The sequence below is a fragment of the Streptomyces sp. NPDC045431 genome (assembly GCF_040646655.1).
Classification (GTDB): Bacteria; Actinomycetota; Actinomycetes; order Streptomycetales; family Streptomycetaceae; genus Streptomyces.
Genome location: NZ_JBEZAQ010000005.1, coordinates 330,668 through 381,796 on the forward strand (window position 1 = coordinate 330,668; position 51,129 = coordinate 381,796).

Consider the following 51,129-nt stretch of genomic DNA (forward strand, 5'->3'; position numbering starts at 1 on the left):
GGAGGGAAAGCTCGCCGACCCACTGTGGATCCTCGACGACTTCGGGGTCGACCAGGGGTGGAGCTCGGTCAAGGAGCACCCCCGCCACCTGGTCCGGACCACCGCCGGCGGAGCTGTGGACATCGTCGGGTTCGGCCCGCAGGGCGTCGTCGTCGCACGCGGGCGCGGCGACGGCACGTTCGAGCCGTCCGAGCTCGTCCTGAACGACTTCGGGCTCGCCCAGGGGTGGACGAGCAAGAAGCACCTCCGGTACCTCGCCGACGTCACCGGCGACGGCAACCCGGATATCGTCGGCTTCGGCGACGAAGGGGTCTGGGTGTCGCACAACTGCGGCGACGGCCGGTTCGGGCAGGCACAGCTGGTGTGCCGCGGCTTCGGATACGACGACGACGCAGGCGCCTGGCGGGTCGGCCACCACCCCCGCTTCGTCGCCGACATCACCGGTGACGGACGCGTCGACATCGTCGGCTTCGGCGGACCGGGCGTGTACGTGGCCCGCAACCTCTTCCGCCGCTTCAGAACCCGATAGTCCTCCCACCGCCTTCACGTCGCAGCACGGCGACCGGCCATGGGCATGCGCCGAGGGCGGCTGCCAGGCCACCGGCTCGACGCCAACCACCGCGAACGCAAGGGTGCCGAACGCCGGCCCGGCCAAGACACCCCCTAGTCACACTCCGGAAGCGCCGGACGTTCCTTGGTGCGGACGGCGGGGAGCCAGCCCGTGGGGGGCTGGGAGCCGGACGGGAGGCGGACGCGGAACCAGCGGGTGGACCGCTGGTCCTCCTCGTCGATGATGGGCTCCGCGTCGGGCACCTGGCAGTCGGCTGTGAGCACGTCGCCGTGCCAGACCCTGGTCGGTACGACGTTCTCCGCGGTGTAGGGCCGTGCGGGATCGATCGCCAAGCCCAGGCTGCACCGCGGATGCCGATCGGCCCGCTCCCGGCAGTCCCGCTCCGCGTTGTACACCCGGATCGTGCCGGGCGGCGCGGCCGAGCCCACCGGGGCCTCGTCCGACGACAGGGTCGCGCCGGCGATCCCGCACAGCGCGGTGGCCAGGACGGCGGCGCGGGCCCGGTCTCCCCGCCGGGCCGCCCCCGCCTCGGGTGTGTCCTGGTGGGCGACGATGCGGGCGAGCAGGCTCTCGGCGGTGTGCGGGGCGCGGGCCTCGTGGGTCGGGGCGAGGCAGTCGGCGGCCAGCGCGCGCCAGAACGGCGGCACGGCGTGGTCCATGCGCAGCGGCGCGCGCCCCTCGCCGTACTCCTGGACCGCGGCACCACGCGCCACGGGTGTGGCCCCGGCGAACGGTGAGCCGCCGGAGGCGAACACCTCGTGGATGACGATGCCCAGCGCCCAGATGTCCGCGGTCGGCCGGACCCGTACGCCGAGTTCGCCGAGGGGCGCCCGCCAGCGCTCGGGCGGGAAGTAGTCCAGGGTGCCCATGGGAGGCGCGTATCCGTGTGTCCCCGTCAGCTCGGTGGCGAGGCCGAAGTCCGAGAGCTTCACGGAGCGGTCCCCGCCCAGCAGGACGTTCTCCGGCTTGAGGTCCGCGTGGACCCAGCCCGACCGGTGGAGATGGGCGAGCCCCTCGCAGATGCCCGCGATCAGCCGGCCGCGATCGGCCTCGGGCACCCCCGCGTCGAGCAGCTCCCGCAGACTGCCGGCGGCACGTTCCATGACCAGGACGATCGCGCCCTCCAGAGTGGGGCGGTCGGGTGCGGTGAGAACGAACGACTCCAGGAGGCCGATCAGCCGGGGATGCCCGGCCCTGCGCCCGAGTTCGACCTCGCGGCGGGCGGATTCCACCACCCTGCGCGCCTGGCGCGGCGCGAGCCCGGCGGTCGGCATGATCTTGAGCGCGACGTCGGTGGGGCCGGGAGACGCAGCGGTCCCGCCGGCTCCGTCCGGGCGTCCGCCGGCCGGTCGCGCCGCGTACACCGTGGACCAGCCCCCGGAACCGATCAGCCGGGTGACCACCCAGTTCCCGACCTGATAGCCGGGCGGGAGCAGGTCCGTACGGTCGCATTCCGTGGTGTCTTCCAGGCCGTGCCGCGGTCTCATCGGGCGGACTGCCGCTCCCGCCCGCCGACCCCTGACAGGGGTGGCAGCAGCGCGAGATGCTCCTCCCGTACGAGCCCGAACCGCAGCGCCAGCCCGACGATCTCCTCCCGCTTGCCGTTGCGGCGGTCGCCCTTGCCGGGCTCGTGGACGGCCGTGCCGCCGATGCGCAGCTTCTCCTCGGCGAGGTAGTCGATGTGCGAGCTGACCGCCCGCGCGGTCAGCGCCCCACAGGTGAGGTGCCCCCTGAGCCGCTCGACGATCTGGGGAGTCGTGGGGACTGCCACACGCGACTGATCGCGCAGCCGGGGTTCGCAGAGCGCCACGAGGACGAGGAAGTAGGTGGCCGTCTCGTCCAGGGAGTACGCGGTGACCGTGGTGTTCCCCCAGGGAACGCCCATGGCCTCCGGGTCGAGGTAGACGTGGTCGGGAGCGAACACCTGGAAGGAGACCGCGAGGTCACCGCGCGTGGGCAGCACGACGCGCGAGAACTCGAACGGGATCGGCGCCCCGACCCGTCGCGGCTGAACTCTCAGGTACTCGCCCGCGCCCTCCGGGTTCTCCACGAGATAGCTGTGGGTGGTGCTGTGGTTGGTCAGCTGCCAGTGGTCGTCGGTCACGCGGATCTCCCCGGCGAGCCGGGAGATCGCCGGATCGTCGAGACGCAGCTCGACGGGGATCGTCGTGGAGCCCCGGCCGAAGCGGGCGACCTCGCCGGGGCCCAGCCGCAACGTCACCGCGTCACCGTGGGGTTCGGCGCCGTCGGCGCCACCGCTTCTCCTCGGCAGATGGATCACTACGCCGCTCACCGCTCCCCCGTTCCGCGTCGTTTGTCCGACCAGCGGAACGATACTCATCTCTCAGGGGAGTTCACCGGCGTACTTCGGACACATCGCCGGAACCGGCCGCCCGGGGCCGTGGAGGCCTCGTTCCGGGCGGCGCCGATTGGGGCAAGTCACCGTACGGCGGGGCCAGGGGCCTCGGTTGGGGGGAAGCACGGCGCCGGCGCAGCACCACAGCACCGTGCATATGGCGAGATCCGCACACCCCGCTGCACTTCAGAGAGCGGGGCTGCCCGACACGAGGGGCGCGACCGCGCGGTCCCCGAAAGCCGTCCACGGCTGCCACCCGCCGCTCGGCCGGGCCTGGACGCGGGTCCGCATCCGGCCCGCGACGGTGACGGCGAAGACGTGCAGCCGCCCGGTGGCGTCGAGCGCCGCCGAGGGTGTGGCGGCGAGCCGGACGCCGGGCTCGCCGAACTCCCCGCCGGGATGCGTGTCCCCGCCGGGAGCGACCTGCCAGCGGTGACCGAGTCGGGCGCCGCCGGGCGTCAGGGAGAACGCCTCCAGCCGGCCGTCGGCGTTCACGGCGAGCGCCGGGGCCGCGGCGCTCCAGCCGAACAGCGGCAGCCACTCGCCCCAGCCGCCGCTCGGCACGGCCTGCCGCCGGGCGAAGGTACCCACGCCCGACGGGCCGATCGCGGTGACGGTGAGCCGGCCGCTGCCGTCCAGGGCCACCCGGGGCGCGGCGCCGGCCGCGGTACCGAACCGGTGCCATGACGCGGTCCAGGGGCCGCCGGGGGCTTCCTGCCAGCGGTGGTCGATGCCCGAGCCGCCGGGGGCGAGGGAGAACACCTCCAGCCGGCCGTCGGCGTTCGCCGCGACGACCGGTGGCGCGCCCGCCGCCCCGCCGAATCCGGGCTCCCACGGGTCCCAGGCCCGGGACCCGGCCGACCTCTGCCGTCGTCGCGCGAGGGAGGCGCCGCCGGGGCTCAGGGCGAAGACCTCCAGCCGGCCGTGGGCGTCGCGGGCGACGGCGGGGGCGGCACCGGCCGGGCCGCCGAACTCCTCCCAGTCGTACCAGCCGCCGTCCGACCGCTGCACCCGGTGGTGCAAGTTGGCCCCTCCCGGGGCGAGCGAGAACACCTCGAGCCTGCCGTCGGCGTTGCGTCCGAGCGCGGGAACCGCACCGGCCGGACCGCCGAAGGGCTCCCACTCCGACCAGCCGTCCGTGTGCGGGTCGAGCTGGACGCGGCGCAGCATCGCGCGGTCGGCGGCGTCGAGCGCGAACACCGTCAGGCGGCCGTCCACGTCGAGGCCCGCCACCGGGTTGTCGGGGCTCTGCCACGGCGGTGGCGTGTCCGGCCACGACAGCGGCGCCACGTACAGCCCGTTCCGGAACCAGCCCGCAGCACTGGCGTACCAGTTCTCCCCGTCGCGGACCACTTCGACGGCGTGACCGGGCACGTGCCCCGCGTATCCGGCGAGCCCGAAACGGAAGGGGTCGCGCGACGCGAGGACGTCGGTGCCCTCGTAGCCGTTGCGCGGACCGATGAACAGGTAGTACCAGCCGTCTCGTTCGACGACGTACGGGGACTCGGTGACCGAGACGGTCGCGTCCGTGCTCGCGTCGGTGAACGCGACGCCCGGCTCGCTCCAGTGCAGGAGATCGGCGGAACGCCGGTGGGTGACGACGTGGTGGCCGCCCGGGCCGGAGAGTTCGGTGTAGTACATGACCCACTCGCCGCCGACCCGCAGCACCATCGGGTCACGTGCCGCGAGGCCCCGGAACAGCGGGCCGGACGGTTCGCGGGTCCAGGTGAACAGGTCGGTCGACGTGGCGAGGTTGATCGCCGCGCCACCTGCGCCGCCCGCGCCGCCCGCGCCACCCGCGGCGTAGAACATCCAGAACCTGCCGCCCGCCTCGACGACGTGCGGCGCCCACAGGTGTTCCTCACCGAAGTAGGACGGGTCGACGGTGAGCGCGTCGGCGTGGCTGCTCCACGGTCCGCTCGGGCTCGGCGCGGAGGCGTGGGCGAAGGACACCTCCGCCGCGCTGTCCGGGGACTCCCCGCGCGGCGCGCTGTTCCCGACGATGCCGAACAGGTGCCAGCGGCCCTGAGCCTTGATCAGCGTGTGGTCGTTGAGATAGCGCGGACCTGCCGAAGTGGACGGGTCGTAGACGTGCGTGAAGGGTCCCGCGCCGACCCGGCGAGGGGGCGGGGCGTCCTCAAAGGCCGCGGCGACGGCCGGGCCGGCGCCAGGGAACGGGAGGGCGCCCAGGAACGGGAGGGCACCGGCGCCGGCGGCTCCGCGCAACAGGCTGCGTCTGCTGATCGGAAGCATGAGTTCCTTCGGAGGGGTCAGTCGACGGCGGGGCCGGCGGAGTTGTTGAGCCAGGTCCAGTCGGACCAGGTGGTGAAGCCGGTCTGCCAGGTGTGGAAGGTACCGGCGTGGCTGGTACCGAAGACCTCGATGCGGCCGTCGGCGTTGGTGGCGGCGGTGACCTCGGTGCCGCCGGTGCCGAAGGGCGCCCAGTCGCCGAAGGGGGCGTTCACGGCGGTCTGCCAGATGTGCATGGCGGTGGTGCCGTTCATGGCGAAGACTTCGACGCGGCCGTCGGGGGTTCGTTCGCTGGTGAGCTGCGAGTCGGCGGGGCCGCCCACGGGTTCCCACCCGGACCAGCTGGTGGGGCCGGTCTGGTACCTGTGGAAGACGCCGACCGGTCCTGAGGCGAAGACCTCGAGACGGCCGTCGGCGTTGTGGTCGACCGTCAGGTCGTGGCCACCTTCGCCGAATCCCGTCCAGGAGGACCAGCCGCCGCTGGGGGTGGTCTGGTACCGGTGCTGGAAGGTGGTGCCGTTGAGGGCGAAGACCTCCAGGCGCCCGTCGGGTGCCTTCTCCATCTCCACCCGGCTGTCGGCGGGGCCGCCGCCCGCGGACTCCCATTCCGACCAGCCGCCGTTCGGGGCGACCTGGTACCGGTGGAAGAGCCCGGCCGGGCCCGACGCGTAGACCTCGATACGGCCGTCGGCGTTGACACCGGCCGCGGTGTCCCGGCCGCCGGTGCCGAAGGACTCCCATCCCGACCAGCCGCCGGACGGGCTCGACTGCCAGCGGTGCTGGAAGGTACTCCCGTTGAGGGCGAACAGTTCCAGGCGGCCGTCGGCGTTCGGCGCGAGAGCGAGTTCGGCGTTGCGGGGTCCGCCGAGCGATTCCCACTCCGACCAGTTCCCGTTGACCTCGCGCTGCCAGGCGTGGTGGACGCCGTCGGCTCCGGCGGCGAACACCTCCAGGCGCCCGTCCGCCGACCGCGCCGACACGACCCGGCCGGACTCCGCCGGATGCACCAGCGGTGCGGGCCGCGGACCGCTGCCCGGGGTGCAGGGCAGCACCACGCCGCGCTCCCCGAGGTAGAGCTCGGGGTCGACACCGTAGGAGGTGGACCGGTCCCCCCAGATCCGCAGATGGAGGTGGGGGCCGGTGGACTGCCCCTCGGAGCCCATCAGCGCGATCTGCTGGCCGGCCACGACGCGGTCGCCGACGGAGACGTCCCGCCGGGACATGTGCCCGTACTCGGAGATCCTCCCGTCGGGGTGCAGGACCCGGATCCACTGGCCGTAGCCGGCCTCGTACCCGGAGATGGTCACCTCACCGTCGCCCACGGCGTGGATCGGCGTCCCGACCGCGTTGGCGATGTCGACACCGTTGTGGTTGCTGTGGAAGTGCTGGGTCACGATGCCGGCGGCCGGGCAGGCCGCGGTGGCGACGGCAGCGGTCGGGGCGGTAGCGGTCCGGGCGGCCGCGGCCGGAGTCGCGGACAGCGGTGTCGGCAGCAGCAGGGCGGCTGTCACCGCGAGAACCCAGGTCAGTGCGCGTCGGGAACGTCCTGGAAGCACGAGTCCTCCTCCCCTTGGCGGTCTCGGGGTGAGTGGGATGGGACGGTCGGGGCCGTGCGAACGGCGGTACGGAAGCTAGCAACGGCGCGGTCCCGGCGGACCCCGGAAGGTTACGGACTGACAGGCGGGAGCACGTCGGCTAGGGAGTGGCCGCAAAGTAGCGTCGTCCGCCCTTAAGGGCGGGCCTGGCGGCGTCTGGTGCGTGCGATCGCAAGGCGGAGGATGGAGCCACTGCGGAGCATTGGCGACTGACGACAACGCGGCTGGGGGCACCCCCAGGCGCAGCTCTGGGGGAGTGCGTGCCAGACGCCGCCAGGCAGACGGGACTTTGCGGACACGACCTAGGTGTATTGATCACGAGCGTTGTTAACAGGGCCGGGTCTTGATCATGGCGAAGACCTCCGGTGTGGTGGAGGTGTCTAGGCTCCACACCACACACGGAGGTCTTCGTGTCCCACCGTAATGCCCGGCTGACCGTTCACGGCAGGCGGATCCTGGTAGAACGGGTCCTGGCCGGACGGCCGGTCGCGCATGTGGCCGCGGAGATGGGGATATCCCGTCCCACGGCTCACAAATGGGTCCGCCGCTGGCGGGCCGAGGGCGATGCGGGGCTGCGTGACCGTTCCAGCCGGCCCCGCACCACTCCGCACCGGACGCCCGCCTCGGTCGAAGCGCACGTCTGCCACTTGCGAACCGGCCGGAAGCTCGGCCCGGCCCGGATCGGCCCGATCCTGGGCCTGCCGGCCTCGACCGTGCACCGGATCCTGATCCGTCACGGCCTGAACCGCCTGGCCTGGCTCGACCGGCCCACCGGCGAACCGATCCGCCGCTACGAACGCTCCAGGCCGGGCGAGCTGGTCCACGTCGACATCAAAAAGCTCGGCAACATCCCCGACGGCGGCGGCCACAAGGTCATGGACCGCCGCACCGCGATGGACAACAAACTCACCACCACTGACCAGCGCAAGAGCTGCAAGCCGGTCATCGGCTACAGCTACATCCACTCAGCCGTCGACGACCACTCCCGCCTGGCCTACAGCGAAGTCCTATCCGACGAACGCCGGCACACCGCCGTCGCCTTCTGGCAGCGGGCGAACGCGTTCTTCGCCGCCCATGGCATCACCGTCGAACGCGTCCTGACAGACAACGGCTCCTGCTACAAGGCCAAGCTGTTCACCCAGACCCTGACCGCGGACGGAATCGCTCACAAGAAGATCCGCCCCTACCGGCCACAGACGAACGGCAAGGTCGAACGCTTCAACCGCACCCTCCTGGACGAATGGGCCTACCAGCGGCCCTATCGATCGAACGACGAGCGGACAGCGGCCCTGGCAGACTTCCTCCACACCTACAACCACCACCGCTGCCACACCGCACTAGGCGGACACCCACCCATCAGCCGCGTAAAGAACCCTGCGGGTCAATACACCTAGGGAGTGTCCGGTCCGGTCGACCGGACGGGCCCTGGACGTCCGCTGCCGCTGGTCATCGGGATTTCATCGGTCCTCCTCAGCATGGCCGCGTTCGGACGACGGCCCGTACGACTGGGGAAGGACGGCGATGGCACGGAGGAGACACAGAGCGAGGCTGCCGATGGCGGTCGCGGCCGCGGTGGCGGTGATGAGCACGGCGCTGGCCACCGGGACGGCGGTGACGGGAACGGCCGCCGCCCAACCGGCACCGGACAAGCCGACGATCCGCTACACCGAGTACGGAATCCCGCACATCATCGCCTCGAGCTGGGAGGGGCTCGGAACCGGCTACGGATACGCGGCGGCCAAGGACAACATCTGCACCCTGGCCGACACCTATCTGATGGTCAACGCCCAGAGGTCCCGCCACCTGGGGCCCGACGGCAAGGCGAGTCCCGGCCAGAACCAGAACACCACCACCAACCTCAACAGCGACCTGTACTTCCAGCGGATCAAGGACAACCGGGTGGTGGAGCGGCTCCTCGGCAAGCCCGCCCCCGACGGGCCGGAGCCGGAGGTCAGAGAGGCCATCCGCGGCTACGTCCAGGGATACAACAGGTACCTGGCCGAGACCGGCGTGGACGACCTCTCCGACCCCGCCTGCCGCGGTGCGGCCTGGGTGCGGCCCATCACGGAGCTGGACGTCTACCGGCACGCGCATGCCGAGATCATCATGGGCAGCGCCGACGCCCTGCTGGACGGCCAGGTGAACGCCGCACCCCCGGGCGCCCCGGCCGCCGCGCGGCCGGCGTCCTCACCGGCGAGGACCGCGGCGACGACCGCGGCGAAGATCCGCGACGCGATGGCGGTGAGCCGCCGGCAGAGCATGGGCAGCAACGCGTTGGCGGTCGGCTCGCAGGGCGTGTCGGGCGGCACCAGCATGCTGCTGGCCAACCCGCACTTCCCGTGGCAGGGCAAGAACCGCATGTGGCAGAGCCAGCTGACGATCCCGGGCAGGGTCAACGTCTCCGGGGCCAGCCTGCTGGGATTCCCCGCGGTGAACATCGGCCACAACGAAAACGTGGCCTGGAGTCATACGGTCGCCACGGTGGCCCCGTTCGGGCTGTTCGACGTACAAGTGGACCCGCTGAACCCCACCGCGTACCTGGTGGACGGTGTCTGGGAGCAGATGACCTCCCAGAAGGTCGAGGTCGAGGTGCGGAAGCCCGACGGCTCCCTCTCCAAGGTCACCAGGACGCTGTGGTCCACCCGTTACGGCCCGGTCACCACCTCGATGCAGGGCGTCCCGCTGCCCTGGGTGGTCAGCGCGCACGCGGTACGCGACGTGAACATGGACAACCTGCGGGCGCTGAACACCTGGTTCCGCCTCGACCAGGCCAAGGACGTCCATGACGTGGTGAACACCCTGGAGACCACGCAGGGCGTCCCCTTCTTCAACACCGTCGCCTCCGACCGCAAGGGCAACGCGCTGTACGCGGACATCCAGGCCACACCGAACATCACCGATGAGCACGCGCGCGCGTGCCTCACCCAGACCGGTCAGCTGCTGTTCAACCAGTCACTGCGGCTGCCGAACGTGCCGCCGATCTCCATCCTCGACGGCAAGCGCAGCGCGTGCGACTGGCCCGACGACCCGAACGCGGTCGCGCCGGGCCTGTTGGCCCCGCAGAAGCAGCCACGCCTGATCCGCTCCGACTTCGTGGGCAACGCCAACGACAGCGCCTGGCTGGCCAACCCCGAGCAGCCGCTGACCTTTCCCCGGGTGATGGGCGACATGTCGGCGCCCCGTTCGCTGCGTACCCAGGAACTCGTCCTGACCGCGCAGAAGCGGATCAACGGCACCGACGGCCTGCCCGGCAAGGGCTTCACACCGGAGACCATGGGGAAGTTGCTGTTCGCCGACAACAGCAGGGCGGCCGACCTGGCGCTCAACGCCACGGTGTCGATGTGTCAGGGCCTTCCCTTCGGGCTCATCCTGGTGGACGGCAACCTGGTCAACGTGAGCGAGGCATGCCCGATCCTCGCCGCCTGGAAGAGCCACGACTACACGGCGGACAGCCGCGGATCCTGGCTCTTCGCGAACTACTGGTCCTTCCTGCTCAATGGGCAGGGAGTCGAGAAACTGCCCTGGCGGGTTCCCTTCGACCCCAAGGACCCGGTGCACACGCCCAATTCGCTGGACGCCGGCAGCTCCGCCGTCCGTGACGCGTTCGGCCGCGCCGTGCTCGCGCTGCGCAAGGCCGGGATTCCACTGAACGCCCCCCTGTCGGACATCCAGAAGGTCACCCGCGGTGGTGAGCGGATCCCGATCCACGGCTCGCTCGGCCAACTCGGCGTGCTGAACGTGATCACTCCCGGCCAGGTCGACGGGGAACTGGACGTCGTCTTCGGATCCAGCTTCATCCAGCAGGTCCGGTTCACCGCCGATGGTCCGCCGCAGGCGTTCTCCGTCATGGCCTACTCCCAGTCGGCCGACCCGAATTCGCCGCACTACGCCGACCAGACCAAGCTGTTCTCGGCCGGCGAGTGGGTGACCGGGCGATTCACCGAGGAACAGATAGCGGCTTCACCGCACTTGCGGATCAAGGTTCTGGACTGAGCATGCCGACAACCTCAAAGGGGGACGCAGTGATACGGAGAACAGGCTGGCGGCGACTGGCGGTGGCGTGGATGCTCGCCGCCATGGCCGTGGTCGCGCCGGCGGGTCCGGTACAGGCCGCCGACGGACGTACCGCGCCGCCGCCGATGGCGAACGGTTTCGGTCTGACCCAGGTCGGCGCGGCGACAGGAAGTGCCACCAACTTTTACCTCACCGTGACCACGCCCGAGGTGGCGGGCGAGCAGCACATCAAGATCATCCTGCCGAGCGGCTACTACGACGACCCGGGCCGGCGCTACCCGGTGCTGTACTTCCTGCACGGGTCACCCGACGACCCGATCCAGCAGAACTATCCGGCGCTGAGCATGTCGAACGAGATGATCACCGTCATCCCCGACGGCGGTGCCCGGAGCTGGTATGCCAACTGGCTCAACCAGAAGACGGCCCTGGGGGCCCAGAACTGGGAGAACTTCCACCTCAAGCAGGTGATTCCGTTCATCGACGCCAACCTGCGGACCATCGCCGCCAAGAAGGCCAGGGCCATCGCGGGCATCTCCATGGGTGGGTTCGGGGCCTTCCACTACGCCCAGGTCCGCCCCGACCTCTTCAGCCAGACCGCGTCCCTGTCGGGAGACATCGACCTGTCGGCCAGGTCCATGGACCTGCGGATGGCCGTCGTCGCCACCGTCACCGACGCGTTGGGCGCGGTGTGCGCCTCGGCCTCCGGATATTGCGATCCCAAGGAATCCCCGTACAAGCCGGGTGTGGACAGCGACGCCCTGTTCGGCTCGCCGTACCCCGTGTTCAACGTCGACTGGCGGTGGAACGAGGTCGACCCGTCCCAGCACATGGACCGGCTCGCCGGAGTCGGGGTCTCCCTCTACACGGGCGACGGCGGCGGCTCACCGCTCAACATGGAGTTCTGGGTCTCGGGTGCGGCCAAGAACGTCAAGGCCGAGATGGACGCCCTCGGCATGCCCTACTACTACGTCAACTACGGCGACGGCTCCGGCTGGGGCACCCAGTGCGACGGCGGCCACAACGCCGGCTGCTGGGAACAGGACCTCCGGGACCTGATCCCCCGGCTGGAGAGGTCCTTCGCCTCCTAACCCCCGACACCCCCGACACCCCCGACACCCCCGGCGTCGAGCGCCCGCCGTCGTCCCGCAGACCGCATCAGCGGCGGGCGGGACGGCGGCGGGCGCGCGCTGCCGGAGCGCTCCTTCCAGACAGCGCCCCGGGCCGTGACGGCTAGGGCCTGTCTTCCGGATCTTGCCGGGCTCGCGACGCCTGGCACCGCGCCTCGCCGCGTTGTCGTCGGTCGCCAATGCTCCGCAGTGGCTCCCTCCTCCGCCTTGCGATCCACGGCACCAGACCCCGCTCCCTAATCCGGCCTGATCCGAAAGACAGGCCCTAGGTGATCGCGGGACCCGAGTCGTTCAACCAGGCCCATGCGGACCAGGAGGCGAAGCCGGTCTGCCACCGGTGATGGACGCCGGCGCGGCTGGTGCCGAAGACCTCGACGCGACCATCGGCGTTGTTGCCCGCACCGATCGACGTGCCGCCGCCGCCGAAGGTCTCCCACGGCGAGAACTCCGCGTTCGGGCCGGTCTGCCAGGCATGGCTCGCGGTGGTGGCGTTGATCGCGAACACCTCGACCCGCCCGTCGACCGACCGCGACGTGGCCAGCTCGGCGTCGGGGATCCCGCCGGTGCCGGTCCACGCCGACCACGAGGTCGGGCCGGTCTGCCAGCGGTGGAACACGCCGTCCGCGTTGGAGGCGAACACCTCCAGCCTGCCGTCCTGATTGTGGCTGGCGGTGACGGCGCGTCCTCCGGTGCCGAAGTTCTCCCAGGCGGACCACCCGCCGTTGACGCCGGTCTGGTACAGGTGCTCGAACGTCGAGTCGGACAGCGCGAAGACCTCGAGTCGCCCGTCGGGCGCGTTCTCCATGGCGAGTCGCGCGTTGGCCGGGCCGCCGCGGGTGCCTTCCCAGCCTGCCCAACCCCCGCTGGGCGCCGTCTGCCAGCGGTGGAACACACCGTCGGCGTTCGAGGCGAACACCTCGATCCGGCCGTCGGCGTTGTTGCCCGCCGCCAGCCGGTACCCACCGGTGCCGAAGTTCTCCCAGGCGGACCACCCGGCACTGGGCCCGGTCTGCCACATGTGGTCGAACGTGCTGTCCGACAGCGCGAACAGCTCCAGCCGGCCGTCCGCGTTGGACGCCACCGCCAGCTGGGCGTTGCGCGGACCACCCGCGAACCGCCACGGCGACCAGGCGCCGTTCACCGCGGTCTGCCACGCGTGGTACACCCCGTCGGCACCGGCGGCGAAAGCCTCGAGGCGTCCGTCGGCGGACCGCCCGGACACCACCCGGCCGGAGGCGTAGGGGTGCTTGGGGCCGCCGCTCGTACCGGCCCACAGCGCGTTGGCGATCAGCGTGGCGTCGCCCGCCTCGATCCCGTACAGGTGGCGCAGGTCCTCTCGCGGTTGCTGCACACGCCAGCACACCTCGCCGATCGGCGCGTTGTTCCACGAGCCGCCCTGATACAGCCGTTCCATCGCGTCGAGGAAGGCGTTGGTGGCGTAGGCCGGGTTGAGACGCTGCTCGCGGGTGCCCCACCAGTCCTGCTGCTGGAACAGGCCGACGCTGGTGTGGTCGACGGCCTGGGAGTAGTTGTTCATGCTGGACTCCACGATGATCGTGGCGATGGCGATCGCCGCGGCTCTCGGGTTGAGCCCCCGGTCCTTCACCGCCTGCGTGACCATCCGCGCGCAGGACATCTTGTACGCGTTCAGATAGCCGGCCATCTTCGCGTCCAGCTGCGGGTTGAGCTGGTCGGCCATGATGCCGTCGGTGGCCGATGGACCGGCCGGATCACACGGCGCGGTCGGAATGGCCATGCCCTGCGGGCCACTGAAGTACCGGGAGACGCCGGACCGGTCGTCGCCCGGCGAAGGAAGGGGTCCGGGTCGGGCGACGGCGACCGACGCGGTCAGCCCCAAGACCAACGCCCAGATGCCGGCCACGAGGGCCAGTCCGGTGAACACGCGGTATAAGCCGCCTCTTGCCATGGTGTGCCTCTCCGTCGGGAAGTCCGGTCGTTGGCGGCCGACAGTGGAGGGCACGGATGAAATACCGATGGAATCGGTCCTCCCCGCGCTTTTCATCGGAGCGCGTTTCATCGGTATGTCATCGGCCGCTGCCACCGTCGTACGCGTAGGCAGACCACATGGGGAGGATCGAATGCGAGCGAAGAGGATGACGGCCGCGTTGGCCGGGCTTCTGCTGACGGCGGGGCTTTCGGTGACACAGGCGTCCACGGCGCAAGCGGCGGCGGGAACGGCAGCGGCTCCGTGCGAGGGCACCTACACGATCGTCGTCGGCGGTACGGGAAGCTCGTGGAACAACGACGGCTTCACCGGCAACATCCAGCAGCACGTCGGGTACCCCACCCAGATCCCCAACGGCGCGAGCGCCCGGGCAGGCGTCAACGAGCTGAACCGGCTGGTGCGCGACCAGCGTGCCGCGTGCCCGGGCCAGCACGTCAAGATGGGCGGGTACTCACTGGGCGCCGCGGTGGTGCACATCTGGGTCACCGAGAACTGGCAGACCTTCGACAACGTCAACGCCATTCTCATCGCGGACCCCAAGCGCCAGGGCGGCCCCGGTGCCAACGGCGGTTCCGTGCCCTTCGGCGGGATCGTCGGCGCTCCGCTCGCCGGCGCCGACAAGTTCTTCGGCAACGTACCGGTCAAGACGATCTGCCACTGGGACTACGTCTGCGACGAGTCCGCCGGCATCTGGACGTACCCGAACAACCACATCAGGAACTACCCCCACGACTTCAACATGGATCACCACAACGACAGCGCCAACGAGCAGTGGTACAACGGCGCCTGGTACCCCGCCTCCTGGTGATCAGCGGCCGGTGGCGGGCCCGGCCGAGGGGGTGAGACCGAGGCCGACTTCGTCACCGCGCAGAATCATCTGGCGCGCCCGCCGCAGCAGCCGGCTCGGAGAAACCCCGAGGTCATCGGCGAGCCGGCGGCGGGCGCGCTCGAACACCGTCAGGGCATCGGCCTGGCGTCCGTTCCGGTACAGCGCCCGCATCAGCATCGCGGCCAGCGGCTCGTTGAGGGGGTGCGCCGCCGACAGGGCGAACAGTTCGGCGATCGCCTCCGCATCCTGGCCGAGGCGCAGCTGCCACTCCACCTTCCGCTGCGCGAGGGCGATCCTGCGTTCGGTGAGCCGCAGCCGCGCCAGTTCGGCGAGCGGCCCCGGCAGACCGGCCAGGGGCTCCCCGCGAAACAACTCCAGCGCCTGGGCGCAGAGGCGGACCACCTCGGACGGTTCACCCGCTCGATCGGCCTTCGCGATACCGGCGACCAGTGCCTCCATGCGTACCACGTCCACGTCGACCGCACCGGAGACGAGCTGGTAACCACGGAGCCCGCGCTCGATGACCGGATCCGGACCGTCCCCGGCGCACAGGGCCTTGCGCAAGCGGTAGATGTACACCGGCACGACGTTCGCGACCGGCGGCTCCATGCCCCATACGTCGTCGAGCAGTTCCTGCCGGCTGAGGGACCGCCCCGCGCCCAGCGCCAGGGCCGCCAGGACGGCCTGCTGGCGCAGATGCCCGAGGTTCAGGGGCCGCCCCTCCCGCCAGGCCTGCAGCGGCCCGAGCAGGGAGAGCCGTACCTTCGGTCCCGCCGCTCGTACGGCGGCGGTCCGTCGAACCGGTCTCACCGACCGCGTGCGGGGGCCACGTCCGGGGACGACCAGACCGCTGTCGAAGGCGTGGACGATGGCGGCGGCCCGGTCCCGCAGACCGAGCTTCGCCAGGATCCGCGCGAGGTGCTCGGCCACGGCGTCCTCGGTGATGGCGAGGGCGGCGGCGATCTCGTCGTCCCGCAGGCCGCAGCCGACCGCGGAGAGCACCTGGCGCTCCTGATTCCTCAGCACGGCGGGGGTGGGGCGGTCGGTGGTGACGGTCGTCGGCATCGCTGCTCCCCGGGCTCCGGACGGGTCGGTCTGGTGGGCGCCGTCGACAAGGTAGTGAGGGGAGCGGCGGGCAGGACATCCGGAACGCTCCGGAGTGACACGCGCACCCGCATGACATCCCGAGCGCGCGCCGGCCGGTGGCGGGTGGTCAGTTGGAGGTGTCGAGCGCCGGCTTGCCGACCGTCCTGCGAGCGCGGAGATCCTCGCCGCGGGGCTCAGGAGGCCTCCAGCGGCGTTCCGCAGCCCTTAGGCGGTCCGCTGGTCGGGGCGCCGGGCAACGAAGCCCGCCATCGGGAACGGATGGACGGACGCCCAGGCCTGCTCGTCGGTCAGCGTGTCCACACAACGGGCAAACCACCCACGGACGCGGTTCAGCACCGGGGCGTCGAGCTCTCGCAGTCCGGCGATCTGACGGTACTGGAGGTACTCCAGCATCAGGAGCTCGATCGATCGTTCGCGGACGAAGTCGGTGCCCTCGTCCAGCCCGTCCTCCCGTACCCTCGCGACCCGGCTTGCCAGCTCCGTCCGCGCGCAGCTGGCCACTTCCACGGCCTCGTATCCGACGGACAGGGGGAAGGGCTGGAAGCGGCCCAGCGCAGACCTCAGGAACACCCAGGGCGTGGGCGAGTGCACCGGGTCGCACAGGAGCCCCGCCAGGCCGATGCCGCGGAAGACGGGGTGGACGATGACCCTTTGCACAAGCGTCAGCGTTTCGTTGACATCGGCGTAGGCAGCGTGCCGCTCCCACGACCGGGGGTATGGGGAGGACATGACCTGGACGCCCACCACCCTGCCCCGCAGTTCCAGCGCCCGCAGCTGGACCCGGTAGGCCTCCGGGGAGACGTCGAGTCCTCCCATGTAGTGGAACCGGGCGAGTTCCGCGTAATCGTCCGCTGTCCCCTCACGGACGACGACCTCGTCCCGAAAGGGAGCCGTGGCCTCACAGGGACGCCGCACCACGGATTTGGAACCGTTGTAGTCGAGCGTGATGAGGAGGTCCGGACCCAGTGCCTCCACCAGATCGTCGTGCGCGGTGGCGACGACGGCCGACACTCCGCGCTTGCGGCAGAACCGCTGAAAGCTGTACGCGACGGCTTTCGCGCTGACGCGATCCAGGTTCGACAGGAACTCGTCCACGACCAGAAGTGTCCCTCCGCGCGCGTACGCGAGGGCCAGCTGAGCACGGGCCTTCTGCCCGTCGGACAACGCCTCGTAAGGAGTCAGGCAGACGAAAGCCTCCCCTAGTCCTACCTGCCCGAGGAGCGAGAGCGCCTCGGGCAGCGGCAGGTCCAGCAGTTCCACGAGCGGTGCGTCGCCCGTCGGCGGATGCGGCACCTGGGCCTCCGGGTGGTCGGCCAGGAACATCCGCAGGAGACGGCTCTTCCCACTACCCGAATACCCCCTCACATACGTGAGACCGGATGCCGGGAGCTCGACCTCATCCAGAACGGGAACGCCCGTGAAGCGCTCTTCCGAGAGCCCGAAGATCTCGCGCACTGTTTCGATCGCCGCCGACGTGTGTTTCAGAGGCGGGCGCGACCAGCTGTATACCGTCATTCCAGTTTCTTTCTGCCTGCGCGTGCGCGTGCGCGTCTTCAGTTTTCCGTTCCCCTGCTGTGCGCCGGATCGGAGACGGCTTCGTATCCGGCCCCACTCGGAACCTCACGCAACGTACGGACGGGACCGAAGAGGGGCCAGAGGGCGGAGAGTGCGATGCCCACCGAAGCGACGATCAGCGTTCCTCGCAGACCCAGCAGGGAAGTCCCCAGGACACCGGCCACGAGGCCACCGACGGGTTCGACTCCCCAGCTGATGAACCTGAAGGACGAACTCACCCTTCCGAGGTAGGCGTCGGGAACGAGTTGCTGCTGCAGGGACATTCCCATGATCAGCAGGATGACGACGAAGAAGGTCCAGACGAAGAGGCCCGTGCCCACCATGACGGCGCCGACCACAGCCCCGCGGTTCTCCGCAAAGGGAACGAGAAGGCCTGCCAGGCCGGGTACCGCATAGCTGATGAGCATGACGCGGCCTAGACCGAAGCGGTTGCCGAGACGAACCGCCGCAGCAGATCCGAGCAGCCCGGCCACCCCGCTGACCGTGGTGATCACGCCGATCAGGAAAACGCTGAACCCCAATACGCGTACGGCGTACAAGGTGAACAGAGCGAAGAAAACGGCCGTGAATATATTGAAGTGCGCGGCCGCCAGGGCGAGGGGCCTGAGAATGGGGCTACCCCACAGCATCTTCAGCCCCGCCCGCACAGCGGCCCCGTGGGAATCGCCACTGTCCGTCTCGCCCTTGAGGGGTGCGGCCTTGGGCAGCCTGCCGAGTATCACGCTGCTGATGAGATAACTCACGGCGTCGACGACGAGCACCACAGGCGCGCTCATGATCTGGACGAGGACACCGCCGACACCGGGCCCGGCGACGTCCCCGACGGACTGAGTTCCCTGCATCCACGAATTTGCGCGGGAAATATCGTCTTTCCCCACCAGTCGAGGCAGGTACGGCACCATGGCACTGTCGAAGAGCAGGCTCATCGCGCCCACGACGAAGGCGACGAGCAGAAGCAGTCCGAGGGAGAGGGAATCGAGCCAGAAGAAGACCGGAACGGAGAGGACAGCAAGTCCCCGCACAGCATTGGCCAGCAGCATGAGGTTGCGCCGCTCGAAGCGGTCCACCCACACTCCTATGGAGAGCCCGAACAACAGAATGGACAGCGAACCCGCCGTGGTCAGAAGGCCCATTTCCCAAGCGCCCGCATCGAGCGTGAGAACGGCCACCAGCGGCAGAGCGAAGAGGGTGATCTGCGACCCGGCCAGCGATACGGATTCAGCGGCCCAAAGGCTGAAGAACCCAGTCTTCGCCAGGCTCGACTTAGCCAATGATCTTACCTTTCAAAGAGTCGGCGAAATGACAGCCGCATTCCCCACCTTCAAGGAAAGAGGTAGCTCCGCCGGAAAAGTTGAAATAACCCCGCCGATTACTGATCGAACAGTGGCCGGTGGCGAGAAAGCATATAACCTCATGGGCCAGGAGAGCAGAGACCACGGTGTTGGCCGGCCCGAACGAGTATGGAGTCGGAGCCGGGCTGTCACGCTCCAGAGCCAGGTCCTCGGGAGTGAGCAGAGAGGTACGGACCCTTTCGAAGCAATGCCAGCAGTGCCCCTTGCCGGGATCGAGTACGGGGCCCCAATAACCTGATCCGAGCCCCACGGCCGCCACGGCGATCGGCACCCCCCGAGGCGCCGCCCAGCGCCACGCGATGCCGACGATATCCGGTGGCGTGTCGGCAGCGACGACCAGGAGGTCGAGTCCTTCCGGCAGAGCGTGGAGGTCCTCCGGCCGTTCCACGAACGCGTCGACGGGACGAATCTCGGCATCCGGAGCCAACCGGCGCAACGCGCGGGAGGCCACGCTGGTCTTGGGCAGGCCGACATCGTCCCACCCCGCCAAGAACTGGCGATTGAGATTGTGCCGCTCCACGCGGTCGTGGTCGACCAGCCACAGGAACCGGACCCCCGATCCGACCAGGTGCTGGGCGACGACCCCGCCGACCGCGCCCGCACCCAGAACCGCGACCCTACTGCGTTCGATGCGCTCCTGCATCGCAACCGCGTCGGAGCCGAACATGGTCAGGTAGCCGAGCTGCCGCTCCACGGCAGTGCCCCGACGCGCTTCGGGATCGTGCTGCGAGAGCCAGCCCAACCGCTCCAGACGGCTGGTCACACGATGGAGCGTCGCCTCGTGAGGAACGCCGGAGAGTCGCACACCCTCCCCCCTCAGGGCGTCGATCACCGGGGCGAGCCGGTCGACGGAACCTCTGATCCGCAGGACCTCCGCGCCGCGGATGAGGCGGACGCTGTCCGGTTCGACGGAGACGACTACGGTCTCGGCGAGGCGCAGGGGAGCCGCTTCGGTGTCCGGCTCAGTCACCTGCGGCGCCCTTCCCCCCGCCCGCAGGCACGAGCATGCCGAGTTCGGCGAACCGCCGGGCCGCGTCCGGGGTGAGGCCGGCGCTCACGGCCGTCCGCTCGGGCACATTGAACGGCTGCCCGGTGAGGTGCGGAGCGAGCAGACGGGACGCGGCACGCGGCAGGGTGAGCCGGTTGCGTGTTCCCATGTGGGTGCACACGAGCTTGTCCCCGAGGTCCAAGAGGTCGAGTTGCTCGACCGGCATGCGGACCAGCTCCCCGGGCCTGGCGATATCGGCGGCGGCGAACTCGGAGGTTTTGGTCCTCGTGGACACCGCCCGCGCGAACTCGCGATAGCGCTGGTACACCTCCTCGCGCTGTTCCCGCGTCATCGCCGGGTCCGTGTTGTGCAGATGGTTCAGCGCGTACTGGGACTGACCGACGACATCCGTCCGGGTCAGCGGCACCAGTCCGAATCGCTCCGGCTCCCGGCCCACGTTCGACGACCGCGTGGCCTCGAAGGGAAAGACGGAGACGGAGTCCACGCAGTCGGCCAGGTCCTCCATGTCCCGCAGGGCGGCGAGAGCTTCCTCGTACGTGGTCGAGGGAAGGTCGGGAATGAGATTGACCTTCAGCCGCATCCCCACGTCACGGGCGTCCCTGAGGAACCTGACATTCTCCTCTCGGTCCGCCGACTTGCGCACGAGCTTGAGCACCCGCGTGACCATGGTCTCCAGGCCGATGACCAGAAACTCGCAGCCCGACTCGACCATGCTCCGGAGCAACTCCCGGTCGAACCTGCGATCGACCATGGCGAAGGAGTTCCACGTGACGTCCAGGCCCCTCCGGATGAATTCCTCGCTCATCCTGCGCGCGAAGGCGGGAGGGATGGACTCGGTGACGAAGTTGAAGCGGCGGACACCGAACTCCTCGGCCAGCCACTGCACCTCGTCGGTGAACTTGTCCGGGTGGCGGCCTCGGAACGGCTGGCTACCACCGTAGAGTTCGACGAAGTCGCAGTAGTCGCACTTACCCCAGTAGCAGCCGCGAGCCTGGGTGATGCTGAGGGTGGGAGTGGCGAGTCTCGCCAATGCGCTACGCGCATACTCCGGACGCGGCAAGGTGTTGAGGTTGGGGCCGACTCCCGGATCCACGTGGACCACGTCTCCGTCGGCAGTCATCGTGGACACGCCGGGCACGGCCTGCGGCCGCCACACCCCGTCACACACCTGGCGGGCCAGTTCAGCCAGGGGGTACTCCCCGTCGAAGCGCACAACGCAGTCCACCCCCGGATTCGCCCGGATGAAGTCCTCCAGGTCGGAAGGCTGCATGAGGCTCAGGGTGGCGCCGCCCAGGACGATCCGAAGGTCGGGTCGCACCGACTTGAGCAGCTCCACCAGCACGAGTGCGGGATACATCTGCGGGCCCATGGCCACGGTGATGCCGACCAGGCCCACCTCCCGCGGGATCTTCTCAGCGATCCCGGACCACGCGTAGAAGTCCTGGTAGAAGGCCGCTTCACGCGGGTAGTCAGAGGCGTTGAAGACCGCGGTGTCCGGGTTGACGGCGAACGGCTGCGCAAGGATCTCCATCACCCAGCCGTACGTGCTGTCGGCGCCGAAGTGATGACACCCCCGCTCGTCGATCAGCAAGGCGCGGTTGCTCTCGGCCCAGCGAGCGGCGGCGGCGCACAGCGAATCCCTCGAGACGCCGGCAACGGCTCCCCTGCCGAGCGGCGCGATGACGTCCGGGCTCAGCAAGAACTCCGCGAAGGCCTCGTTCAGATCCTCCTGCCCTGCGGCCAGCCCCTGTTCCTTCAGGTAGCCGGCGAGGACGGCGGAAGCGGGGTAGATGCTCCCGAAGTTGGTTTCCACCATGGGTGGGAAGACCAGGTGGACGGAAGGCACGGCCTGCTCACCCGGTGGCGTATCGGTGCTTGAGCTCATGTGCTGTACCGCTCCGTCGCTGTGAGGTCCGTCGACTGGGAAGAAAGGGCCAGACCGCTGAAGTCGACGAGGCCCGTGGAGTTCAGGCTCAGTCGCGTCACCCGCTGCGAGTGGACACAGTGCGCCCGCACCTGCACGAGCGGCACCCGCGGCATCCTGTCAAGCCACCGCCGGTCGGCGTCCTGCCAAAAACGCGGAGCCCTGAGCGGATCGGTCTGCACGGACGCCTCGTCGATGAGCCGGTCCAGTACCGGGTCGGCGAATCCGCTGTGCACAGCCGCCGGCCGGTCGGACCGCCACGTCGCCAGCAAGGCGGCCGGGTGGGGGAACTCGGCCGCTGTCAGGGTATAGAGCAGGCCGTAGTCCCTTTTGATTACCGCTTTCACGTAATCCTGGTAGCTGAGCGGCCGGAGGACGGCGTCGATCCCGAAGGTCTCGCGGAGTTGCTCACGCACCAGCCCGACGACCGTCTGGTTCGGGCTGAAGTCGGCATAGGCGAAATCCACCGTCTCGCCGAGCACCCGCCGGACGTCCTCGACCTCACGGCGGGTCGGAGCGTGAGAGGCCGCCGCGAGGTCGGCGGGCAGCTCGTACGCATCACACCACGGAGCAGTCTGCGACCAGTACGGCGCCACCAGGCCCGCACAGCCGTCAACGATGCGATCCCGGTCCACGGCAGCTCCGACGACCCTGCGGACGGCCCCGGTGACAGCGTTCACACGGTCGCCGAATTCGATGCTGCCGAAGATGGAGATGTTCCGCTTCAGCAAGTTCGGATGTCCTGCGAATCGGGTCGCTTCAGGGATTCCGAAACTGGTGGCAGAGGAAATGTCCACCAGGCCTTCGGCATAGGCGTCGAGGGCTTTCTGGAGCGATGGGTAGTGCTGAAACCCGAGTTTTCCGGGACCCTGAGGCCACCGCTCCGACCTATCGCGCCTCCTCGACAAGACAATGCGATCGGGCAAGGCCGAGGTGAAGGTGAAGTCGCCGAGGCTAGGGCCGTTCAGCTTTCCGGAGCCGGGACGCAAGGGCGCCAACTGCGGAAGCGTGAAAAATCCGTCCGCAAAGGAGGTGGGGTGCTCGAACCGGTACTCGACCGTTTCCCTGTCCACCACCGTTACGGGTTCCTCGCCCTCCTTCTTACTCAGGAGAGAGGCAAGCCATGAACCGGGTTTCCGCGCAATACGCCGGACGGCCCGCTCGGCATGGCTCGCTTCGAGCGGTACACCGTCGGACCAGGTCAGCGACGTATCCAACGTCACTCGCCAGCGGCGGCCATCGTCATACGCCCGGGGCGAATGGGCCGCCCCCGACCCGACCGCGCCCTCTGTCAGGAGAGTCCGCACCAGAGCCTCACCGATGAGCCTTCCGTCATAATCGACGGGCCACGAGAAATCGACGCTCAACGGCATGGAGTCGAGCGCGAAAGTAATTTCAGCGGACATGGCACTCCCCGAATATCCCTGACACAGGGATGCGCATCGGAATGCCCGGCCGGTCACCGGCCGGGCATCCCTATTTTCAGCAGCGGTGCACGACGGCAAGAACGTCGCTAAGCGACTCCTGCTCGAACTCGAAGTCGTCACGGTCGTCCTGGGTGGCGACCTCAACAATGTTGTTCGCGTCCATTTTCTGCACCCCCCCTCTTCACTGCTTCTTGCGGAGAACCTACGCAGGCCATTCAACGATCGTCAACAAGAATTCACGTGTGACCTGGATCACTCGATCAATTCAGGACAGTTAATGCGTCATTGTGGCCGGGAATCGCCTGGACTCGTGTGTCAAAACATCCGAGGCCCGCCGAGTGCGCGCCACGCGGCGGCCAATCGGCGTAAGGACGACGTCCAAAGCGCGCCGCCGCAGGACCGGCCGACCGTACAGGTCGGCGAGGAGCGCACGACATCCCGTCGGAGGACCGCGCGGCCGTCACGACCGCCCTCGAACAGGCGGTCACGACGGGCGCGGCCGCACGGAGATCCGTCACTGGCTGGAGGCGTACCGGGAGCTGAACCTGGACCAGGTGGCGATCCAGGGCTGGTCGTACGGCGGTTGCCTCGCCGTCGGCGAAGTCCAGCACCGCCCGGACGTGTTCCACGCGGCGGTCGCGGGCGCGACGCCGACAGGCCGGCGGTGTACGACACGCACGTGGGGGAGCGCTTCCTCGGCCACCCGACGTCCAGCCGGAGAACGACGAGCGCCCCTCCCTGACTCCGTTAGCGCGGTCGGCAACCAGCTCGTGCTCGAACTCGACTTCCGCAAAAGGTCGCTGAGCGGCTGAACGCCCGGCCCGGCCGCCCCGTACCCCTGGGTGACGTTCTCATCATCGTGGAAGGGAAACCGGGATGACCGGATCGCAGGGGACCACCGGCACGGTGGGGCGCCGTACCGTCGTCGCGGCGGCGGGCGGGGCGGGGCTGGCCGCCGTGCTCACCGCGTGCGGGGGCTCGGACAGCCCGGCCCCGTCCGGTGCCGGACAGCCGGCCGCCGGGAGCGGCACCACCGGAGGGTCCGGGGGCGCGGGCGGCTCGGGGCAGGTGCTCGCGAAGACGGCCGACATCCCGGAGGGCGGGGGAAAGGTCTTCGGCGAGGTCGTGGTGACGCAGCCGAGGGCGGGCGAGTTCAAGGCGTTCTCCGCCAAGTGCACCCACGCGGGCTGCGCGGTGAAGGACGTGGCGGACGGGGTCATCAACTGCCCGTGCCACGGCTCGAAGTTCGACGCGACGGACGGCAGCGTCAAGGCGGGCCCGGCCACGTCACCGCTCCCGGCGGCGTCCATCAAGGTCGAAGGCGACTCAATCAAGCTGGCGTGACGGCAGGCGGTCCGAGGCGGGGAAGGCGCGGCCGGGTCATCGCGGGGGTGCACGGAGGGGATCCTCGCGATGACCCACTCGGCCCGGCAGCCGGGCGGGGCCGCTCCCGTGCCTCCACGTCGGGCCGTGGCCGGCCCCGCTCCCCCGCGGTCGACCGCCGCGAGGGACCGGACCGGCGCCAGTACCGGCGCCCGGCCCCGCCCACCGCATCCCCATCCGGAGCCGGAGCGGGATCCCGCGCCGCCGCCGTGCTCGGCCAGGGCACGCCTCCACCCCGCCGGGCGACGCCCGCGCCCCACGCCCTACGCCCCGCGGCAGCGCCGCAGCGCCGTCCTCAGCTGCCGACCGCCCGCCCCACCTCCCGCAGCGCCTCCACCGCCGCCCGGATCGAGGGGCGCCGGTCCGCGTCCGTGCGCCACACCGCGTAGATGTGCCGGCGCACCTGCTGCCGTACGGGCACGAGCGTGACGCCCTCCGGCACGGGACCGCGCCCGAGCCGGGGCGTGACGCACACACCCAGCCCCGCCTGGATGAGGGCGAGCTGGGTGTGGTGCTCCCCGGCCAGGTGGGCGATGCGCGGCTCGATGCCCTTCGACCGCAGCGTGAACATCAGCCACTCGTAACAGAATTCGCCCTGCGGCCACGACACCCAGTCGTCGTCGGCGAAGTCCTCCAGGTCGACCTCCGCCCGCCCCGCCAGCGGATGGCCGGCCGGTACCGCGATGTCGGCGGCGTCGTCCAGCAGCGGTTCGCGCGCCAGCGCGGCGGGCATCGGCATCCGCTTGTTGCTCCAGTCCAGCACCACCGCGAGGTCCATGTCACCGCGCATCACGTGCTCGATGCCACGCTCGGGCTCCAGCTCGCTGGTGCGCACGCACAGGTCGGGGTGATCGCGGCGCAGACGGCTGATCGCCGCCGGGAACAGCCCGCGCGCGGCGGTCGGGAAGCCGGCCACCCGCACCTCGCCCACCACCTGCCCGCGCTGGGCCTCGATGTCCGCCTGCGCGAGCTCGACCTGGGAGAGGATCCGCGCCGCGTGATCGGCCAGCAGCCGGCCCGCGTCGGTGAGCCGCACCCCGCGCCCGTTCTTGGCCACCAGCTGCTGTCCGACCTCGCGTTCCAGCTTGGCGAGCTGCTGGGAGACGGCCGACGTCGTCACGTGCAGTCCGTCGGCCGCGCCGGTCACCGAGCCGTGGCGGGCGACGGCGTCCAGGGTCCGCAGGCGTTCCAGGTTCAACATGTAAGCAATGCTAAGCGAAGCCGTCGACAAGATCTCGCTTGTTCTACGACGTCATAGCGTCCACAGTGGTCGGCATGAGCACCGCAACCTCCTCCGCGCCACGGTCGGCCACCCCGACCCCCGCGGACCCCGCAGCCGTCACCCCCCGCCGCTCCCTGGACTGGCGCATCCGCTTCGCGGTGCTCGCCCTCATCTGGGGCTTCAGCTTCCTCCTCATCAAGGTGGGCACCCAGGCGTACGCCCCGTTCCACGTCACCTTCGGCCGCCTGCTGTTCGGTACGGCGGTGCTCGCGGTCGCGATGGCGGTGAAGCGCACCGCCCTGCCGCGCGGCGCCCGTACATGGGGTCACCTGGCGGTGGCGGGGTTCCTCCTCAACGCGCTGCCGTTCTCGCTCTTCGCGTACGCCGAGCTGACGATCCCCTCGACGCTCGCCGGCATCTGCAACGCCACCTCGCCCCTGTGGGGCATGCTCCTGTCGCTGGTCGCCCTCTCCGAGGACCGGCCCACCCGCCGCCGCGTCGCGGGGCTCGGCATCGGTTTCCTCGGTGTCCTGACCGTCCTCGGCGCCTGGCAGGGCTTCTCCGGACTGGACGTCACCGGCACGGCCATGGCGCTGCTCGCCTCGCTCAGCTACCCCGTCGGCTGGATCTACGTCCGCCGTACGCTCGCGGGCCGCAGCGAGTCGCACCTCTCCCTCACCGGTGCGCAGCTGTTCCTGGCCACGCTGCAACTGGCGGCCGTCACCCCGCTGTTCACCTCGTGGCCGCAGGCGTTCCCGGTCCTTCCGCTGCTCGCGGTGGCCGCGCTGGGCGCCTTGGGGACGGGCCTGGCCGTGCTGCTCCAGTACACGATCGTCACCGAGGTCGGCCCGACCACGGCCCAGATGGTCACCTACTTCATCCCCGTCATCGCCACCGCCGCCGGTGTGACGCTCCTGGACGAGCGGCTCACCTGGAACACCCCGGTCGGCGCCCTCATCGTGCTGGCGGGCGCGGCCCTCACCCAGAGCCGCGCCGGCCGCAGCGGGCGGTCTCAGGCGTAACCGCGCGACGACATCGGCCCGGCGGCCGCCGCCACCGCGTCGGCCAGCGCCTCGATGTCGGCCGCCGCCAGCCCGGAGACGGTGACCCGGATCCCCGGCCCCGCCGCGATGCGGAAGCGCGCGCCGGGGGCGACCGCCCATCCGGCGTGCAACATCCGGGCCACCGCCCCGGTCTCATCGGCCACCGGCACCCACACGTTCATGCCGCTGCGGCCGTGCGCCTCGACACCGCGGCGCGCGAGGGCCCGTACGAGCGCGTCACGCCGCTCGGCGTACGCCCGCGCGACCGCCCGTGTGTCCACCTCGCCCGTCTCCCACAGGTGGACGACCGCGCGCTGGAGCAGCAGGCTCACCCAGCCGGGACCGAGCCCCTGGCGCCCCAGCACCCGGTCGATGGTGACGGCGTCCCCGGTGAGCGTGGCGAGCCGCAGATCGGGCCCGTACGCCTTGGCGACCGACCGCACGAACGCCCAGCGGTCCGTCGCGCCCGCCAGCGGATGCGCCGGCAGGTCGACGAAGCCGTGCCCGTGGTCGTCCTCGACCAGCAGGACGTCGCGGCGCCCGCGGAGCACCTCGCGCAGTTCCGCGGCGCGGGCGGCGCTCACCGCCGCGCCCGTCGGGTTCTGCGCCCGGCAGGTCACGATGAGCGCCCGCGCGCCGTCGCGCAGCGCACCGTCGACCGCGCCGGGCAACGGCCCCTCGTCGTCGACGGCGACGGGCACGGTCCGCAGCCCCAGCGCCGGTACGAGGTCGAGGAGCGAGCCCCAGCCGGGGTCCTCGACGGCGACCGCGTCCCCCGGTTTCAGATGCGCGGCGAGGACCCGCTCGGTGGCGTCCAGCGAACCGGACATCACGGCGATCGGCCCGTCCGGCACCCCGTCGGCGTCCAGCGCGGCGCGCGCGAGCCGCGCGAGGTCCTCGTCCACGGGCGCCCGGCCGTACAGCACGGGCTCCTCGGCGTTGCGCCGCGCCGCGGCCGCCAGCGCCTCCGCGAGCGGTGGCAGCAGCGCCGGATCGGGGTTGCCCTCCCCCACGCCCCGTACGCCCTCGGGGGCGTCGATCCGGAGCGACCCGCGCACCGTGGTGGCGGGACGGGGCCGGACCCGGCTGCCCCGGCGCCCGGCCGTCTCGATCACTCCCCGCTCGCGCAGGGTGCGGTACGCGGCCGCCACCGTATTGGGATTGACCCCCAGTTCTGACGCCAACTCCCGCATGGGAGGCAGCAGTTGCCCGGGCTGCAGCCGGCCCGTACCGACGCCCTGCTCGACGCTCGCGGCGATCTCGGATGCACGGCGCCCTACGATCCGATAGTCTCCTAGCACAAACGACATTATGCACTAGTGCAATGGAGTCCGCCATGCCGGAGACCACCGTCGCCCACGAGCCGACCTCTCACGGGCAGGCCGCGTACGAGCCGACCGACCGTACCGTCCTCACCCGCGCCCGCGAGCGCGCCTCGTACGACCGCGCGCTGGTGCACTCGATCCTCGACGCGGCGTACGTCTGCCACCTCGGCTTCGTCCGCGACGGCAGGCCCGTCGTCCTGCCGACCCTCTACGGCCGCGTCGGCGAGCGCCTGTACGTCCACGGCTCGACCGGATCGCGCCCCCTGCGCATGGCGGGCAAGCCCGACCCGGGCCTTCCGGTCTGCCTGACCGTCACCCACGTCGACGGCCTGGTCCTGGCCCGTTCCGCCTTCCACCACTCCCTCAACTACCGCTCCGTCGTGGTCCACGGCATCGCCCACCAGGTGACCGACCCCGAGGAGAAGACCACCGCGCTCGACGCGCTCGTCGACCACGCCATCCCCGGCCGCTCGCACGACTCCCGCCCCGCCAACACCAAGGAGCTCGCCGCCACCGCCGTCCTGCGCCTCGACCTCACCGAGGTCTCCGCCAAGGTGCGCACCGGCGGCCCGAACGACGACCCCGAGGACCTCGGCCTCCCCCACTGGACCGGCGTCATCCCGCTGAGCACCACCTACGGCGCCCCGATACCGGCCGACGACCTGGACCCGTCCATCGCGCTGCCCGCGTACCTCTCCGCGCTCTGAGCCCGGGGAGCGAGTCCGTACGGGACACGTTCACGTACGCGGCCCCCGCGCCCGCACGGGCACGGGGGCCCGAACGCGGGGGCCCGAACGCGGAGCCTCAGGCCGCCGCCGCGCGCCGCCGCGCCCGTACCACCGACGCGGCCCGTGCCTCCGCGGCCGCCAGCCCGGCGACCGCCGTCAGCAACAGCAGCGTCCCGGTCACCGTGGCCGCCGTCAGCCGCTCACCGAGCACCGCCACCGCGATGACCGCCGCGCTCACCGGCTCCAAGAGCATGATCACCGACACGGTCGCGGCCCGCACGACCGCCGCCCCGGCGAAGTACAGCGCGTACGCCAGCGCGGTCGGCACCGCGGCGATGTACGCCAACAACACCACGACCCGGCCGAATTCGGCCGTGTGCGGCAGCAGCCCCTCCGCCGCCGCCATCGGCAGCAGGCCCACGGTACCGATCGCGAAGGCCCACACCGTCGTGAGGAGCGGGTCCCCGCCGCCGCCGTCCCGGCCGAGCCACCGCGTCAGCAGCGTGATCGCCGCGTACCCGGCCGCCGACAGGACCGCCAGGGCGACCCCCACGGGGTGGACCTGTCCGGTGCCGTCGCCGAGGACCATCACGCACAGCCCGGCGAGCGCCCCCAGGACGGCGACGGACCCGCCGCGGCCGAGGCGCTCGCCCATGGCCAGCCGCGCCCCGAGCGCGATGAGCACGGGGCCGGCGCCGAGCGTGACGACGGTGCCCACGGCGAGCCCGGTCAGCTGGACCGCCGCGAAGTAGGCGCTCTGGAAGACGGTGAGCCCGATCCCCGTGGCGAGGATGCGCAGCACCCGGCGCCGCCGGGGCTCCGCACTGCGGGCCGCGGGCCGACGGCGCAGCGCCAGCGCGCCGAGCAGCAGGAGGAGCCCGCCGGCGCAGCGCCAGAACGACAGGGCGAGAGGCCCGAGATCGCTGACCCGGAACACGAGCGAGGCAGCGGCTCCGGCGGTGCCCCACGCCACTCCGGCGACGATCAGATAAAGGAGGCTCCGCCCGACGGGCAGGGCCATGGAGGGATTCGACACGTGACGTCTCCGTACGAAGAACGGGAAAGGTGGCCGCTTGACTCCGTACGCGGGCAGCGACGAACCGCTCGGGGCCCCTGGGCCCCGAGCCCGGTCCTCGTCAGACGAGGCTGGTGAGAGTCCCGCCCGCGTTTACGCGGCGGGAGGCGGCAGCACGGTCGAATGCATGATCGTCACCTTACGGGGCGGCCCGCCCGGCGGCCACCTGGTTCCCGGCCCCCGCCTCGGGCGGCTCCGACCCCGCCACGGGCTCGGCCGGGGCGGCCTTGGGCGTCGACGACTGCGCGATGAAGGCCCCGACGAGTACGACCGCGCCGCCGAAGATCTGCGGCGCCGACAGGTGCTCCCGCAGCAGCACCCACGCCAGTACGGTCGCGATGACCGCCTCCAGGCACGCCACCACGCCCGCCACCTGCGGCGAGAGCCTGCGCACGGCGACGATCCCGGTGACGTACGCGAGAACCGTCGCGATCAGCACGATCCACCCGAGCAGCATCCAGGCCGGGGCCTCGGTCCCGCCCATGTCGGCGGTGCCGCCGAGCACGGACCACTCCATGCCCCAGGGGCGCGCGACGACGGTGAGCACGAGGGCGCCGATGAGCAGCCCGTACGCGATGACGCCGAGCGGATCGGCGGGCTCGGCCTCGTCGGAGCCCTGGTCGGACAGGACGAAGTAGCCGACCTGGCAGCAGGCGGCGCCGAGCGCCAGCAGCAGCCCCAGCAGGTCGAAGCTCAGCCCGGCCCACACCTCCACCACGCAGGCGAGGCCCCCGACCGCGAGGACCACGCCGACGGCGGCGGCGCGCGTCACGGGCCGGCGCTGGACGAACCGCACCCAGCCGAGGACGAGCGCGGGGGCGAGATACTCGATCAGCAGGGCGACCCCGACGGGGATACGGGAGAGCGCGGCGAAGTAGCAGGCCTGTACGCCGGCCACGGCGAGCAGCCCGAAGCCGGCCAGCAGGAAGGGCTTGCGGCGCAGCAGGTCACGGTGACGCCAGGCGACGGGCAGCATGACGAGCGCGGCGCCCGTCACCCGTAGCCACACCACGTGCAGCGGGTCGAGACCCGCTTCGATGAGCGGCTTGGCCGCGACACCTGATCCACCGAATGCGAAGGCCGAGGCCAGGGCGAGTCCCAGGCCGGCGCTTCTCCCCTGAGACGCGTGCATCGGCACATCATGGCAGCAGCCGGTCAGGAGCGTAAAGGCTATGACACCTGTTGAGACGACTTCGGTAAGTCACCGATCTGCGGCAGCGGTTGACACCGACGGCGGGTCCCGCGAACGGAGCCCGTCGCGGAACCCGCCGTGCCCACGGGGTGGGTCAGTCCTCGTCGGCGAGGATCAGGTAGAGCTTCTTGCGGGCGTCGTTGACGACGGCGAGGGCCTTCTGCCGCTGCTCGGCGTTGCCGGTCTTCCAGACCTGCCCGAACGCCTCGAACAGGCCGGCACCGGCCTGCCGGATCTCGTTCAGCGCCTCCCAGTCGACCCCGCGCCCGGCCTCCTCCCAGGGCGCGTCGGGCCCGGCTTCGGCCTCCGCCCGTCCGGCGTCGCTCAGGGTGAACAGCTTCTTGCCGCCCTCGCTCTCGCTGACGATCAGCCCCTCGTCCTCCAGCAGCTGGAGGGTCGGGTAGACCGAGCCGGGGCTGGGCCGCCAGGCCCCGCCGCTGCGCTCGGCGATCTCCTGGATCATCTCGTAGCCGTGCATCGGGCGGTCCTTCAGCAGCGCCAGGATCGAGGCGCGGACGTCGCCGCGCCGTGCCCTGCCCCGGCCGCCTCCGCGCCCGGGCCCACCACCGAACGGCCCACCGCGGAAGGGGCCGCCGCCGAAGCCCGGCCCGAACGGCCCGAAGGCGGCACGCAGCCTCTCGAAGCCGCCGGGCTCCCCGCCCCAGCCGGGCCCGCGCCCATGGCCATGACCATGCGCGTGTCCGTGCCCGTGTCCATGTCCGTGCTCAGCTGAACGCATCTCTTACACTCCCTCGATCGTTGACTGCTCGCGATGCTTCAACGATATATCGGAACACGTCGCTAGGCAATCGTTCCGACAGCGCACTCGCCTGCGCAGCCGTTCGTGCCTCCCGATCTCCGACGGGACATCGAGTCCAGCGACCCCGGATTGGCCTTGGCCCGCCGCTTCGCCGTCCCCCTACCGTCAGCTCCATGCGGATTCGAATCGTCGACGCCTTCACCGACCGCCCCTTCTCCGGCAACCCGGCAGGGGTACTCCTCCTCGACGCCTTCCCGGACGACCACTGGCTCCAGAAGGTGGCCGCCGAGGTCAACCTCTCCGAGACCGCCTTCGCCCACCCGCTCCCGCCCGGCGGCGATGCGGACTGGGCGCTGCGCTGGTTCACCCCGGTCGCCGAGGTCGACATGTGCGGCCACGCGACCCTCGCCACCGCGCACGTCCTGCACACCACCGGCCGCGCGACCGGCACGGTCCGCTTCGCGGCACGCTGCGGCGTCCTGTCGGCCACGGCCGCGGCGGACGGCTCGGTCACGCTGGACTTCCCGACCTCCACGCTGACGCCGGTGCCCGCGCCGGACGGGCTCGCGAAGGCGCTCGGCGCCGACGTCGTCTCCGTACACGACACCGCCGCGCACATCGGCGACCTGCTGGTGGAGCTGGCGGACGAGCGGGCCGTACGCTCCCTGGCGCCGGACCTGGCGGCGCTGGCCGGCCTGTCGGAGCGGGGCGTCATCGCCACGGCCGCCGCCGCGGAACCGGACGGCGGCTACGACTTCGTCTCCCGCTGCTTCTTCCCGGCGCTCGGCATCGCCGAGGACCCGGTGACGGGCAGCGCGCACACCGCGCTCGCGCCGTTCTGGTCGCGGCGCCTGGGCCGCGACGAGCTGACCGGCTTCCAGGGCGGCGCCCGCACCGGCCTGGTCCGCACCGCACTGCGCGGCACGCGCACCCTGCTCACGGGCCACGCGGTGACGGTCATCGAGGGCGACCTGCTCCCCTGAGACGGCGAAGGGGCGTGCGACGGCACCGCCGTACGCCCCGCCCCTCCACCAGGGGTCCCGTCACTCGACGGGCAACCACCCCACCTGCCCCTTGAGGAGCGCGTACCCGACGAACGCCACGATGTCGAGCAGCGCGTGCGCCACCACCAGCGGGCCGACCCGCCCCCACCGCCGGTACAGCACCACGAAGACGGCGCCCATCACCATGTTGCCCACGAAGCCGCCGATGCCCTGGTACAGGTGGTACGAGCCGCGCAGCACCGCGCTCGCCACCAGCGCCGCCAGTGGCGTCCAGCCGAGCCCGCCGAGCCTGCGGAGCAGGTATCCGACGACGATGACCTCCTCCAGCACGGAGTTCTGCACCGCCGACAGGATCAGTACCGGGTACTTCCACCACACCTCGGGCAGCGACTCGGGGACGACGGTCAGGTTGAACCCGGCTGCCCGCGCCACCAGGTAGAAGGCCAGGCCCGCGCTGCCGATGCCCGCCGCGACCAGCGCCCCGCGGCCCAGGTCGCTCCACGGCCTGCGGCGGTCGAAGCCGATGGCGCGCAGGCCGGCCCCCTCCCTGAGCAGCAGGTGAGCCACGAGCAGGACCGGGACGAGCGCCGTCGCGATGCCGAACAGCTGCCAGGCGAGGTCGAGCCAGGGCCGCCCGGGCGCCGCCGAGCTGTTGAGGTGGGCCGCCTGGTCCTTCAGGCCGCCCGGTTTCGTCAGCGCCCCGACGAAGCTGATCAGCGAGGCGACCGCACTGGCCCCGAGCGAGAGGGCCAGGACGAGCAGCAGCTCGGAACGGACGATCCTTCGAGAGCCCCCCGCCCCCTCCTCGGGAAGGGAATCGGCCACGCGCCCCGCCTCTGCCTGCACACCTGTCTCCACTTCACTGCCCCGGCTTGATCCGGAAGACAGACCCTACGGCGCCGGGAACCCCACCGGCCAGGTGTGCACGGGCTCGCCCCGCCGCATCAGCTCGCAGTAGCGGCGCGTGGTCGCGGCCAGCGCGGCCTCGCGCCCCAGGCCCGCCCCCAGCGCCCGGTGGAACGTCTCCACCTGCCAGGACGCGCCGTTCACCCGCCGCTTGCACCGCTCCTCGATGATCCCCAGGTACCGGTCGCGGTCCGCGCGCTCGATGCCCCACGCGTCGAGCCCCGCCGACGCGAGCGGCAGCAGCTCGTCCCGTACGAGCTTCACCGCCGGTACGGTCGTGATCCCGCCGCCGCGCCCCGGGCGGGGCCAGCGCAGCTCGGCGTCGATGCCGTACCGGCACGCGGTGTCGAAGTTGGCGGCCGCGTCCGCGAACGGCATCCGCCGCCACAGCGGCCGCGCCTCCTCCGCCAGGGCCCGTACGAGCCCGTAGTAGAAGGCGGCGTTGGCCAGTACGTCGTCGACGGTCGGCCCCGCCGGCAGCACCCGGTTCTCCACCCGCAGGTGCGGTACGCCGTCGACCACCCCGTACACCGGCCGGTTCCAGCGGTAGACCGTGCCGTTGTGCAGGACCAGCTCGTGGAGGGACGGTACGGCGCCGCCGTCGAGGACCCGCAGCGGCTCCTCGTCGTCACAGATGGGCAGGAGGGCGGGGAAGTACCGCACGTTCTCCTCGAACAGCTCGTACGCAGAGGAGACCCACCGTTCGCCGAACCACGTCCGCGGCCGTACGCCCTGCGCCTGGAGCTCGGGCGGCCGGGTGTCGGTGGCCTGCGTGAACAGCGGCGGCCGGGACTCCCGCCACACCTCGCGCCCGAAGAGGAACGGCGCGTTGGCGCCGACGGCGACCTGGACGGCGGCGATGGCCTGCGCCGCGTTCCACACGTCCGGGAACCGCGCCGGCGTGACCTGGAGGTGCAGCTGTACGGAGGTGCAGGCGGCCTCGGGCGCTATGGAGCCGGCGGTGGAGCTGAGGTGCTCGACGCCCTCGATGTCGAGCGCGAAGTCCTCGCCCCGCGCGGCCACGATCTGGTCGTTGAGCAGCATGTACCGGTCGACGTCCGACAGGTTCCCGGAGACGAGGTCGCCCTCGGTGAGCGTGGGCAGGATCCCGATCATCACGATCCCGGCGTCGACCTCCTGGGCCTTGCGGTGCGCGTACCCGAGGCCGGTGCGCAGCTCCTCGGCGAGCTGATCGAAAACACGGCCGCCGAGCCGGTGCGGGGCGATGTTCACTTCCAGGTTGAACATTCCGAGTTCCGTTTGGAAATCCCGGCTCGCGATGCGCTCCAGCACCTCGGCATTCATCATCCGCGGCAGGCCGTCCGAGCCCACCAGATTCAACTCGATCTCCAAGCCCATCAGATTCTTGGGGCGGTCGAACCTCTTCTCGGCGAGGAGTCGCTCAAGGGCCGTAAGACACTGCTGGAGCTTGTGGCGATACCTCTGCCGATCGGACAGGTCGAACGCGCCCGCCACGACCTTCTCCCCCATCGAAGCGTCCCTCCTCGTGGGTGGCGCGCGGCGTCGGCCGCCCGCGTCACGGACGATAATGCCCAGCCGGACTGATCTGTAACGCCCCCGCCGACACCGTGTGGCGGGTAGGCTGGATAGGAAGACCGTCCGGCACATTCCGGGGGCAAGCCGCAGCGCGTGGTTACCACGGGCAAGTCCCGCTGACTTCCGATGATAAACACCGGCGAGATTCGGCCGACCGCGCTCTGAGCAGCGGCGCAGGCCGGGGCGGTGGGGTTCACGGGAAATCTACAGAAACTCCGCATAACAAAGTCCCGATCCGGGCTTGTTCGCAATATCGGCGACAGCTAGCGGAAACATCACGTGAACACGCGTCGTATAAACTCCGCGAACGAGGCAGAGAGTCGGCGCCCGGCCATGGCCCGACGGCCCCCGCACCGGCCCGCCCTCTGACCCCGTCGCCGACAGCGCCGTCCGCACCTCCCCCGCATCACCTGTCTCTTGAGTGAGAGGCGACCCAACCATGCCGCTCCATGTCTCCCAGGCACCCGCGCCCGCCCTTCGCAGTGTTCTCATGGCCCTCGGTTCCGCCGCCGTCCGTGAGGCCCACACCCCCGCTCTGCGGTCCGTCCAGGGACCGCTGAGCCCCGAACTCCCGCTGCCCGTCCATGTGTTGGACGTGCTGGACGTACGGGACCAGGTCGTTCCGGCCGCCGGCGCGCCCCGCACGCGCCTGACCGGCTGGCGGTTCCTGATCCGCGGCGGCGGCCGCCCCGTCGCCGCCGCGGACACGAGGCTCACCCCGGACGGGTGGGCCTTCTCGCACTTCTTCGAGGGGCCCTACCTCGCCTCGACCGAGCGCGCCCTGCACCAGGCCGAGACGATGACGACGCACTACCAGCCACGGCTGCTGTCCGTGCCGGAGCTGTACATGCTCACGCTGTGGCTGCACGGCGACCCGGACGCCGACCCGGCCACCGGCAGCCCCGCCCCGACGGACCTGCTGGTGCCGCTGGCGCCCGCGCCGCCCGGGATCGCCGCCCACCTCCCGTACCGGGTCGCGGACCTGCTGCCGGTCCTGACGCTGCGCCTCGGACCGCCGCCGCTGCTGGAGTCAACCGCGTGACGCCGCGGGGTGGCCCGTACGGGCTAGCCCACTGGGGCCACCCCGAACCACCCGAAGGGACAGGGGGTTTGAGTTGAACCATCCGCACGGGTGATACGTCCTTAGGCAGTAGGAAGAGCTGCCGCGAAATCCCTGCGGACGGACGCCCGTGGGGCAACACTGGGACCGGATCGACCGACACTACGGGGGGCGGCCATGAACACCGCATCGAGCCGCAGGACAGACACCACACCGCAGCGAAAGAACCCATCCATGTGCCAGCACCAGCCACCCTGCCCGACCGCCGACTCCGCCGACCGAGAGGCGGCCCGCCTGGTGGCGCACCACCCGGAACAGGGCTGGAGCCTGCTGTGCAACGGCGTCCTCCTCTTCGAGGACACCGGTGAACTCCTGCCGGACGGCCAGATCATCGCGCCGCACCGACCGCTCGGCACCTCACAGGTCATGACGGCCGCCTGAGCCGGCCGACGCACGCGAAGGGCCGGTACGGAGTGATCCGTACCGGCCCTTCGTCATGACCGACGCCGTCAGTGGTCGTACTCGTCCAGCGGCGGGCACGAGCAGACCAGGTTGCGGTCGCCGAACGCGCCGTCGATCCGGCGCACCGGCGGCCAGTACTTGTCCGCGGCGGACACCCCGGCCGGGAAGACCGCCTCCTCACGGCTGTACGCGTGCGACCACTCGCCGCCCAGCGCGGCCGCGGTGTGCGGGGCGTTGCGCAGCGGGTTGTCCTCGGCGGGCCACTGGCCCGAGGCGACCTTCTCGATCTCGCCGCGGATCGCGATCATCGTGTCGCAGAACCGGTCGAGCTCGGCCAGGTCCTCGCTCTCGGTCGGCTCGATCATCAGCGTGCCGGCCACCGGGAACGACATGGTCGGCGCGTGGAAGCCGTAGTCGATCAGGCGCTTGGCGATGTCGTCGACGCTGACGCCGGTCGCCTTGGAGATCGGGCGCAGGTCGACGATGCACTCGTGCGCGACGAGCCCGGCCGGGCCGGTGTACAGCACCGGGTAGTGCGGCTCCAGGCGCTTGGCGATGTAGTTGGCCGCGAGCACCGCCACCTGCGTGGCGCGCTTGAGGCCCTCGCCGCCCATGAGCCGGACGTACGCCCACGAGATCGGCAGGATGCCGGCCGAGCCCCACGGGGCGGCCGAGATCGGGCCGACGCCCGTCTCCGGGCCGGCGCCCGGCTGGAGCGGGTGGTTCGGCAGGTACGGGGCGAGGTGGGCGCGGACGCCGACCGGACCGACGCCGGGGCCACCGCCGCCGTGCGGGATGCAGAAGGTCTTGTGCAGGTTGAGGTGCGAGACGTCGCCGCCGAACTCGCCCGGCTTCGCCAGCCCGACCAGCGCGTTGAGGTTGGCGCCGTCCACGTACACCTGGCCGCCGGCCTCGTGCACCTGGGCGCAGATGTCGGCGACGTGCTCCTCGAAGACGCCGTGCGTCGACGGGTAGGTGATCATCAGGACGGAGAGCTCGTCGCGGTACTGCTCGATCTTGGCGCGCAGGTCCTCGACGTCGATCTCGCCGTCGTCGGCGGTCTTGACGACGACGACCTTCATCCCGGCCATCACGGCGCTGGCGGCGTTGGTGCCGTGCGCGGACGACGGGATCAGACAGACGGTGCGCTGCGTGTCGCCGTTGGCGCGGTGGTACGCGCGCACCGCGAGCAGACCGGCGAGCTCGCCCTGCGAACCGGCGTTGGGCTGGATCGACACCTTGTCGTAGCCGGTGACCTCGGCGAGGCGCTCCTCCAGCTCACGGATGAGGGTGAGGTAGCCCTGCGCCTGGTCGGCCGGCGCGAAGGGGTGCATCTGACCGAACTCGGGCCAGGTCACCGGCTCCATCTCGGTGGTGGCGTTCAGCTTCATCGTGCAGGAGCCGAGCGGGATCATGCCCCGGTCCAGCGCGTAGTCGCGGTCGGCGAGCTTGCGCAGATAGCGCAGCATCGCGGTCTCCGAGCGGTGCGCGTGGAAGACCGGGTGGGTGAGGTACGCGTCCGAGCGCAGCAGCGCCTCGGGCAGCGCCTCCGCGGTCTCGGCGTCCAGCGACTCGATGTCGCCGCGTACGCCGAAGGCCTCCCACACGGCGGCGAGCTGCGCGCGGCCGGTGGTCTCGTCGCAGGCGACCGAGACGTGGTCGGCGTCGACGAGACGGAGGTTGACGCCGTTCTCGCGGGCGGCGGCGACGGCCTCGGCGGCCTTGCCCGGCACCCGGACGGTCACGGTGTCGAAGAAGCTCGAGTGGACGACCTCGACGCCGCCCGCGCGCAGGCCCTCGGCGAGGATCGTGGCGTACCGGTGCACGCGCTGGGCGATCTGCTTCAGCCCGTCGGGGCCGTGGTACACGGCGTACATGCCGGCCATGACGGCGAGCAGCACCTGCGCGGTGCAGATGTTGCTGGTGGCCTTCTCGCGGCGGATGTGCTGCTCGCGGGTCTGCAGCGCCAGGCGGTACGCCCGGTTGCCGTCGGCGTCGACGGAGACGCCGACGAGCCGGCCCGGGAGGGAGCGGGCGAAGGTGTCGCGCACGGCCATGTAGCCGGCGTGCGGACCGCCGAAGCCCATCGGCACGCCGAACCGCTGGGTGGTGCCCACGGCGATGTCGGCACCCAGCTCGCCGGGCGAGGTGAGCAGCGTCAGCGCGAGCAGGTCGGCGGCGACGGTGACGACGGCACCGAGCTCGTGGGCCCGGTCGATGACCGGCTTGATGTCCCGTACGGCACCGGAGGCGCCCGGGTACTGGATCAGCACGCCGAAGACACCGCGCTCGGCCACCTCCGCCGGAATGCCCTCGGCGAGGTCGGCGACGACGACCTCGACACCGGTCGGCTCCGCCCGGGTCTCGATGACGGCGATGGTCTGCGGCAGGGCGTCGGCGTCGACGAGGAAGACACCGCCCTTGACCTTGCCGACGCGGCGGGCCAGCGACATGGCCTCGGCGGCGGCGGTGCCCTCGTCGAGCAGCGAGGCGCCGGAGGTGGGCAGGCCGGTCAGGTCGGCGACCATGGTCTGGAAGTTGAGCAGCGCCTCCAGGCGGCCCTGCGAGATCTCCGGCTGGTAGGGCGTGTACGCCGTGTACCAGGCGGGGTTCTCCATGACGTTGCGCAGGATGACCGGGGGCGTGAAGGTGCCGTAGTAGCCGAGCCCGATCATCGGGGCGAGCACCTGGTTGCGGTCGGCGAGCGAGCGCAGCTCGGCGAGGACCTCGGCCTCGGTGCGCGCGGCCGGCAGGCCGAGCGCCTCGGCGGTCTTGATCACATCCGGCACGGCGGCGGCGGTGAGCTCGTCGAGCGAGCCGTAGCCGACCTGCGCGAGCATCTTGGCGCGGGCCTCGGCGTCGGGGCCGATGTGCCGCTGCTCGAAGGGGATGCCCTGCTCAAGCTCGGAGAGCGGAGTACGGTTGGCGGTCATCTACGGAGGCCTCCTGGTCGTCACGACCTGCGAGGGGCACCATGGCGCGGGTGCCCGGACGGCCTCCCCCTCTGTCATCTCAACCTGAGAGCTTCACCGGGCGCCACGGGGGGCCGCCCGGCTTTCACCGTCGGTGAGAGCGGATGCCGTCCGACGCCCGCCCTGCTTTCCAGAGTGACCTCGTCCATGCGGTACCGGGTGCCTGAGAGATTCCGGGGAGGATTTGCTCCTTCGGCGCCTCCGAAAGGTTTCTCCGAAGGACTCTCCCGCATGGGGTCAACAGCCGTCTGCCAGCCTACCAGCGAGGTCCGGGCCCGATCCCTCGAGTGGCCGACGTCACCGATGTGCACTTTCGTAGTGATGTAGCGCAGTTGCGAGCGGGTGCGACCTGTTGGAGGGACCGTGCAGACCGATATCGATCCGCGGAGCCTGATCGGCCGCAAGGCCTACGACCGCAACGGCCACAAGATCGGGACCGTCGACGAGGTGTATCTGGACGACGCGACGGGCGTCCCCGAGTGGGCCGCCGTCCGTACCGGCCTCTTCGGCCGCGACGCCTTCGTCCCCCTGGCCCCCAGCGACCTCGCCGACGACGGCCTGCACGTCCCGTACGACCGCGCCCTGATCAAGGACGCCCCGGACTTCGGCGTGGGCCGCCACCTCTCCCCCGAGCAGGAGCTCCAGCTCTACCACCACTACGGCCTGGAGCTCCCGTCTCCGCCGGACCCGGACCCCGGCCTCGGCGACCTGGCCGGCCGCGACGGCTGACGCGTCTTCCGGAACTCGCGGTACCGACGGCCGGACACGCCCAGTACGCCAGGCTCCGGTATGGCGGCCCCGCAGGCCGCGGACCCCTGGGGCGTCCGACCCGTCGGGCCCGTCCTTCAGGGCGACGGTGCCCGCTCCACCGCCGCCTCCCCCGCGACCAGCGGCAGCGGGTCCGACAACTCCAGGTCCGGGTCGTCGGTCCGGAAGGTCCGCACCCGGCCCGGGGGCGAGCCCGGCTCCTCGAACCGCACGGTCACGCGCCCCACCCCGCTGCCCTGCACCCACCCCGGCCCGTACTCCGCGTGCCGTACGTCCTGCCCGGCCATCCACCTGCGCTCCCCGCCGGCGTCCTCCGCGGCCCCCGGCTCACCGCCCTCGCCCCCGCCTGCCCCTGCTCCTGCCGCCGGTTCCTGCGGCTCCGGGGCCGCGTCGCCCTGTGCACCCGCCGGAGCCTCCACCAGGGCGGCCTGGGCGAACAGGTCCTCCTGGGTGTAGTCCGCGAGCCCCGTCACGCCCACGCCCAGCAGCCGCACGCCGCCCGTGGTGTCCACGGACTCCAGCAGCCGGGCCGCCGCCTCCCGCACCACCGCGGGGTCGTCCGTCGGGCCGCGCAGGGTCTCGGATCTGGTCAGCGTCGAGAAGTCGTACCGGCGCACCTTGAGCACCACCGTCCGCCCGGAGCGCCCGGCGCCACGCAGCCGCCGCACGCACCGGTCGGCCAGACGCTCCACCTCCAGGCGCACCCGCACGCGGTCGTGCAGGTCCACGTCGAAGGTGTCCTCGACGGAGACGGACTTGGCGTCCCTCTCGGCCACCACGGGCCGGTCGTCGTGCCCCAGGGCCATCCGGTACAGCGAGGCCCCGTGCGCCTTGCCCAGGAGCCGTACGAGCTCGTCCTCGCCCGCCTCCGCCAGGTCGGCCACGGTCGTCATCCCGGCCCGCCGCAGGTGCTCGCCGGTGGCGGGGCCGACTCCCGGCAGGATCCGCACCGACATCGGCCCGAGCAACTCGCGCTCGGTCCCGGGCTCGATGAGCACCAGCCCGTCGGGCTTCGCCTGCTCCGACGCGATCTTCGCCAGCATCTTGGAGCCCGCGAGGCCGACGGAGCCGGTCAGCCCCGTGACCGCCCGGATGTCCGCGCGCAGCCGCTCCCCGGTCGCCCGCGCGGTCGCCGCGTCCCGGGCCGTACCGCCCGCCTCGCCCGCCTCCAGGTCGACGAACGCCTCGTCCAGGCTCAGCGGCTCCACCAGCGGCGACAGCCGCCGCAACAGCTCCATGACCTGGTCGCTCACCGCCCGGTAGAGCGTGAAGCGCGGCACCAGGTACGCGGCGTTCGGCGCCAGCCGCCGCGCCTGGGCCATCGGCATCGCCGAGTGCACCCCGAAGCGCCGCGCCTCGTACGAGGCGGTGGCGACGACCCCGCGCGGCCCGAGGCCGCCCACCACCACGGGCTTTCCGCGCAGGCTCGGCTTCGCCGCCTGCTCGGCGGCGGCGAAGAAGGCATCCATGTCCAGATGCAGAATCGTCGGCGCGGCTCTCACATCACCGATGCTGCCCTACGCCACTGACAATCGCCCGCACGCACGTGCGAGCCCACGCGGGAGCCCACGCGGCAACGCGGCCACGCCGCCGTCACACGGCCCGGTCGCGCCTGCGCCGCGCCAGCTCGTCGGCCGGATTGTGCCCGATGAGCGTCTCGCCGGTGTCGACGCGCTCCCCGTGCAGCTGCGACAGCGCCGCCTCGACATCCCGCCACACGACGCCCACGGCGATCCCGAAGACACCCTGACCGCCCTGGAGGAGGTCGACGACCTCGTCGGGCGACGAGCACTCGTACACCGTGGCGCCGTCGCTCATCAGCGTCATGCGCTCCAGGTCGCGATCGCCCCGGGCGCGCAGGTGCTGGACGGCGGTGCGGATGTTCTGCAGCGCGACCCCGGTGTCCAGGAACCGTTTGACGATCTTGAGGACGACGACGTCGCGGAAGCTGTAGAGCCGCTGCGTCCCCGACCCGTACGCGGGCCGCACGCTGGGCTCGACGAGGCCCGTACGGGCCCAGTAGTCGAGCTGCCGGTAGGTGATGCCGGCCGCCGCGCAGGCGGTCGGGCCCCGGTATCCGATGACGTCGGCCGCCGGATCGGCCGACTCCTGCTGAACCACCCCGTGGACGGACGCGTTTCCGTGAAGCGGATACGGCCCGCTCTGCCCCGGACTTCGTCCGGGGATACCCCCAACCGCACCGTCGCCGCTGCTCATCACGCCGACCCTCCGTCCTTGACCTGCCATCTCGACGGTAGGCAGTCACCCGGGGTGCGTCAACGATCGCCACACTCGGCACGCCGAGTGATAATCACCCTGAGGGTGGTTTGTCGTGTCCCTCTTCCGGGAACACCTCACCGAATGCGCTGAAGGCGGGGCGCGTCACCGCTCGGAGCGGCGAAACCCGGCCGACGCCGCCGCGGACTCACCGCGCGGCGTCACCGAAGGCGGCCGGGTCACTGACTGTTGGTGCCGAAGTCCTCGGGCGAGATCTGGTCGAGGAACTCGCGGAACTTCTCCACTTCGTCCTCCTGCTCGTCCGGGATCGCGATCCCGGCGTCGTCCAGCACCCCGTCACTTCCGTAGATGGGCGTACCGGTCCGCAGGGCCAGCGCTATGGCGTCGGACGGCCTGGCGCTCACCTCGACACCGCTGGCGAAGACCAGCTCCGCGTAGAAGACCCCGTCCCGCAGATCCGTGATCCGGACTTCGGTCAGCTCCTGCCCCACGGCCTCCAGGACGTCCTTGAAGAGGTCATGGGTGAGCGGCCGCGCAGGGGCCATGCCCTGCTGGGCGAAGGCGATCGCCGTCGCCTCCCCGGGACCGATCCAGATGGGGAGGTACCGGTCGCCTCCCACTTCACGCAGGAGCACGATCGGCTGGTTGGACGGCATTTCCACCCGGACACCGACAACATCGAGCTCGTTCACATTGCAACCCTAGGACGTGCTGGACCGGTTTGGGTAGTCGGGGCCCCTCCGGACCCCACGGAGGTCAGTGCAACCGGACACCCAGAGCCGTCTGCAGCAGCGCCGCGTGGAGCCGTACGGACAGGGCCGCGAGCTCCTTCGCGGTCGCCTCCGCATGCGCTCTGGTCTGCGGATTCCGGTGCCGGCGCAGCGGCGCGACGACCTGCTCGACCAGCCCGGCCTCGCGCTCGGCGGCGGCCTTCACGGCCCTCAGATGGCGCGGTTCCAGACCGAATCCGCCCAGCTCCGCGACGAGCTTGGCGATGGTCACCGCCTCGGCGTCGTACGCGCCGTCCGCCACGGGCGTGATCAGCCCGTACGACTCCCACTCGGCGAGCTCGTCCTCGCCGACGCCGGCGGCCGCGAGCAGCTCCGCACGGCCGATCCTGGCCGCCGTCGGCATGTCGAAGTCCGGCTCCCACGGGCCGGCGTCCACCGACTCGCGCGGTCCACCGGGGGTCGGGGCGGGCAGCCGCACCTGTTCCCCGCGCTCCAGGGCGTCGAGGTGCTCGCGGATCACCTTGAGCGGCAGGTAGTGGTCCCGCTGCATGCGCAGGATCCGCGCGAGCCGCTCCACATCCGCGGGACTGAACTTCCGGTATCCGGAAGCCGTCCGCTGCGGCTCGACGAGACCCTCCGCCTCCAGGAAACGGATCTTGGAGATGGTCACTTCGGGAAACTCTTCCCGCAGCCGGGTGAGCACCGTCCCGATGCTCACCAGCTGGTCGGCCGCCCCGGCGGTGCCGTGTCCGGCACCGCCCGTCGGTGGTCGCGGCATGCGCCTCCCCTGCCGGGTCACACGCCCCGCTGGCTCGCGTAGAAGACCAGCCGGTACTTGCCGATCTGCACCTCGTCGCCGTTGGACAGCGCCACCGAGTCGATCCGCTCGCGGTTGACGTACGTGCCGTTGAGGCTGCCGACGTCCGCGACCGTGAAGCTGCCCTCCGGCGACCGGCGGAACTCCACATGACGCCGCGACACCGTCACGTCGTCGAGGAAGATGTCGCTCTGCGGATGACGGCCCGCGGTCGTCAGGTCGGAGTCCAGCAGGAAGCGGCTGCCCGAGTTCGGCCCGCGACGCACCACCAGGAGCGCCGAACCGAGCGGCAGCGCCTCCACGGCCGCCTGCGCCTCGGGCGACAGCGACGGCAGCTGCGTCTGACCGGTGGCCTCGGAGTCGTACGCCTCCAGGCCCGAGATCGAGATCGTCGACGTCGTCTCGGACGCGCGCTCCGCCGGGACACCCGGACGCAGCGGGGCGCCACAGTTGGAGCAGAACCGGCTCGCCTCGGCGTTACGGTGCCCGCACCTCGTACAAACCGGCATGGACGAGTCTCCGCCCGTACTCGAGGTCGATGGTTCCCCGAAACCTATGCGGCCGGAACCAGCAGGGTCAACAGACGCGCCCTGCCCCCCGGGAACACCGCCCGGACCGGCGACCTCATCGCGGAACAGCGGCCGCTCGCCGCCCTGCTCCTCATTCTGGGCGTGGCGCGACGCGCGGTGCTTGGCACTGCTGCCGTCCTCGCGTGCGCTCTTGCCGAACAACTTCGCAAACAACTTCACGGGCGATTCCCCTTGACCGAAACAGACCCGCCCGTGGGGCAGGACGAACCCTGACTGAACACACCTGCCGACCCGGACACCCTCACAACGTCCGTATCCTCCGGACAGTTTCCACCACGCACCATGCGGGTGATGCGCCGACCCCCCGCAACCTCATGCCCTTGTCTCGCGGCCCCCATGCACCCCCGCCTCACTGCGATGACGACCGAGCGTAGTGAGGCCGCTCCGCCGCTCGCAAGGCATCCACGACGATCTTCTCGGACCTGGTCACCGACGCGGTGGCCTGCTCCTTCTCCAGCGTCTGCACGACACCTCCCGGGATGTTCAGCGCGGGCTCCAGGTCCTGGGGCTTCCCGATGACCTTGAAGCGGTACGGTGCGCCGATCTTCCGGCCGTCCACCTCGATGTCCCCGGCCTCACCGGAGATGTACGTGTCGGCGACGACCCGGACGTCGTTGACCTGGATCGCCTCGGCGCCCGCCGCGCGCAGCTCCTGGACGGCGTCCAGCAGCATGTCCGGCTCGACCGCCCCGGCGCCGTCGTCGATGGTGAGTGTGATCCCGGGACCCTGCGCCGCCACCGTACCGGCGAGGATACCCAGCTGACGCTCCTTCTCCTGGGTCTGCTTGCGCGCCTCTTCCGCCTGGTCGGAGCTGTTCACCAGCTCGGTGCGCTGGTCCTCCAGGCGCGCCTTCTCGGCCTCCAGCCGCTGCGTCCGGTCGTCCAGCTCGTCCAGGATGCGCACCAGGTCCTCCTGGCGGGCGCCGCGCAGGGCGCTGTTGTCGCTGGTCGAGCGGACCTGGATGGCGAGACCCAGGCCGAGGACGAAAAGCAGTACGGCCACGATGAGTTGGGCGCGCGTGACGCGCGGCGGCCACAGCCCGGCCGCGAGCCGCTGCCGCCCGGTCATCTCCGGATCGGCGGGCCGGCCGGGGCCGGGCTCGGCGGCGTACGGCTGCGCCGCCGCCGGCGACGGCGGCTCCGGACCGTCCGCCTCCGGGCTCTTCACCTCGGGCGGCAGCTCCTGCGGGGGCACGGCCTGCGGAGCCGGCGGCCCCGGCCGCTGGGGCTCCGGCCGCTGGGGCTCCGGCCGCCGCGGCTCCGGGCTCTGCGGCCCCCGGTCACCCTCCCCCGGAGTCGGCGGGGGAGCCGGCTTCTCGTGCGGAGTCGGTTCGTTCTCGCTCATCGGCCTCACGCCCGGAACACATGCCGCCGGATGGCGGCGGCGTTGGAGAAGATGCGGATGCCCAGCACCACGACCACGCCCGTGGACAGCTGCGCGCCGACGCCGAGCTTGTCGCCCAGGAACACGATCAGCGCCGCCACGACGACGTTGGAGAGGAAGGAGACGACGAAGACCTTGTCGACGAAGATGCCGTCGAGCATGGCCCGCAGCCCTCCGAAGACCGCATCGAGCGCCGCCACGACGGCGATCGGCAGGTAGGGCTCGACGACCGCCGGCACCTCGGGCCGGATGAACAGGCCGACCACGACTCCCACGACGAGGCCCAGTACGGCGATCAAGATGTGCCCTTCCCTGTGTCGGCCGCGCCCCGCCCGGCATCCGTGCCGGCTCCGGCGGGACTCGGCTCTGCTGTGCGTACGATCAGGCTCGACGCGGCCGGCAGGCGCACCTCACCCTGATCCGAAATGCTGGTACGGATACCGAAGTTCTCCTGCAGCGCGTGCAGGTACTGCCCGTCGGGGCTGTCCTGGAACGCGGTGCTCAGCTTCTTCCCGTCCCCCACCGCCAGCACCGTGTACGGCGGCACCAGCGGTTTGTTGTCGACCAGTATGGCGTCGCCCGCCGCGCGGATCGCCGACAGGGCGGTCAGCCGCTGCCCGTTGATCGCGACCGCCTCGGCGCCCGACTGCCACAGCCCGTTGACCACGCGCTGCATGTCGCGGTCGCGCACCCGCCCGGTGTCCGCGAAACCGCTGCTCTCACGCGGCCCGTCGCCGCCCTGCTCGGTGTCCTTGGCGTCGTCGACGACCAGCTTGACGCCGGGGCCGCGTACCTCCGTCGCCCCGGAAAGCAGCGCCACGAGCTCCCCCTGGTCCCCGCCGTGCTCCTGCAGCGCCTTGCGCTGGCGCTCCCCCACCTCGGTGCGGAGCGCCTCGATCCGCTCCTCGAGCTTGTCGGCCGCGGTCGTCTCCGACTCGATCCGGTCGATGAGCTCCTCGCGCTCCTTGGCGACGACCGGGGCCGAGATCTGCGCCTGCGCGGCGCCGAGCGTGACCACCGCGGCGGCCAGTACCAGCCCCGCCGCGAGCCCGAGCTTGGCCCGCAGGGTGCGCGGCAGACCGCCGCCCTCGGCGGTGCGGCGTGCCGAGGCCTCCGCGTACCCGTCGTCGAGCGCGTGGTCCATGACATTGGTCAGCAGCGACATGGACGCGTCGGGACGCGGAGGCGGGGAACCTGTGCTCCGAACGGGGGGCTGCTGCGACATGCCGCACATCGTCGCACGTCGCGGCTGCTACCGCCGAATGGCCCCACCGGTGTGCCGGGGGCGCCCGTGGGCACCTCCCGGCACATCCGTATCAGGATCCCCTCAGGATCCATCCCAGGACGTCAGCGACCGGCGCTCTCCACCACGGCGGCCCACTCGTCGAGCAGTGCCTGCGCGGACGCGTCATCCGGCCCTTCGGCCCAGAGATGGGTGACGGCCTCCGCCGGGTCGGGCAGCACCATCACCCACCGGCCGTCGGCCTCCACCACCCGTACTCCGTCGGTCGTGTCGACGTGCCGGTCCCCGGCCGCCTCCACGACCCGCCGCATCACGAGACCCTTGACCGCCCACGGGGTGGCCAGGTCGCGCCGCAGCACATGAGCGCGGGGTATGCGCGCGTCGATCTGGCTGAGCGTGAGTTGCGTACGGGCCACCAGCCCGATCAGCCGCACGAACGCCGCCGTACCGTCGAAGACGCTGCTGAACTCGGGCACGATGAAGCCGCCGCGCCCGTCACCGCCGAAGATGGTCGACTCCTCGCGGCCGACGCGGGTCAGGTCGTCCGGCGACGTGGTCGTCCACTCCACCTGCGTGCCGTGGTACGCCGCGACCTGCTCGGCGATCCTCGTCGTGGTCACCGGCAGCGCGACCCGTCCGCTGCGCCGTTCGGCGGCCACCAGGTCGAGCAGGACCAGCAGGGCCCGGTCGTCCTCGATGATCCGGCCCCGCTCGTCGACCAGCGAGATGCGCTCGCCGACCGGATCGAACCGCACACCGAAGGCCGCCCGCGCCGAGGCCACGATCTCCCCGAGCCGTACGAGCCCGGCGCGCCGGGACTCGGCCGTCTCCGTGGGCCGGGACTCGTCGAGTCCGGGGTTGATCGTCAGCGAGTCCACCTGGAGCCGCCCGAGGAGGCTCGGCAGAACGAGCCCGGCGCTGCCGTTGGAGGCGTCCACGACCACCTTGAGGCCCGCCTCGGCGATGCCCGTCGTGTCGACGTTGCGCAGCAGGGACCCGGTGTACGAGTCGAAGACGCTGGACGGGAAGGACAGGTCGCCGATCTCGCCGGGGAAGGCCCTCCGGTACTCCTGGCGCGCGTAGACGCGGTCCAGCTTCCGCTGCCCGCCCTGCGACAGGTCCGCGCCCCGCTCGTCGAAGAACATGATGTCCACGGAGTCGGGCACCCCGGGCGACGTCCGGATCATGATGCCGCCGGCGCTGCCACGAGCCGTCTGCTCACGCGCGACGGGCAGCGGTACGTTCTCCAGGTCGCGTACGTCGATGGCGCTGGCCTGCAGCGCCGAGATCACCGCCCGCTTGAGCGCTCTCGCACCCCTGGAGTGGTCTCGCGCCGTGGTGACGGTCGCGCCCTTCTTCAGGGTCGTGGCGTAGGCGCCCGCGAGCCGGACCGCCAGCTCGGGCGTGATCTCCACGTTGAGGATGCCGGAGACGCCGCGGGCCCCGAAGAGGTGCGCCTGTCCGCGCGACTCCCAGATGACGGACGTGTTGACGAAGGCGCCGGCCTCGATCGTCTTGAACGGATAGACCCGTACATTGCCCTGAACGATCGATTCTTCACCGACGAGGCACTCATCGCCGATGACGGCGCCGTCCTCGATGCGGGCGGCCCGCATGATGTCGGTGTTCTTGCCGATCACACAGCCCCGCAGGTTGCTGTGCTGCCCGATGTAGACGTTGTCGTGAACAACCGCCTTGTGGAGGAAGGCGCCGCTCTTCACCACCACGTTCGACCCGACGACGGTGTGCTCGCGGATCTCCACATCGGCCTCGACCTTGGCGTAGTCCCCGATGTACAGGGGCCCGTGCAGAACCGCGTCCGGGTGCACCTCGGCACCCTCGGCGACCCACACGCCGGGCGAGATCTCGAAGCCGTCGAGCTGGACGTCGACCTTGCCCTCAAGGACGTCGGCCTGGGCCTTCACATAGCTCTCGTGCGTGCCGACGTCCTCCCAGTAGCCCTCGGCGACATAGCCGTAGATCGGCTTGCCTTCCTTCATCAGCTGCGGGAAGACATCGCCGGACCAGTCGACGGGGACGTCCGGCTGGACGTAGTCGAAGACTTCCGGCTCCATGACGTAGATGCCGGTGTTCACCGTGTCCGAGAAGACCTGTCCCCAGGTGGGCTTCTCCAGGAATCGCTCCACCTTTCCTTCCTCGTCCACGATGGTGATGCCGAATTCGAGCGGGTTCGGCACCCGGGTCAGGCACACCGTGACGAGGGCGCCCTTTTCCTTGTGGAACCGGATGAGGTCGGTCAGGTCGAAGTCGGTGAGCGCGTCACCGGAGATGACGAGGAAGGCGTCGTCCTTCAGCGCCTCCTCGGCGTTCTTGACACTCCCCGCGGTGCCGAGTGGCTTCTCCTCATTGGCATAGGTGAGCTCCATGCCGAGCTCTTCGCCGTCGCCGAAGTAGTTCTTTACGAGCGAGGCGAGGAACTGCACGGTAACAACGGTCTCAGTGAGCCCATGCCGCTTGAGCAGCCGCAGCACGTGCTCCATGATCGGCCGGTTGGCCACCGGCAGGAGTGGCTTGGGCATGCTCGAGGTCATGGGGCGAAGGCGCGTGCCTTCACCACCAGCCATCACAACGGCTTTCATGTCGGAAGCGTCCTCCTTGCAGAGACGACGGTCTAGCCGACTTCACCCATCCGGTAACTGGCCGTCTTGGTCTTCGGGGCGCGCTCCGTTGCTGCGCCGCACACCAGAGGGACAGGCTCAATCGGCTGTGGCATCCGCCTTGACAAGTCGGCGGACTTGGACCACATAGAGGATCCCTGCCCACCAATAGAGAGTTGTACCCCATCCGGCGAACGCCCACCCGAAAACTTCAGCGAGTGATGCAAGCCACCCGTCCCCGTCACTGAGCAGAAGGAGCGGAAACGCGTACATCAAGTTGAACGTGGCGGCCTTGCCGAGGAAGTTCACCTGAGGCGGGGGATAGCCGTGCCGGCGGAGGATTCCCACCATCACCAGCAGCATCAGCTCACGGGCCAATAGTGCGATCGTCAACCACAGAGGGAGAATCTCGCGCCAGGTGAGCCCGAGGAGCGTCGAAAGGATGTAGAGCCGGTCCGCAGCAGGGTCGAGCAGGCGTCCGAGGCTGCTGATCTGGTTCCATCGACGGGCGAGTTTGCCGTCGAGATAGTCGCTGACACCGCTGAGCATCAGTACCAGGAGAGCCCAGCCATCGCTATTCGGCCCATCGAAGACGGGGCGGAGGATCAGCCACAGGAAGAGCGGTACGCCGACCAGGCGAGCCATGCTCAGGATGTTGGGGATGGTGAGCACCCGGTCCGTCTGAACGCGGGTCTCCTGTACCTCCACCCGGGGCCTCCTGGGGAACGTGCCAACGATGCCCCCTGACTTTACCGTCAGCACGGGTGGGCCCGTACACAGGGGTGCCGGCGCTCGGCCGCTGAACGCAGAAAAGCCCCGGCCCCGCACAAAGTGCGGAGACCGGGGCCCAATATTTGTTCGGCGGCGTCCTACTCTCCCACAGGGTCCCCCCTGCAGTACCATCGGCGCTGAAAGGCTTAGCTTCCGGGTTCGGAATGTAACCGGGCGT

At 70.9% G+C, this 51,129-nt stretch carries 41 protein-coding genes, 1 rRNA gene, 1 pseudogene and 1 riboswitch; of the genes and pseudogenes, 13 read left to right on the forward strand and 30 right to left on the reverse strand.

From position 1 onward, the window contains the following. Window positions 1–529: VCBS repeat-containing protein (locus AB0A69_RS15180; protein WP_361420672.1), on the forward strand; the 529-nt coding region annotated here is incomplete at its 5' end. A gap of 134 nt (window positions 530–663) precedes the next feature. Here the strand turns inward: AB0A69_RS15180 and AB0A69_RS15185 are convergent. The 4 genes from AB0A69_RS15185 to AB0A69_RS15200 form a co-directional block, all read right to left on the reverse strand. After that, on the reverse strand, window positions 664–2,058 hold the full coding sequence (locus AB0A69_RS15185; protein WP_361420675.1) for a serine/threonine-protein kinase: 1,395 nt from the start codon (window positions 2,056–2,058) through the stop codon (window positions 664–666). Continuing rightward, on the reverse strand, window positions 2,055–2,864 hold the full coding sequence (locus AB0A69_RS15190) for a serine/threonine protein kinase (protein ID WP_361420678.1): 810 nt from the start codon (window positions 2,862–2,864) through the stop codon (window positions 2,055–2,057). The genes AB0A69_RS15185 and AB0A69_RS15190 overlap by 4 nt, the downstream gene beginning before the upstream one ends. A 249-nt stretch (window positions 2,865–3,113) precedes the next feature. Then, window positions 3,114–5,180 carry a family 43 glycosylhydrolase gene (locus AB0A69_RS15195; protein WP_361420681.1) on the reverse strand — a complete coding sequence of 689 codons (2,067 nt, stop codon included), beginning with the start codon at window positions 5,178–5,180 and terminating at the stop codon, window positions 3,114–3,116. A gap of 17 nt (window positions 5,181–5,197) precedes the next feature. Then, on the reverse strand, window positions 5,198–6,733 hold the full coding sequence (locus AB0A69_RS15200) for a peptidoglycan DD-metalloendopeptidase family protein (protein WP_361420685.1): 1,536 nt from the start codon (window positions 6,731–6,733) through the stop codon (window positions 5,198–5,200). A gap of 449 nt (window positions 6,734–7,182) precedes the next feature. Here AB0A69_RS15200 and AB0A69_RS15205 point away from each other — a divergent pair, with 449 nt between their 5' ends. The 3 genes from AB0A69_RS15205 (at window position 7,183) to AB0A69_RS15215 (ending at window position 11,874) form a co-directional block, all read left to right on the forward strand. Continuing rightward, window positions 7,183–8,166, forward strand: a complete 984-nt coding sequence (locus AB0A69_RS15205) for an IS481 family transposase (RefSeq protein ID WP_361420688.1) — start codon at window positions 7,183–7,185, stop codon at window positions 8,164–8,166. Window positions 8,167–8,293: 127 nt separating this feature from the next. After that, window positions 8,294–10,765: a penicillin acylase family protein gene (locus AB0A69_RS15210; protein WP_361420691.1), complete on the forward strand. Its 2,472-nt coding sequence runs from the start codon at window positions 8,294–8,296 to the stop codon at window positions 10,763–10,765. Between the two features lie 71 nt (window positions 10,766–10,836). After that, window positions 10,837–11,874 (forward strand): alpha/beta hydrolase-fold protein, encoded by a 1,038-nt coding sequence (locus AB0A69_RS15215; RefSeq protein WP_361420819.1) that lies wholly within the window; start codon window positions 10,837–10,839, stop codon window positions 11,872–11,874. A 304-nt stretch (window positions 11,875–12,178) separates the two neighbouring features. On the opposite strand, the gene AB0A69_RS15220 is transcribed toward AB0A69_RS15215, so the two are convergent. After that, window positions 12,179–13,840 carry a peptidase M23 gene (locus AB0A69_RS15220; protein WP_361420694.1) on the reverse strand — a complete coding sequence of 554 codons (1,662 nt, stop codon included), beginning with the start codon at window positions 13,838–13,840 and terminating at the stop codon, window positions 12,179–12,181. Between the two features lie 172 nt (window positions 13,841–14,012). Here AB0A69_RS15220 and AB0A69_RS15225 point away from each other — a divergent pair, with 172 nt between their 5' ends. After that, window positions 14,013–14,687, forward strand: a complete 675-nt coding sequence (locus AB0A69_RS15225; RefSeq protein WP_361420697.1) for a cutinase family protein — start codon at window positions 14,013–14,015, stop codon at window positions 14,685–14,687. Here the strand turns inward: AB0A69_RS15225 and AB0A69_RS15230 are convergent, their stop codons facing one another. From AB0A69_RS15230 to AB0A69_RS15255, 6 genes are all read right to left on the reverse strand, one after another. After that, a complete protein-coding gene (locus AB0A69_RS15230) occupies window positions 14,688–15,773 on the reverse strand; it encodes a BTAD domain-containing putative transcriptional regulator (protein ID WP_361420700.1) in 1,086 nt (361 codons plus the stop codon). A gap of 246 nt (window positions 15,774–16,019) precedes the next feature. Continuing rightward, the gene (locus tag AB0A69_RS15235) at window positions 16,020–17,330 is read right to left on the reverse strand and encodes a hypothetical protein (protein ID WP_361420703.1); all 1,311 of its coding nucleotides are present in this window, start codon (window positions 17,328–17,330) and stop codon (window positions 16,020–16,022) included. A gap of 38 nt (window positions 17,331–17,368) precedes the next feature. After that, a complete protein-coding gene (locus AB0A69_RS15240) occupies window positions 17,369–18,661 on the reverse strand; it encodes an MFS transporter (protein WP_361420706.1) in 1,293 nt (430 codons plus the stop codon). Next, entirely contained in the window at window positions 18,654–19,712 is a 1,059-nt protein-coding gene (locus AB0A69_RS15245; RefSeq protein ID WP_361420709.1) for a ThiF family adenylyltransferase, read from the reverse strand. Before AB0A69_RS15245 ends, AB0A69_RS15240 begins: the two co-directional genes overlap by 8 nt. After that, window positions 19,705–21,636 (reverse strand): radical SAM protein, encoded by a 1,932-nt coding sequence (locus AB0A69_RS15250; RefSeq protein WP_361420712.1) that lies wholly within the window; start codon window positions 21,634–21,636, stop codon window positions 19,705–19,707. Before AB0A69_RS15250 ends, AB0A69_RS15245 begins: the two co-directional genes overlap by 8 nt. Further along, window positions 21,633–23,081, reverse strand: coding sequence for an ABC transporter substrate-binding protein (locus AB0A69_RS15255; protein WP_361420715.1), 1,449 nt, complete (start codon window positions 23,079–23,081; stop codon window positions 21,633–21,635). The genes AB0A69_RS15250 and AB0A69_RS15255 overlap by 4 nt, the downstream gene beginning before the upstream one ends. Before the next feature lie 560 nt (window positions 23,082–23,641). Here AB0A69_RS15255 and AB0A69_RS15260 point away from each other — a divergent pair. Beyond that, window positions 23,642–23,808: pseudogene (locus tag AB0A69_RS15260) on the forward strand (prolyl oligopeptidase family serine peptidase); the annotation flags it as partial. A 170-nt stretch (window positions 23,809–23,978) separates the two neighbouring features. Then, entirely contained in the window at window positions 23,979–24,446 is a 468-nt protein-coding gene (locus tag AB0A69_RS15265) for a Rieske (2Fe-2S) protein (RefSeq protein WP_361420718.1), read from the forward strand. Between the two features lie 334 nt (window positions 24,447–24,780). Here the strand turns inward: AB0A69_RS15265 and AB0A69_RS15270 are convergent, their stop codons facing one another. Next, entirely contained in the window at window positions 24,781–25,686 is a 906-nt protein-coding gene (locus AB0A69_RS15270) for a LysR family transcriptional regulator (RefSeq protein WP_361420721.1), read from the reverse strand. 74 nt (window positions 25,687–25,760) lie between these two features. Between AB0A69_RS15270 and AB0A69_RS15275 the strand changes: the two genes are divergently transcribed. Then, window positions 25,761–26,729, forward strand: coding sequence for a DMT family transporter (locus tag AB0A69_RS15275; RefSeq protein WP_361420724.1), 969 nt, complete (start codon window positions 25,761–25,763; stop codon window positions 26,727–26,729). Here AB0A69_RS15275 and AB0A69_RS15280 read toward each other — a convergent pair. After that, window positions 26,720–28,051, reverse strand: coding sequence for an aminotransferase class I/II-fold pyridoxal phosphate-dependent enzyme (locus AB0A69_RS15280; protein WP_361420727.1), 1,332 nt, complete (start codon window positions 28,049–28,051; stop codon window positions 26,720–26,722). The two genes, AB0A69_RS15275 and AB0A69_RS15280, sit on opposite strands and share 10 nt — an antisense overlap. 35 nt (window positions 28,052–28,086) lie before the next feature. On the opposite strand from AB0A69_RS15280, the gene AB0A69_RS15285 reads away from it, so the two are divergent. After that, a complete protein-coding gene (locus AB0A69_RS15285; protein WP_361420730.1) occupies window positions 28,087–28,782 on the forward strand; it encodes a pyridoxamine 5'-phosphate oxidase family protein in 696 nt (231 codons plus the stop codon). A gap of 97 nt (window positions 28,783–28,879) precedes the next feature. Here the strand turns inward: AB0A69_RS15285 and AB0A69_RS15290 are convergent, their stop codons facing one another. From AB0A69_RS15290 to AB0A69_RS15300, 3 genes are all read right to left on the reverse strand, one after another. After that, window positions 28,880–29,839 (reverse strand): EamA family transporter, encoded by a 960-nt coding sequence (locus AB0A69_RS15290; RefSeq protein ID WP_361420733.1) that lies wholly within the window; start codon window positions 29,837–29,839, stop codon window positions 28,880–28,882. 178 nt (window positions 29,840–30,017) lie between these two features. After that, window positions 30,018–31,010 carry an EamA family transporter gene (locus AB0A69_RS15295; protein WP_361420736.1) on the reverse strand — a complete coding sequence of 331 codons (993 nt, stop codon included), beginning with the start codon at window positions 31,008–31,010 and terminating at the stop codon, window positions 30,018–30,020. Between the two features lie 154 nt (window positions 31,011–31,164). After that, the gene (locus tag AB0A69_RS15300) at window positions 31,165–31,809 is read right to left on the reverse strand and encodes a PadR family transcriptional regulator (RefSeq protein ID WP_361420739.1); all 645 of its coding nucleotides are present in this window, start codon (window positions 31,807–31,809) and stop codon (window positions 31,165–31,167) included. 194 nt (window positions 31,810–32,003) lie between these two features. Here AB0A69_RS15300 and AB0A69_RS15305 point away from each other — a divergent pair, with 194 nt between their 5' ends. After that, complete coding sequence (locus AB0A69_RS15305) at window positions 32,004–32,813, forward strand: PhzF family phenazine biosynthesis protein (protein ID WP_361420742.1); 810 nt, start codon at window positions 32,004–32,006, stop codon at window positions 32,811–32,813. Window positions 32,814–32,873: 60 nt separating this feature from the next. Here AB0A69_RS15305 and AB0A69_RS15310 read toward each other — a convergent pair whose 3' ends face one another. Next, the gene (locus AB0A69_RS15310) at window positions 32,874–33,659 is read right to left on the reverse strand and encodes a CPBP family intramembrane glutamic endopeptidase (protein WP_361420745.1); all 786 of its coding nucleotides are present in this window, start codon (window positions 33,657–33,659) and stop codon (window positions 32,874–32,876) included. A gap of 66 nt (window positions 33,660–33,725) precedes the next feature. Beyond that, entirely contained in the window at window positions 33,726–35,231 is a 1,506-nt protein-coding gene (locus AB0A69_RS15315; protein WP_361420748.1) for a glutamate--cysteine ligase, read from the reverse strand. Window positions 35,232–35,736: 505 nt separating this feature from the next. Between AB0A69_RS15315 and AB0A69_RS15320 the strand changes: the two genes are divergently transcribed. Together AB0A69_RS15320 and AB0A69_RS15325 are read left to right on the forward strand one after the other, a co-directional pair. Then, window positions 35,737–36,339, forward strand: coding sequence for a hypothetical protein (locus tag AB0A69_RS15320; RefSeq protein WP_361420751.1), 603 nt, complete (start codon window positions 35,737–35,739; stop codon window positions 36,337–36,339). A 252-nt stretch (window positions 36,340–36,591) separates the two neighbouring features. Further along, window positions 36,592–36,798 (forward strand): DUF5999 family protein, encoded by a 207-nt coding sequence (locus tag AB0A69_RS15325; protein ID WP_361420754.1) that lies wholly within the window; start codon window positions 36,592–36,594, stop codon window positions 36,796–36,798. Between the two features lie 68 nt (window positions 36,799–36,866). Here the strand turns inward: AB0A69_RS15325 and gcvP are convergent, their stop codons facing one another. Then, the gene (gcvP, locus tag AB0A69_RS15330) at window positions 36,867–39,752 is read right to left on the reverse strand and encodes an aminomethyl-transferring glycine dehydrogenase (RefSeq protein WP_361420757.1); all 2,886 of its coding nucleotides are present in this window, start codon (window positions 39,750–39,752) and stop codon (window positions 36,867–36,869) included. Window positions 39,753–39,931: 179 nt separating this feature from the next. Next, window positions 39,932–40,031: riboswitch (glycine riboswitch) on the reverse strand. Between the two features lie 123 nt (window positions 40,032–40,154). Between gcvP and AB0A69_RS15335 the strand changes: the two genes are divergently transcribed. Next, window positions 40,155–40,520, forward strand: a complete 366-nt coding sequence (locus AB0A69_RS15335) for a PRC-barrel domain-containing protein (protein WP_361420760.1) — start codon at window positions 40,155–40,157, stop codon at window positions 40,518–40,520. Window positions 40,521–40,636: 116 nt separating this feature from the next. Here the strand turns inward: AB0A69_RS15335 and AB0A69_RS15340 are convergent, their stop codons facing one another. The 11 genes from AB0A69_RS15340 to rrf all read right to left on the reverse strand — a co-directional run. After that, the gene (locus AB0A69_RS15340) at window positions 40,637–42,061 is read right to left on the reverse strand and encodes a DNA polymerase IV (protein WP_361420763.1); all 1,425 of its coding nucleotides are present in this window, start codon (window positions 42,059–42,061) and stop codon (window positions 40,637–40,639) included. Window positions 42,062–42,152: 91 nt separating this feature from the next. Further along, window positions 42,153–42,776, reverse strand: a complete 624-nt coding sequence (locus AB0A69_RS15345) for a MerR family transcriptional regulator (RefSeq protein WP_361420766.1) — start codon at window positions 42,774–42,776, stop codon at window positions 42,153–42,155. Between the two features lie 239 nt (window positions 42,777–43,015). After that, window positions 43,016–43,489, reverse strand: a complete 474-nt coding sequence (locus tag AB0A69_RS15350; protein WP_033327106.1) for a bifunctional nuclease family protein — start codon at window positions 43,487–43,489, stop codon at window positions 43,016–43,018. Window positions 43,490–43,553: 64 nt separating this feature from the next. After that, the gene (locus tag AB0A69_RS15355; protein ID WP_361420769.1) at window positions 43,554–44,306 is read right to left on the reverse strand and encodes a MerR family transcriptional regulator; all 753 of its coding nucleotides are present in this window, start codon (window positions 44,304–44,306) and stop codon (window positions 43,554–43,556) included. Between the two features lie 17 nt (window positions 44,307–44,323). Further along, window positions 44,324–45,202, reverse strand: coding sequence for an FHA domain-containing protein (locus AB0A69_RS15360; RefSeq protein ID WP_361420822.1), 879 nt, complete (start codon window positions 45,200–45,202; stop codon window positions 44,324–44,326). Between the two features lie 82 nt (window positions 45,203–45,284). After that, window positions 45,285–46,280 carry a DUF881 domain-containing protein gene (locus AB0A69_RS15365; RefSeq protein ID WP_361420772.1) on the reverse strand — a complete coding sequence of 332 codons (996 nt, stop codon included), beginning with the start codon at window positions 46,278–46,280 and terminating at the stop codon, window positions 45,285–45,287. Window positions 46,281–46,285: 5 nt separating this feature from the next. After that, window positions 46,286–46,618, reverse strand: coding sequence for a small basic family protein (locus tag AB0A69_RS15370; RefSeq protein WP_064068997.1), 333 nt, complete (start codon window positions 46,616–46,618; stop codon window positions 46,286–46,288). Beyond that, window positions 46,615–47,544, reverse strand: coding sequence for a DUF881 domain-containing protein (locus tag AB0A69_RS15375; protein WP_361420775.1), 930 nt, complete (start codon window positions 47,542–47,544; stop codon window positions 46,615–46,617). Before AB0A69_RS15375 ends, AB0A69_RS15370 begins: the two co-directional genes overlap by 4 nt. A gap of 122 nt (window positions 47,545–47,666) precedes the next feature. Beyond that, a complete protein-coding gene (locus tag AB0A69_RS15380; RefSeq protein ID WP_355367142.1) occupies window positions 47,667–50,162 on the reverse strand; it encodes a mannose-1-phosphate guanyltransferase in 2,496 nt (831 codons plus the stop codon). A 117-nt stretch (window positions 50,163–50,279) separates the two neighbouring features. Continuing rightward, window positions 50,280–50,888: a CDP-alcohol phosphatidyltransferase family protein gene (locus tag AB0A69_RS15385; RefSeq protein ID WP_361420778.1), complete on the reverse strand. Its 609-nt coding sequence runs from the start codon at window positions 50,886–50,888 to the stop codon at window positions 50,280–50,282. 148 nt (window positions 50,889–51,036) lie between these two features. Then, window positions 51,037–51,129: ribosomal RNA gene (gene rrf / locus AB0A69_RS15390) — 5S ribosomal RNA — on the reverse strand; the annotation flags it as partial.

Coding starts and splice junctions, on each gene's coding strand:
- AB0A69_RS15235 (WP_361420703.1), bottom strand. CDS start 17,330: ATGACGGTATACAGCTGGTCGCGCCCGCCTCTGAAACACACGTCGGCG.
- gcvP (WP_361420757.1), bottom strand. CDS start 39,752: ATGACCGCCAACCGTACTCCGCTCTCCGAGCTTGAGCAGGGCATCCCC.
- AB0A69_RS15345 (WP_361420766.1), bottom strand. CDS start 42,776: ATGAGCAGCGGCGACGGTGCGGTTGGGGGTATCCCCGGACGAAGTCCG.
- AB0A69_RS15225 (WP_361420697.1), top strand. CDS start 14,013: ATGCGAGCGAAGAGGATGACGGCCGCGTTGGCCGGGCTTCTGCTGACG.
- AB0A69_RS15320 (WP_361420751.1), top strand. CDS start 35,737: ATGCCGCTCCATGTCTCCCAGGCACCCGCGCCCGCCCTTCGCAGTGTT.
- AB0A69_RS15250 (WP_361420712.1), bottom strand. CDS start 21,636: ATGAGCTCAAGCACCGATACGCCACCGGGTGAGCAGGCCGTGCCTTCC.
- AB0A69_RS15230 (WP_361420700.1), bottom strand. CDS start 15,773: ATGCCGACGACCGTCACCACCGACCGCCCCACCCCCGCCGTGCTGAGG.
- AB0A69_RS15305 (WP_361420742.1), top strand. CDS start 32,004: ATGCGGATTCGAATCGTCGACGCCTTCACCGACCGCCCCTTCTCCGGC.
- AB0A69_RS15275 (WP_361420724.1), top strand. CDS start 25,761: ATGAGCACCGCAACCTCCTCCGCGCCACGGTCGGCCACCCCGACCCCC.
- AB0A69_RS15365 (WP_361420772.1), bottom strand. CDS start 46,280: ATGAGCGAGAACGAACCGACTCCGCACGAGAAGCCGGCTCCCCCGCCG.
- AB0A69_RS15265 (WP_361420718.1), top strand. CDS start 23,979: ATGACCGGATCGCAGGGGACCACCGGCACGGTGGGGCGCCGTACCGTC.
- AB0A69_RS15185 (WP_361420675.1), bottom strand. CDS start 2,058: ATGAGACCGCGGCACGGCCTGGAAGACACCACGGAATGCGACCGTACG.
- AB0A69_RS15270 (WP_361420721.1), bottom strand. CDS start 25,686: ATGTTGAACCTGGAACGCCTGCGGACCCTGGACGCCGTCGCCCGCCAC.
- AB0A69_RS15255 (WP_361420715.1), bottom strand. CDS start 23,081: ATGTCCGCTGAAATTACTTTCGCGCTCGACTCCATGCCGTTGAGCGTC.
- AB0A69_RS15375 (WP_361420775.1), bottom strand. CDS start 47,544: ATGTCGCAGCAGCCCCCCGTTCGGAGCACAGGTTCCCCGCCTCCGCGT.
- AB0A69_RS15220 (WP_361420694.1), bottom strand. CDS start 13,840: ATGGCAAGAGGCGGCTTATACCGCGTGTTCACCGGACTGGCCCTCGTG.
- AB0A69_RS15355 (WP_361420769.1), bottom strand. CDS start 44,306: ATGCCGCGACCACCGACGGGCGGTGCCGGACACGGCACCGCCGGGGCG.
- AB0A69_RS15295 (WP_361420736.1), bottom strand. CDS start 31,010: ATGCACGCGTCTCAGGGGAGAAGCGCCGGCCTGGGACTCGCCCTGGCC.
- AB0A69_RS15380 (WP_355367142.1), bottom strand. CDS start 50,162: ATGAAAGCCGTTGTGATGGCTGGTGGTGAAGGCACGCGCCTTCGCCCC.
- AB0A69_RS15215 (WP_361420819.1), top strand. CDS start 10,837: ATGCTCGCCGCCATGGCCGTGGTCGCGCCGGCGGGTCCGGTACAGGCC.
- AB0A69_RS15285 (WP_361420730.1), top strand. CDS start 28,087: ATGCCGGAGACCACCGTCGCCCACGAGCCGACCTCTCACGGGCAGGCC.
- AB0A69_RS15210 (WP_361420691.1), top strand. CDS start 8,294: ATGGCACGGAGGAGACACAGAGCGAGGCTGCCGATGGCGGTCGCGGCC.
- AB0A69_RS15325 (WP_361420754.1), top strand. CDS start 36,592: ATGTGCCAGCACCAGCCACCCTGCCCGACCGCCGACTCCGCCGACCGA.
- AB0A69_RS15300 (WP_361420739.1), bottom strand. CDS start 31,809: ATGCGTTCAGCTGAGCACGGACATGGACACGGGCACGGACACGCGCAT.
- AB0A69_RS15315 (WP_361420748.1), bottom strand. CDS start 35,231: ATGGGGGAGAAGGTCGTGGCGGGCGCGTTCGACCTGTCCGATCGGCAG.
- AB0A69_RS15195 (WP_361420681.1), bottom strand. CDS start 5,180: ATGCTTCCGATCAGCAGACGCAGCCTGTTGCGCGGAGCCGCCGGCGCC.